Raw genomic sequence first — 57,671 nt, 5'->3', positions numbered from 1 at the left:
GTTAATACAACTGCTTTCTTAAATCCTTCTTTTGCTCTTACTACATTATTATTACCTAAATTTTGTCCAATAATTGAAGTTAATGCTGTTCCAATCCCCATTGGAGGTTGCATTAATAAAGAGCTTATTCTATTAACCATACCAAAAGCTCCTAAAGTTGAAGTACCAAAGGATGCAATAAATATATTAAGTACCATAAACCCTAGTGCTGAACCAGACTGTCCAACTGAAGATGGGATTGCTACTTGTAGTACTTTTTTTATAATTCCCTTGTCAAATTTAAAACCTCTTAATCTTGGTTTTATTACTGATGACTTTTTGAACATAATATACATAGCCACAGCTGCAAGGACAATCTTAGATGTTAATGTGGCTATTGCAGCTCCGCCAATTCCCATATGAAATGTAAAAATATAAAGAGGATCTAAAGCAGCGTTAAGTATTGCACTAGCTCCACTTAAAATAGTTGGAGTTACTGTATTACCTTGAGCATTCATTACAGAGTTAAAATTAAAATAAATAAAAGTTACCACTGTATCTAAAAAACTCAACCTTAAAAAAGTAACGCTATATTTATATAAATCTCCTGTTGCTCCCATGAATCTAATTATGTACGGAGTTGTTATAAACCCAATTATAGTAAAGATCAAAGCTATAATTACTGATATCACCAAAGTTTGAGCTGCATATTTATTTGCTTCTTTATATTTCTTCGCTCCTAATAATTGTGATAATAATGCTGTGTTAGCTATGGATATTCCCATTCCTAAAGATATAAACAAAAATGTAACCGGCCAAACAAAGGAAGTTGCTGCAAACTGTACTGACCCTAGCTTACTTACCCAAATTCCATCAATAAGATTATATAAAGTTTGGATAAGATTATTTATCATTATTGGCACAGATAATGTAATTAAAACCTTATACATACTTCCATTCAATATAAGTTCACTTTTTGATTGCTTTTTCATACGTTATTCCCCCCCTAGGTATTATGTCATAAATAGTATTGTACCATAAATATTCATATCGTGCTTAAATAAAAATTAATTGAAATATATATAGCAAAGCTATCATATGATTCATATAATTTATGGAATAGTCTTTGTAGGTGGTGAATTCAATGTCTCATCATAACAAAAAGAAAATGAGGGTTAAAGTACGTGATTCAAAAGATCATACTAAAAAGAGAATAAAAATTGAAAATGATTGTATCAAAATACAAATTCGTGTTAAAGACGATGAATGCGAAATCGAATAGTAAATTCCCATCTTAGGAATATTAGAAATATACATTTTATTTTAGAAAAACATAAACTTCAGATAATAGGGACTGAAGTTATCCCTTAAAAACAGTTGGCAATGTATAATTTATGACGCAACTCAAAATTTACATTGCCAACTTATATGTTATTAGTATTATAATTCTTGATTTAAATTCATTAATTCACTTATTTCTTTACTGCAATTTTCACCAGCTGCCATCTTTCTAAACAAAGGATAGAAGGTTTCTGAATTTGCTCTTATAAAATCTTTAATGTCTAAAGGTATATCTTCTCTTGTTTCTGCTGCAAAATCAAGTGCTTCAAAATATTCATCAGTATCTTTGTCTATATTTAAATTCGCTAAAAGTCTTAATAACAATTCTGAATTTGGAGCAGGCCTATTTCCCATTTCCATATCTCGCACATAGGTTGCTGAAAGTTCTAATTTATTTGCTATGTAAATTCTCTTATGATTTAATGAATGTCTTTTTGCACTGATAAATTCACCAAAATTTGAATACTTCATTTTTCTCCTCCTTATTTCTTAATTTTATTGTGGGAACTTTCCTTTTTATATAAATTAATTATATTATGGGCACTAATAATAATCAATAAAAAATAGCTAAAAAGCTTCTTTTTTATTAAATTGTTATCTATTTCTAATTTTTAACTCGCAAAAATAGGGTTTTAAGTTCTTTCATAAGTTTATCTTCCATCAATTGAACACTAGCCAATAGATTCTTAAACCTACTATTTTAACTCAAAACCCTACGGTTTATAAAATTTAATTATATTCATCTCTATGTTTTTTTATATAACTAAGATAAGGGTTAGTTTCTGTCATTGAAATATTGTTTTTATTGTTTTACTACCAGCGGGAATAGTACCCTCTTACATCTACATGAGTAAATGTAGAATATCTTCCTAAGCCACCATTGCCAAAAATTGATTCAGCATTACTAGCTACTGTAGATGGAGCTACTCCTGAAACTTGAATATCAGCTGCAACACTTTGCATATGATAAGAACCTGGTTCTCCACCAACTTCTGCATTATGCTTTGCACATCTGTATCCAGAATTTACTGTAACTGCCTTTCCTCCAAGTTTTGCTCTTAAAGCTTCCAATCTAAGTAATAATGCAGTTTTCATGCCTCCACCTAATGAACCACAGCATGGACATCTAAACTCTGATTGAGAAAAATGAGCTGTACTTACTCCAACACTAGATTTAGATAACCATTCTGAAATCTTACTGTTGGTTGCTGCCCCAACAATACCATCTGTAGTAATACCGCTTGCAGATTGAATTCCTTTTACAGCATCCAAAGTATACTGACCAAAGCTTCCATCTGCACCTGATGGTCCCAAATAGAATCCTAATTTAGATAGATTTTGTTGTAAGACTCTTACCTCAGATCCGCTGTCTCCATATTTGATAACAGTAGCTGCCTTAGCAACATTCATTGGTGCCATTAATAATGAAAAAACAACTAAAATCATTATTAATAGCTTTTTGTGATGAGTCAATTTCATTCTAACTCCCCCTTAGAATTTATTTACCAACATCACAATCAATATCTTACCTCAATTAGATTTTAATATAATTTACATATATTGTAAATTATTTTTTATCTATTTATATTTACAATTATATTTATCTATCAATATGCAACTACAAAAACTAACATATTGTTGTGTTGAAAGCCTTAAATTCTTGTAAAAATCACAAAACACATTTATATAATGTTCTAATACTCATTTCAATGATAATAATATCTATAGTTTTAACGTAAATCTACATTTAGGAAAATTGCTACAGCCTTTAAATTCTCCATATTTTCCTTTCCTTAAAATCAATTTCCCACCACATTTAGGACATCTATCTTTGTCCAAGGCATTACTTCTGCGATTTATTTCTTCATTTATTAATTTCACATGAGCCTTTCTATTTTCTTTATTATTAATGTTTAATGAAACTAACTGTGAATATATTTCTTCTTTATCTACATTATTTAAAGTTATATTTTTATATTTCTTAATTGTCTTCTTCAATTTAGTTGTATATACTACATCTGTTTTTGAATTAACTTTTAGATCTGCTTTTGTTGTGAATACTATTATAGAAATAAAATTAATATTAGAAAAATCTTGCAAGTTTTCTTTTAAAGCTTTTATATGTCCATAGTTCTGTTTTATAGGACTATATAATCGCTCCTTCCTTTTAAAAATAATCTGATTCCAATAATCATCAAATTCATTTCCTACAATCCATCCACTATAATTTTTTGTTTCAATGACAAAGATTCCATAATTCGATATCACCACATGATCTATTTGCGTTGTCTTGTCTCCAACTCTCAACATTAAATTATTTATAACCTTATATCTTTCTTTATTTAATTTAGATAATGATCTTGCAACAGATTTCTCTCCAAGATATCCGTTTATCTTAGGCTTAAAAATCTTCAATACTGATATTACAATTAAAATAAACCATAAGTACCAAAACTTAATTACTAATTCAACTATAATGTTCATCTTCTGTGCTCACCTTCGTAATTAATTTATTAGGTAGCCCTATGTACTAGTGCTATTATATCCTCATCTATTTTACTCGAATTTGTGTTCGGTGTAAACTAAAATGCTGAATTTTGTGCTAAAAACATCTTACATCAAGGTTACACACCATTAATTCATACAAAAAAAGAACACCCTCTAGGTGTTCAACTTCTCTTATCTATCAACTTTTATAATACAGCTCATAGTATCTATCTAATTTTTCTCTAATTTCATCTATGCCTACATACTTAGAGGATCTAAAGGCTTCTTTCCCTTCAACAAAAAACAAAATTATAGGTACAGTAAATATCCCATACTCAGATTGTATACCTTTGGTTTCTTCTGATTTTACCTCAACTAAGGCTATATTTTTATATTCATTAATTAGATTCTCAACTTTATCTTTTAAAAGTTTACAGGCACTACAATTTTCACTGGAGAAATACAACATACATAGATTATTTTTCTGCGTAAATTCACTTATTTCTTCCAAAGACCTTAATACTCTCATAAATCCTCCTTATTCTTCCTCCCAACTGCTATTTTATCTTTTATTGGGCTAATCATTTCGCAGCTAAAAAGCCTAGCCATTCAGATTTTATGCTTGTTTATCAAGATATATTCTACCATATACATTCATCCCAATATATAACTCTGATACAGATGTTACTATAAAATATACACCAATTACATAAGGCATGGAAAGAAAATCGAGAACTGGATTGGATAATATTATTGCTCCCAAAGCAATAGTTATTGCTGAGTACATAAGATTATATTTTGTAAACTCACCCACAGTATTTACGGACAAAAATAATAAATAAATTCCTCTTATAAGTGACCAAGCTCCATAAAGGGTTATTAGTATATTAGAACTATAAGTTTGCATATATAACAAAGTTAAACCAAACATTATATCTATTACACTGGCAAAAATCTTTCTTGGTTTCTTTACAGTAGAAATAATTCCAACAAAAATGAGCAATATGGCTACTAAATTTGATAATGTTATAATAGAATCTAAGGGATTGAAAAAAAATAAAATTCCTAGAACTGCAAATATTACTCCTTCTAAAATAAATAATCTACCTAAAAAAGCTTCCATTTTCTTGCCTCCTCTTCTGTTTTTTCTTAATAGTATCCTCAAAATATTAATAATAATACTATATCTTAGTTATTTTTATGTAAATTTAATGCTACTAAAATAAATTACTAATTTCAACTACTTTACGTCACATTTGCACTTTACTTTAACAAACTTCTTAATATTACAAGAGGGTACACTCTACCATCTGGTAAAGTGTACCCTCAATTTTATTACTTACTTTCGTTTATCCCATTAGTAGTTTGTTTTATCAACTGGTTTGTCAAAACCGTAGCTCCTGCACAGATTATACCTTGAATTATTGCTGTTGGTGAAAAACCAACTAGACCTATTGAACCAAGAATTCCGACAACCAACAGTATCCAAGGAATTGTCCAGTCAGGAACTTTAGGAGTATTCTTTAGGAACATACCCAAAACATATAGTGCAGCTATTAAAATTGCTAATTGCTCTGGCACAAATTTTAGAATATCCATCATTAACACCTCCTCTTTAAATATATATATTCACCAGCTACAAAAAGTATCCTACTTTTTCATCTTTTTTTGATAAAAATTTATTTCTTTCTAATCACATAAAAACAAAATGCTCTCTATTTTTAAAACTTATTAAACCCACCATTATATCTTACAAAACCACTCTTTGTGTTAGTTCCTTTAATAGTGTTGTAAACTACCTTTAATACGCCATTTACCCTGCACAATGGTGTGGCCTTTTCATAAGGATTTATCTTTCCTATAGGCTTTGTGCAAGCACTGTCTTCATAAACAATTTCTGAAGTACTTCCATTTGACCATTGATTCTGGTAGAAGTATGAAATACAATTTGTAGCATTCTTAACAAATTCAGTTCTTGTCCCAGAAGGCACTGGGTACTTTACCAAAGCTAATCCATTGCCATACTGTACATCCTTAACTTGAATTTTATCCCCTACATCTACCCTGCCTGGAATTATATTACCTGAGGAATCTCTAACATACAACCAATCATTCACTATTACTGCATTGCTAGTTATGGTTGTATTACTATCAGTTTTCTGATCTACTGTATTGCCGGAATTCCCACCTTGATTGTTTCCACCAGAACTTGCAGTTTCATTTGTAAGTGCTTTTACTATAGCATTAGATATACTATCTACATTATATCTATTCATATCTTCTTGACTATCTAAAAAGCAGACTTCAATTAATACACAAGGCATATTAGTATACTTTGGTACATATAAATTTCCTACTTTTACACCTCTATTGGTATAGCCTAAGCCAGCAATTGAATTACATAGCTGATTTGCTAGTTCTTCTGCCCTTCCCCCTGTAGCTGATATCCATGCTTCAACACCTTTACCCCCACCAATATTCAAGTGAACACAAAGATGAAATTGTGAGCCGCTTGCATTTGCCAAGTTCACTCTATATCCTAAACTTCCACTTACTGAATTAAATCTTTGATTGTAAGGAGTGGTATCTTTTACTTTGTATCCTAGGGATATTAATTTAGCTTGCACAGATAACCAGATTTCCTTTGTACAAGTATCTTCAACCCTTATTCCTACTGCTCCACTATCTGGATAACAGTTATGGCCTGCATCACCACTTATTAAAAGACTTTTATCTAAATACACAATATCACTCTCCATAATTTTTTTCTACTAATAATGCGCAATTTATTACTTTTCTTTCCTAAAAGCATTAAATTAGTTCTACCTTTATATATTATGTGGCTGCTTGAGATATTGCGTATTGTTAAAACAATTCTTTGCTATTTCTAATCTATATTAAAATTGATTCTATATTTTCATAATAAAAAGCAGCATCTTTATTTCTACATTATAAATAAAGACACTGTTTAAATTCAAATTATAATATGAACTTTCTCACCACATAAACTGCATTTATCTTCTTTTATATAGACTTCTGTGCTATAACCCTCTCTTCTAACAAGCAAAGCATTACACTTAGGACAATATGTGTTGTTATCTACTCCTCCTACATTACCTACATACACATATTTTAGATATTTTGTAGCTTCATATCTTGCTCTAATTATTTTTTCTATTTTTGTTTCTTCATTTTCCATTTTGTATCTTGGAAAATATCTGCTTAAATGGAGAGGCATATTTTCATTAACACTTGCTACAAACTGAGCTATTTCTCTAACTTCCTCTACAGAATCATTTTCATCACTTACAAGCAAAGTGGTTATCTCAACATGACAATGCTCATTAGCTGTTTTTATTGTTTCAAGTACTGGCTCTAATCTTGCACCACATACTTTGTTGTAATATTTATTGGTATATCCCTTTAAATCAATATTCATAGCATCTACATAAGGAAGAAGCTTTAGCAACGGTTCTTTATTTATGTAGCCATTGGTTACTACAACCACACTTGTATCATTGCTATTTTCCTTTATCTTCTTAGATGCTTCATATATATATTCGTACCACATCATTGGCTCATTATATGTAAAAGCAATTCCAACATTGTTTTCTATTGTAGGAATTATGTTAATTAATTTTTCTATACTCATATACTGTGTAGCTGGTCTACTTTGAGATATCTCATAGTTTTGGCAAAAGCTACAAGTCATATTACACCCAAAACTCCCAAAAGATAATATGCTTTTTGAAGGCTTATAGTGATATAATGGTTTCTTTTCTATAGGATCTACTGCAGCTGAAGTAAACTCACCATAATTTATTGCAACAAGTTCACCATTCTTCACAGTTCTAACTCCACATACACCAAACTTTCCTTCATCCAATAAACAATTATGTGGACATACTCTACATCTAATACTTTCTCCTTGCTTATCATAATATAAAACTTTTGATTCCAACGCTACTCACCTTCTTTGTGCCTAATAACTTCAAACTTTTCTATTTGATAATCATCTCCACTATCTATGCTGGCCTTACTACAAGCAATGTCTAGTTGTTCTTCTACAGTATCTACTCCTTCTAAATCTGGTAATAGCAGACCTCTTTTATATCCTTTTGTAACTATAACTCCATATTTTTTAGGATCTAGCTCCTCCCTTGTAGCTGGTACCGCATCCATAAGCTCATCTACAGAAATGTCTATATCCTCTAGTTCTTCCTCATGCACTGCAGGAAATCTTGGATCATTAAATGCTGCCTCTATAGCATTTCTTATTATTTCTTCTGCAACGGAATTAGTAGTTGGAGCAATAGTTCCTATACACCCTCTAAGTGCGCCAAATTTCTTTAAGGATACAAAAACTCCGTGTTTTTTATTTAAAAGTTCAGCAGGTAAATTTGAAATATCCTTTATCTTACTGCCATGAGTAAAATAATAATTTAAACTTTCCCTAGCGAGCTTTGTATATGGATTGCCTTCACTTAATTTTTTTCTCATTTTTTCTTCCTTAGATTTAATTAATAAATCTAAAGCACTGCTTTCCTCATCTTCTCTTGCAAATCTCATTACTCCATATCCAACACCAAAAGGTCCTTCGTAAGATAGAAGTTCTCCTCTAAATTTCGTTCCTTCCATTGCACCAAGAAGAATATACACAGAATTCAACCCACATTGTGCAGCTTCCTCAATCATAGTGCTATCCATATTAAACAAAGAATTTACATCGCCCTTTTCAAGACCTTCTAAAAATTCCTTATCAAACTTCTCTCCATATGGGGAATATGAATATGGTCCCTCTTCCTTAAGCTTATGAGATAAATCCCCACTAGCTATTATTACTGTTTTCCTTCCAAGTTCCTCTGCAACCTTCTCTATTTCCATACCAAATTTATATAAGGACATATTTCCAATCAAAGAGTAAGTAACGTGTACCAATTTATATTCATTGTAGTACTTATTCACAAAATATAAAGGAACCATAGTTCCATGGTCTAACTTAAAACCGTGATTATATTTTCTTAGCAAATCTGTATCCACTTTAGCTGCTGGTATTCCTTCAAAATGACAAGCAAGACTTAACTTCTCATTAAACTGTCTGTCAATTGGGACATCCATTCTAACATTCATACATCTAAACTGGCTTAAGTCTCCAGATATTCTATCCTCATCAGAAATTGCTATAGCATCTGAAAACATAGTTGCATGGGGAGTAATAACTATTATAGTTTCTGGCTTTAAATCTGATATCTCTGCTCCAATTTTATTGCAAGCATTTGTTGTTTTCTCAATCTTTCTTTCTTCACCTTTTCCCACATCTGGAATTATAATTGGTGGATGTGGCATTAAGTAATAACCCAAAACATTATTCATACACAAATTCTCCTTGCTATAAGTTTATTTCTTATATTATCCCTAAATTTTAAAATAATTATTAGGATTATATTGTTAATACTTTTTTTACTAGAAGTGTGTCCCCTTTTATCATTTACATTTATTTTCTTGTTATCCTAAAACTATTTAAAATGCATTAAGCATAATTATTTGTATACCTTTCTTTTGATTAATGTACAAAAATAGAATAAAGAGTAGACCACTATACATCTATCTACTCTTTGAAGCTTCATATTCATTAGCAACTAGTATCTTATTTGTATGTGGAATATATTTTATATAATAAGTTTTCCCATTTGCTAAGGATCCAATTGGCAACTCACAATCAAATTTAAACATCTCACCTGTATTTAAATTTGCTGCCTTAGCTCCTTCTATCCTATTGGCATAACTTCCACTACCTAATCTCAGAGATCTTATTGTAAACTTGTCGCATCTTATATCTCCTGTTGCATATTCAACTGTATTGTATATAGTTGTACAGGTTAGATATGAAAATATTAATATCATTGGAGAACTGATAATAATAGCAACTACAGCTACTATATATTTTAAGATTCTTTTCTTCGTATTTTTATCACTTTTCAATTTTTTTATTGTGTTCACACCTACAAAATAGAAAATCGTAATAAAAAAAATTATACACAAAACACCACTACGATAATCATTGAAAAAAGGACTCACTTTACTTACTATAATTCCTACAATTATGCTTATAATCAATAATATTAAATTAATTGTCATAATAATATGGCTATCTGATTTTTCTACCACTTTTGTTTGTTTATTGCTTTTCATGCTTTCTCCCCTTTTATTTATATATTAACATTGTATTACTCTAAAATTTTAATCGCAAATTTTAGAGTATGAATTCTCTAATAATTGTAAAATATAATATTTTCTAATTATTTTTAAAAGTTAATGCACATACTAACAATATTAGAAACCATATAAAAATAGAATTTAACTAATACACATTAATTATCTAAAGCAAGGTAATATACTTTATCTATTAAACTAACTAATGATACTCACATACTTTTTGGAGGAAATTATTATGTTTTTTCTACAATTTAAAAATGATAAAAAGCACTCTGCTGTTTTAAAAAAATTAACTACTTCTGTAAAAATAATTGAACATAATGAGCTTAAATGGATAGATATTATTATGCCTAGCAAAAAAGAAATTGATATGCTTAATGATATGTATGGCTTTCATGAGCTTTTACTAGAGGATTGCATGACTGAACATCAAAGACCAAAGGTGGATTCTTATGAAGATTATAGTTTTATTGTTCTTCATCTGCCTCGATACAAAAAGGATCTTTTCAGACTAGATTTTGAAGAAATAGATATTTTTATAGGTAAGAATTATCTAGTCACACTTCATGAGGGAGAGCTTAAGCCCTTAGTAAATTTGGCCAATAACTGCCAAACCAAAGAAGAAGCTCGAAAAGAATATATGGAAGAAGGCTCTGCACTTCTGCTATATGAGATAATAAAGGCTCTGTTTGATTATTGTTTTCCTATGCTTGATAAAATCGGAAATATGGTCAATCAAATAAATAAACAAGTATTTACTAATCGTTCTAAAGATATGCTTGAAAATATATCAAGAACAAAGATGCAAATAATTAATTATAGAAGTGTAATTAAGCCTCTAAGACCTGTTACTTTGACACTTGAAAAAGTTATTCTTAAATATCTTCCTAAGGATATGGATATATATTTTGATGATATAACTGATAAAATAGAAAAAATATGGGATATGCTTGAAAACTATAAAGAGGTTATAGAAGCAGCTGATAGTACCTATGCATCACTAACAAATCATACTATTAACGGGCTAATGCGTACCTTTACTATTATTCAAGTAGCTATACTTCCTATGACTCTTGTAAGTGGACTTTTTTCTATGAATGTTCAAGGTATTCCTATGCACAGTTATGCTAAAGCCTTCTGGATAGTGTTTGGAATGATATTTATTCCAACATTATTAATTGGGATATTGTTTGTTGTTAAGAGAGATAAATGGTTCTAACCTACAAGCTAAATGTAAATTTTAGTTTAAATTTAATTCAAACCTCCTATAATTATGTATAATGAATTATAGAATGTATTTAAGCATCTTGAAAAATAAATAAGTTTATATGCAAAAAATATTTGAACTTATTATCTATTTCTAGACGCCCTAAGTCATATCATTTTTGTAAGAGGTGATTCCAACTATGTATATTGCTTGCAATTGGTCGAAATCTTTAGAAATACTTTTAGAAAAGAATACTATTAAGTTAGATTATATTAAATCAGGTGCCTATGGCAATTTTAATGAAGAATTTGAAAAAATGCGTTCTCTTCATCCTATCTTGCTTCATGGTTTAGGCTATTTCGAATGTACTGGTATGAATAATATTGAAATTGTAGATTTTGATTTAGCCAATAAATTGATAAAAGATTGCAATTCTCCTCATTATGGTCTGCATCTTACGCTGAAAAATTCAGATATGTATGAAGGTATGTCCGAAGAGGACATATATAAAAGAATGTGCAAAAATATTCAACTATTTAAAAATAGTATATCTGTTCCTTTATTGCTGGAGAACATCCCTGATACACCAGAAGATAGAACGCTCTATGATCATTATCCTTATGTAAAGCCAGCACAAATTGATAGGTTGCTTTCAGATAATGACGTAGCATTCTTACTGGATATATCACATGCAAAAATTACTGCCCAATATCACGGTTTGGATGTATATGATTATATTGGGCAGCTTCCTCTTGAGAAAATAGTAGAAATTCATGTAAATGGTTCTGGATATGATAAAAATGGTTTTCCTGCCGATATTCACGGTTCTATGAAGGATGAGGACTATGAATTACTGGAATGGATACTTAAACGTGCCAATCCATATGTAGTTTCATTGGAATACATAGGAACAACTGGTGAAAATCAGCAAACAATCATCCATTCGTTAGAAAAACAACTAAATAAATTGCAAAGTATATGCAATAAAAAAATATAAAATAAGAGGAACTATATGATTAATATAACTTTAACAGTTTTACTAGCTTTTTTATGTGGTTCAATTCCTACAGGATATTTAATCATAAAAAGATTATATGGAATTGATATAAGAACCACAGGCAGTAAAAATATAGGATCAACAAACGTTAAAAGACTAGCTGGAACTAAAATATCTATCATTACTCAAACAATAGATGTTCTAAAAGGATTACTTCCAGTACTTCTAGGTATGTATCTATCAAAAATTATAGAATTACCAATAACACAAGCTACTTATGTTTCTATAATTGCAATAGCAGTTATTTTGGGACATGATTATACTCCATTTCTCAATTTTAATGGTGGGAAGGGAGTAAACACAACCCTTGGAGCATTTTTCTTGATTGCTCCACTACCAACAATCAGTGGAGTTGTAGTTCACTTAATACTAGGTAAATTCACAAATATAGTTTCTATGAGATCCATCATATTAGGAGCAACTATACCTATAATGTCTATAATTATGAACTTACAAATTAGCATAATTATCTCTTCTACTATAGCATGCTTATTGATGATATTTAGGCATAAAGATAATTTAATTAGAATAATAAATCATCAAGAAAACTAGCCTATTTAGTATATGTTATACAATAAAAACTCCACCTCGGATATTATAGGTTTAGAACCAAACTATCCAAGGTGGAGTTTCTACTATGTTATCTTTAGGGTTGTCCTACTTATTTTCTCATAAATTAATCTCTTATTGCTTGAAAAACAGCGAGCAATTAAATGTAAAAAGGCTACTGCATCTATTAATATAATTAAAATTATTAAAAAATATGAAATTGTTCTATGAGACATCCGACTACTAATAGATGATGTAATAAACGCTAAATAATTCATTCCAAAAAATACATAGTATAGAAGCGTATATCTTACTAATACTTCTTTAAATTTTAATTTTTTTCCCTTTCCTGCTACTCTTACTCTAAGAAGCCATTTGCCAAAGGTTCTACCATTAGTGAAATATGTCAGCAAAATAAAATATAAAAATACAAATATATATGGCTTAAGATACTCTCTGGAGATTATCCAAAAAACGATGAATATTCCCCAATCAAACATTAACGATATCCCCCTTCTTATAAACCCAACTGGCAAAAGCTCTAGTTGAACTTTTTCATCAAGTTTACGTACATTGGGAAGTATGCTTTTAAATATAGGAGATATCATGTATCCTATAGCTCCACCTAAAGTGTTTAGAAATAAATCATCTACATCAAATAATCTATAAGGAGCATTATAATATCCATATAGCCCACTTAATTGAGTCAACTCAAAAAATAGTGATGTGCAAAAACATATAAAAACTGTTTTTATAAAACTCTTATTAAAATAATAAGATAAATATATCCCAAGTGGAGTAAGTAAAATTGCATTAAAAGCAGCCTGTAAAAAAGCTCTTTCTTTGAAAATATGTAAATACGTTTTTGGGTGTGATTTATGAACCTGCGTATACTTCAATATTTCAGTTATAAACCGAAATGGCTTAAGTTGTATATGTTGTGTATTAGGTTTCTGAAAACTTAATACATCACGAGTTTTTGGTAATGGTAATATTATAAGATAATAAGCCACCAATAAATATAATAAAAATGAATACAGCAAAAAAGCTCTAAAAATATTAATATATCCATGTTTTCTATATTGATAAATCAAAAATGGCAGAGTAATTATTAAAGCAATAAATGGAAAACAAATTATGGCTATTTTTATTGGAAATATATATTCTGACATATCTTCAACCTCCTCGTTAGTAATAAACTTATTGTTATGCCTTGTCCAAAATTAAAGTTCTATAAACGATATATTATTAGCTAATGGAATAAAGAATTCTTTACTCCATCTTTCTATTGCCGCACTAAACCACTCTAAATTTTCTCCATTGTTTATATGCGTTGCTATAAATAAAATAATTTGGAATACCATAAACGCTTCAATGTATTTAGTATCTATTTCTTCATCAATAATACTTTTATATCCGCTAAGTATGGATTTTCGCTGTTCTAGATTATCAAAATGACTAAATAATGAGCCTAAATCCATATAATAATAGCTATTTCCGCACAAACAAAAATCTATAGGTGCCACTTGTCCTTCATGTAAAATCAAGTTTGACTTTGCAAGATCAGAATGAACTATCCCCTTTGAATTTTCTATTAATTCTAACTCATTCATTCGATTAGCAATTTCATTAGCAGCATCTACCACAACTTTAAGTTGTTCACTAGATAGAATATTTAATTCTACTCCTGTTTTAATCTTTAAAATAGTGTTTACCAACAAACTCTTATCATAAGAATATCTATCTAAATTACTATCTTTAGAATATTTCTTTGAAAATCGGTGAAATTTACCTACCATCTTACCTATAGTAAATAAAACTTCTTCATTTATTTTCGATTCCTGCACAGTACTTCCCTCTATCCATGAGAGAAGTGTTACTGGTGTCCCATCATTTAAAACTGTCACAAACGACCCTTCTTTGTTTTTTATAGGCTGTTGCACTAATATATCTGTATTTTCCCTTATAGAATTTATTAGCTTCATTTCACTTTCTAATAAGCTTACAGAATGCTTTTCATCACCAAAAACATCAAGTGAAAACTTTTCACTTGGTTTATGAATTCTGACAACATATTGTGCGTTTGTCAACTCATCTTTAACTTTATAAGTTTCATTTTCATTATGCCGTATAAATTCAACTTTAGGGCATTGAACTTCATAGTTATTTAAGGCTTCATTTAATATAGCATTCATTTTTCTCTCCTTGGAACATGATAATTGTTCTAAAATCAATGAAATATTTATATAGTAATATACTAAATTATAAAACATAGACTTCTATATTATACACTACTTCGAAAATAATTCTACAACTATGCCTTCTTATTTTGAAATTGTCATTTCTTAAAAACTTACAAAAAACTTATAAGTTATATCTAAAAGATACATTGTCATTATACCGATTACTACCCATCCTAATAAAGCTGCCTTATTATTCTTTTTAGGTTTTGGTTTCATGTTTTCAGCCATTTCCTCTAATGTATGATTAATTTGATTTAGTGCATCTTCTTGACTCATATTCTCTCCATCTTAAAATTTATTTCAAAATAGATTTATTAAATACATTTAAGTTTTATGCATTAACATATTAATAAAAATCTATGTTTTAATTCAATGTAAAAAAAGTGCTAAAATCGTAGATATTAATGGTATAATTAGAATATATTATATATTGGTTATAATTCACTACTCAACTGTAAAATATTGTTTATTATAGGAGATTAATATATATATAAATAATAAACATAGAAAAACAGACATTTTGGAACTGCAAATATAATCCAATAAACAATACAATCAAACAAAATGTAACTAATATATTTAGAAGTGGAGAATAATTACTTCACTATCTTAATACATTAAGCACTATAGAAATGGTACATGCTGTCCTCTAGAATAGGACAATACGAGGTATAAAATAGGAGTGGTAAGGTTGAAATATTCAAAGAATAAAATAATTCATTTTTTTGTTTTTGGAAGCATTTATATGAATGTTGAAATCATAGCAAGAATTGTTGGAAAGCAACTTGTAGGATATAAAGGTATAAAGCCTTTGTCACTTATGGGCTATACAAGTTTATGGATGTTTGCTGTTGGAGGAATATGTGGGGTATTGATAGGAAGCTTAAATGATCATCCACGGTTTTATGATAAGAAAATATGGCAACAAATTCTTATCGGCGGTACCACAATAACTTTAGCTGAATTGTTTTCAGGGATACTATTAAATCTAATTTTGGGATTAAACATATGGGATTATTCAAAAGATTCATTCAATTTCATGGGACAGATTGAATTAAAAAACTGCTTACTTTGGTACCTTATGATTACCCCTATTATAATATGGTTTGATGATATGCTTACTTATTATTTATACAAAGAAGGAGAATCATATAATTTATTAGAAGTGTATAAAAAATTAATAAAGTTAAAATAAGTAAGGTTGGATAGCCTATTGAACTATCCAACCTCTTAAATAAAATCTAATCTTCTAAAATTTATACAAAATTATTAGCAAACTCTACCTTATCTCAACTTCACAACTTACTTTATCATCATTTAATACAATTGAGACTTTTGTGTTACCATATCTACCTTCTATAGCACTATCCTTCCCAAAGTTCTGAGAGATTTTTTCATCTAGCTCTTTTAAATCTATTTTTTCTGTAGACACAAGCCTTAAATATTTTTCAAATAAAGTTCCTGATACCTTAAACTTTTTAGGATCAAACTTACTTTTGTCTATCATCATTTCTAATGAAGATTTTATCTTCTCAGCATCTTGGTCTTTACCATATAAGCTCTTTGCCTCAAGACAATAAGAACAATTATAATTATCTACTGGCATTATATTTTGATAATACAAACTGTTCGGTTTCTTGTTCCCTTTTACGGTTGGATCACTAAAATTTATTTCATCTACTTTACCTGGCTTACCTTCTGTAGTTTTTTGCTTCTCAAGATTATCTTTTATAAAATCTCTAACTTTTGAGTATTTATTATTATACTCATCGACCATCTGTGAGCTTGTCATTGGTTTAGAATCTTTTTCACCATCTCTATATTCTTTTCCGCATCCTACTAATCCTATACATAAAGTTAACATCAAAATTAATGATACTGCTATATGTCTTTTTCTTTCAGTTACTAATCTCTTTTTTAACATTAAAATTTCCCCTTTTAATACATTTTCTTGTTTTCACGCTTAATTATACATCATATAAAGTAATAATTGCAAATTTTTTACACATTATGTGTGCAAATAAGCTTGACTCAATTAATATTGTATAACTACAAGAGGAGTGAGATTGCACTAAAAAGTTTTACTATAAATAATATCCTAGTTAAGAATATTGAATATTAACGGTAATCTTAGTTTTTTAATTTTATTATTTCTATATAGCAAAAAACTTGAAGCTATTTCTAATCCTCTAAGCAAATTCTCTTCTTTAGTTGCTCTAATTAATATCTCATATACATATGCATCATTTATAAGATTCCCTTTTAAAATTGCTGGCCCTATAATTTTACCCCTCCATGCTAATTTTTAATTAAACTTATATCACACTACTTCCCAATCCATAGCAACTATATCATCATGTGAAGGACACCATCTTTGAAAACTATGACCATCAAAAAATACTATCTGCTTATTAGTAACATCGTATGATAATTCCGAGCAAGGTAACCATGCCTTTCTTGAAATAGTTTTTCTACTATCCATTAATATTTTAAATATCTCATCAAATCTCAAGATACTACCATCCTCTCTGTTTATCACTTAAGTAAGTGTCTATTAATATCAAAACTCATATCTTCATAACCAAATTTCAAATTTGTAGATTCTAATGTTTATACTCTTTCATTTATAAACCAAACATCCATTTCTTGTGTTGAAGGTTTTTCAAATAAAGAATTTAATTTTACTAGAAGTCCTTCATCAACATAATATGCATTAGCTTCGCTTTTACAAACCTTCTGATTTCTTTCTTCAATATTTTTCTTCCAATCTTCATCTGAAATATCTATATAGTGCCATTCATAATCAATATTTCTTTCTAAATAGTATTTTGATATATTATTCCGCTCTTGTTTGCTCCAAAATCCAAAATCCAAAACAACATTGACTCCAACTTCAATAATTTCCTCTGTTTTTTTATAAAAATACTGCTTTACCTTCTCTACTAATACATCGTGCCTATCTCCAACATCATTTAGAGACAAATCAAATAATATTTCGTCACATGACAAAATAACAGCATTATTATTCTGTTTTAACAATTTCGTATAGTAGCTTTTCCCACTGCAAATCTTACCACATAATAAAATTACTTTTGCCATAATTTATCTTTAGTGAGTAAGTGTATAACAAGTACCAAATGCCCACTAAAATTCACCTCTTTCTTTTTATACTATTTTTTGTGTATAATATGTTAATAATTTGTGACATACATCTAATATCTAGTGTATAAGGTACTGTAAGCCCCTTATCATGGCTATTTATACACTGATTACATATAAACAATGTATACCGTATCTATAGACATTATTTTTAATTATATATAATTTTGGACATAAGTAAAAGACCTTCAGTTATTTGAAGGTCTTTTTATTATGTTCTTTATTTTGTTATATATGATTATCACATGCATAATATAGTCAAAATAAATTAGAAAATAAAGCTTGTCCTATTCTATAATTCAGTAGCATCACTAAAACATTTATATCCTATTTTTTTATTTATAATATTTATTCTTACACCTAAAATTCCATACCCATCTTTCCCAGAATTTTTTGTTTTAACTTCACAATTTGTACAAAAAAGCTTTTGTGATTTGCTTTTATAATCCTGCAAAAGATTAATATCAGGTAATTTACAATTACTATATACAGTACTACAACTTATTAAGGTGTTATTTATACCAGAAAATTCTAAATAATCTAAGAAAGGTCTTGATTTCTTAGAACCATGATGTGGAATTTTAATATAATGAATTTCTTCTGGTAATGAAATATTATCATAAAATCTTTTTATAGTTCTTTTTTCAATATCACTTGTGAACAATAAATTTATTCCTTCACATTCCATAAGTAATCCTATAGAAAAATGATTGTTTTTCAATTCTTTATTATCATATTGAGAAAGTACCAAATCATAAAATGGAGAAATACTTGTTATACAAAACTTATAAGGTTTTAATCTATCCTCGCTTCCTATTGAAAGATTAAGTAATTTCATATTTGCTTGAGCCTCAACAACATCATACATTTGAGTATCTCTTTTCTTTTTTACTTTTCCCCCTATATTTTCACATATACTTCTTGTTTTATCATCCAATTTATCACTTAACTCTAATAATGATTGAGGAATTATAATTCTTGTATTTTTATCTGAGTATTTATCAAATATTTTATCTATCCCTATAGAATGGTCATCATCTGGGTGTGTCCAACATAAAAAATCTATTTTTTCAATATTAAATTTATCAAGTAGTTCTATAGTTTTATTGATTTTATTCTCCTCATAACAATCTATGACTCCCGAAAAAATAATTTGTTTTTCGGGATTTTCACTTCTTATTAAAAATAAAATACTTTCACCTGCACTATTGTAGCCTATTAAATATATTTCTAAGAATAAATCTTTTACTTTGCTTAAGTGATTTTTTATAATTCCCATTCTGATTCTTCTAATTTTACATTTTGTCTATCTTGATAACAAACAACACCTTCAGTATATGTTCTCGAATTATATTTGCTAGAAAACTCAATAAATTTATTATCTTTTTTAAAATTAATTTCTATACCATTATTTTTTTTATTATTTAGTAAACTTGAATAATGGTTTTCATAAGTCTCCTTAAAATTAATCATTCTTTTTCATCCCCCATTCTACATTATCACATACACCCTTAACTAAATCATTAGTAAATTCTTTTGTAATATTACATCTAAATATGTGAAATAAATCATCATTTATATTAGTTATAATGTCGTCTAGTTCTTTTGTATCTTCAAATTTTTTAGGAATATCTTCTTCTTTTATGTATCCATCTATATCTAAAATTACATTATACGCTTTTTTATTTATGTCATTTTCTAAAAAACCTTCTTGAATAAATTTAGAAACATTAAATGAATGATTATTATATATAAAATTATCTACTGATTGCCTTCTAACATAATTAATCATTTTTGCATTGTTTAAGCAATCATTACTATTAGAAAAGAAACACTTCCCAAACAAATAATATAATTTGCTTTCTTTGCATATAACATTATTTATTTTCCTTATCCCAAGTCTAGTAAATTTAATAAATTTAAATTTGTCTTGTGCTAATAAAATCGCGTCACAAAAAATCAAAATATAATACTCAAGACAATATTTTTTTTCACAATCTATATTAAATATAATACAACTTTCACCAATTAATAACTGTGTATTATCTTTAGAACTTTGAAAAACAAACATTTGCTCTCGTTTAACTGTTTTCTTTACAATAAGATTATCTGAAGATGATACATCTGGGTCATTTATTTGAAATTCGACTTCATTAGTAATATTTTCATTTGTAAGATAAAAGCCTAAGTTATTTAATTTATTTTGTAAATCAGATACTAATTCTTGTATATTTACTATTCTTAAAAAATCTAATCTTAATATTACTTTACTAAGTAAATTTGAAGTTAAATCTTTTCTCTTAATTTCCTTCTCCAAAATTAAATTCCCCCTCTCTAAATATATACTACATTATATCATACTATATTATATATTTATGATAAATTTTATACTTTTTCATATAGTTTTCCACGAAGAATTTCTAACTGTTGTTTTAATCTTCTATTTTCATCTTTAAGTTCTTCCATATCAACTAATTGGATAATTAGTTTTTCTTTATCTTTTTTAAGTTTCTTTATTTCATCATAAAGTTGTTTTATCTTATCGTCTTTCGCCTTTATCTTATCTTTAGGTGTAGCAACTATACTATCATTAGGAACACCTTTTTCAATGGCTCTTAGGCTTAATATACGTTCTTTAAGAATATCATTGTTGTATAGAGTAGCCTTAGATACGCCTGCTTCCTCGGCTACTGTTTTAAAGTTAATTGTCTTAGTCTTGGAACGCTTTAACTTATCTATTGCTTTATTAACCTTTTCGATAGTTTCTTGGTTTTTCTTTTCAGCAAATTGCTTTAAGCCGTCTGTATTAACATTTCTCTTCTTCATTTATTTGATCCTCCAAACTATCTACTAATGGTTTTAAATACTTATATTTAACATATTGTCTTTCCCAAGAACGTTGTTGACCTAACTCTTTATATCTTGCCATTTCTTTTTCCATAAGGTCTAATTCTTGCTTTAAAATAGGATAGAATTTAACTTCGGTAACGTAGTTAGGACAATTATAGAAAAAACATCCATCACCATCAGAACAGTTGCCCCTTCTAAAATCATATAAACATACACCTGTCGGTAACGGATTAAAACTCATAGATTTTGATAAATTAGAAATTATAATATCAATCTCTTGCTCGGTTTTACCTCTAAACTGTTCATCAAGTTTAGTCTTTATTTCTTTTGCTCTAAGCCCAGCAATTTTAGAGTCTTTACCAAGTATCATATCTGAATATATTTCTTTAACTTCTTCTTCTTGCAAAGTAAGGTAATGTGAAGTCATTTCAATAGATACATGAGCAAACTGTTTCATAATATATGCTATAGGTACTTTTTGTTTGATAAGTTCTCTAACAAAAGTTGCTCTAAATTGGTGAGATTTCAATGGATATAAGTTACCTTTGCTATCTCTTATATCCCACCTTTTAATGAAATTTGGAAGTCTATTTTCTCCCCATTTGTCACCATTTAAAACTCTTATTCCATTATTTCTAATTATAAATAATTCCTTTAATCCACTTTCTGACCTTAACTCTTTAGTATATTCTTCAAGTTCTGTAACTACATTTTTAACTAATTCGTTAATGAATACTTTATGAATTATAGGTTCACCTTTTTCAGTTTTACTAAGAGTAACTTCAATATAATCATATCCATTATTCGTTGTATGAACACAACCTTGTCGAATAGATAATACCTCATTAATTCTAAGTCCTGTTTGACTTTGAATTATTATTCCTGCTTTAGTTAATATATTCTTTTCTTTTAATGCACATTGAAGTATTTTATCAAATACATCTTCTGGGATAGGTTTAGTTTTATTTTCTTTTAAATCCTTTTTAATATCCCATAAATCTAAAGATGTAAAATCTACAAAGATATTGATTTTAGGTACATTCCAACCCTTTATTTGACCTATTTTAATAATTTCTTCAACTACGATACAACACAAATATCCTGTACGTTGAGCAACCTTTTTATCTTCTTTAAGCCATAGAGCATAATCAAGGAATATCTCTTTGAATATTTCATTAAAGCTATCTATGCCATTTAATTTGCAATATTGAATGAATAAAGGTAATTGTCCATTTATATTGTCTCTTACTGTTCTTGGTTTAACTTTTCCTAATCTATAATAAGTATAAAGCTTAACTGTATGTTTCATATCTTTATTTTTTATAAAGTCAAAGTTGATTTTCTTTTGACTTTCCTTAGTTGTTTTAGCAGTTATGAAAAGCGATAAGTCCCATATATCATCAGTAAATTTAGAATCTCCAATTTTTATATTGCTATAATCACTTTCTGTAGTTATTGGTTGTAAATTCAACTTAGTTATTGCCATCTTGTATTTCCTCCAATCTCTTTACAATCTCTTTTAGAATTTCAATAGTAGGTAGAAAATGCTCGGCATAATGGTCGCCATAAATATTTCCCTCTAATTGCTTTTCTAACTCTGCTAAATAGTTCTTATGAGCCTGTAAATACTCTGGAGTAGTTATATATCTACCACAAGTATAACACTTCTGTCTTTTTAATAATCTGTCGCAAATCTTTCCATCATTGCAAGGCTTAGTGCAATAACCATCTTCCATCCTTGCTCCCTTATCCTTATTTTCTTTGAACCAAATTAAATCTTTCTTATCTGTTATAACCGTTTCATCAACTTTGTTGATATTTCCAATAATACCTATATTCTTAAATACTTCGGCTCTTTCTTTATCTTTAATATCAGCGTAATGTCGTTTCGTAGCTGTAGCAGAAGAATGTCCTAAGACTTCTTGTATAGCCTTTAAATCAGTTCCTTTGGATAACATATCAGTGGCAAGTGTTCTTCTAAATTGGTGTGATGTAAGATTATAATATTCACCATTGGTATCTCGAATATCATTGTTCTTAATAAAAGCATTAAACCACTTATGAATTATTCCGCTTTCTGATTTTACCCTCATTATTTCTCCAACATTTTTACCAGTCGATACTCTATGAATAAATAAATAATTTTTAATATTATCATCAGCCTGTTCTCTTAATTCTTTTGTATGCTCTATCAACTTTTCGACTGCGATAGCACATTCATTAGGAATAGGAATTGGTTGACGTTCCTTGCGGTTTTTATGGTCATACCAAGTTAAGGTGTAACCACTAATTAAATGTGGCTTAACACTATCAATAGTTAATTTAAGCATATCGCCAATTCTCATTCCTGTTGATTGTAAAATGATTATTCCATATTTGATATAAAAGTTTTCTTCGTTTACTAATGCTTTATTTATTTGTTCTAAAACTTCATCAGGAATAAAATGTATTTTAAGTTCTCTATTAATTCCTGCATATTCATTACCTGTAAATATCTCCATTTTAGGAACTTCATCAGGCATATATAGTTGCCCCCAACGAATGATATTCTTAACCGTTTTTAAACAATTTCTTTTCATTGAAGTCGAATATTTTTTATTATTTTTAGGACTTACTAAGGTATTTAAATATGACATCAAGTTGCTTATTTCTTTATTGGTTAGCTTATTTAAATTTGTTATATTGTTTAATTCAAAAAACTGATTAACTCTATTGAAGTTTGTAATAACTTCTCTATACAACCAATATAAAACTTTATTTCTTTCTCTATAATTTCTCCAAATATAAGCTTTAACAACATTTTTGATGCTATCACTTTTGATATATGAAAAATCAAACTTGAACTTTTCGCCACAATGTTGTGAGTTGCTATCATTATCTATTAGTTCCCATTTATCACCGTTAGGCATTTTACTCGCCACTTACTCCACCTCCAATTAAAGAACTCTTACTCCAATATCTACTTAAATTATCTTCAAGATATTGATTTGAAATATGAGTATATTGTTGAGTTGTTGTGATATGTTCATGCCCTAAAATTATCTTAACAACACTAATATCCATACCACTTTGAACTAGAGCAGTTGCACAAGTATGCCTTAAATCGTGAAATTTTAGTTGTATTCCAGTTTTCTTCTTAACTACATCAAAGACTTCATAGATCGCTCTATAAGTTAGTGGTTTACCTAAATTCTGCTTTTGTTGAGACACAAAGATATAACCATGCTCTGTATCAATATTATTTCTTTCTTCCATTATGAAATTATCTATTTCCTCTAATAAAATCATTGGAATATATAAATGCCTTCTTTTACCCTTAGACTTTATATTTTCTAATATACCAATTTCTTTTGAGGTGTTTGGATAAGGTATATCCTCAATTTGAAGTTCTAAAACTTCACCAATCCTCGCCCCTGTAAGATACATTATCTTAAATATTAACTTATCTCTCCAAGTGGGTAAGTTATTTAAGAATATTTCAGCATCATTATCTGATACTAACTTAAAAGTAGTTTTACTTTCTTTAACTTTGAATATAGATTGCTTAGTCTTATTATTGTTTCGGGCATGATATAGTAAACTTTTAAACATATCAAATGGTCTATTTACATCTTCCATTATGATAGGATTGTTTATTTCTTTAATCATTCCACAATACTTATAGAAATTATAAATTGTACTAAGTATTCTATTTATTGTCTTACCTGTACGCTTACTTTCAGCATAAACACTAACTACGTTGTTAGTGGCGTTAGGCTCTCTAAGATATTCTATAAACTCACCTATAATATTAGGCGTTACTTCGTCATATTGGTAATGTTCCTTATTCAAGAACTCCCAATATAACTTTAAATCATTACAATTAGCCTTTACTGTATTAAATGCTCTATCTTTTTGTCTAAGGTATTTCAGGTAGTCATATACAGGCTTAACTAATTTCATATCATTATCAAGTAGTACAACAATGTCTTTATTTTCATATCTTATCATGTGTAATTCCACTGCTTCTGTTCCTCCATACTTATTTTATATGTCTAATAAGTTTATATTACTATTATAATTTATATTAACATAATTATTCAATAGTAATACAAACTTATTAATAATATGTTTTAGTATGGTACTTGCTTACTCTTATACACTTTCTATCTATACTCTCTTATCATTGTATATTTCTACTATTCTATATAATTATCTTCTAATTTACTATCTATACTATACTCACTAAAGATAACATAATTCATCCCACCCAATATAAATAATTTTTATTAAGGCAATTATCTAACGCCAAGGCTTATACATATTATTGCATGCTTTTATATTTTATAAAAGTACTGAACACTTCGCATTTATAATTACTCTTCGTTGCAATAAATATAAGGAGAGACTATTAAATCTCTCCCGTTTTTGTTCTACTTGTCTACTTTGTTAAGTAAATTATTATACTCATTCAAAGCTTCATCAAGTTTTTGACTTGCATTAATAATATTAGGATCTAATAAATTTGTCTTCTCATTAATTAAATCCTGTAGCGCTTGTCTCATATTGCAAATTTCTTTACATATGCTGCTAATTTCTTCCATAATACCCCTCCTTTCATTATTTATGATAACAAGAGGAAAGGAAACTTATGTTACTAATTAGCATTATATTGATATAATTGTAAAAATATATTTATCTTCTCGATTATATATCCTGCTTCATTAAATTGAAATTAAAGTATGCATTAATTTATTTTTCTAGTGGATAGTAGGTAGTCATTAACTTTGCATGTGCTGTATCTAGCGAAATTATATTCTCTGCAAATTCTTCTAATGAATATTGTTGGCACCCCTTTGTTTCAAGCTTTGGCAAACTTTCCAGTTGATAAATAAATACCCTTTATTTTGTTGTTCTCTTTTTCTATATCTGTAATCCTTGAAAGTAAGTATACTTCTATGACTAAACTTTTAATATATCGTTCAACTTCGCCTTCAATTATATTTACACCATATAAACTTACATGCTCATGTCCTGGAAAATTTATATTTGTATGCCTAGAACATTTTCAGTAATGTTTATTAAATCTACTCAGCCTAGAGCAATTAATTCTTCAGAAACTGTGTATCCTCCATTGTTCCTCATTATTCTTCCTACATTGCCAAGACCTAAAAGTAAATCTGTCTTTTTAAATAATTTCCTATTTTGGCCTGTTTTTTTGCTATGATAGTTGCGGCACAAGCAAACCATCTAAAATTACAGTAATAATTGTATTTTGCATAATAATAAAAAAAACCAGAAATGCTAACCTTTAAAAAATTCATCATATATTAATAAACATCTCACCTTATTTCTAATTCTATAAATGTTAAACACTTCTTAATCTCCACTATATCAATTGTATATAGTCCTAAGGTTTTCATTCTATTAAAATACTCTGAACCAGCAAAAGTAAATATCTTATCGAATTAACTTTATCATCAACTCTTTTAACCTTAATTCACTGGATTCAGACACGCTCCTTGTTCATACTCTAGGGAAAAAATAAAGTGGTTAAGAATCAATGTTGGGCTTTCTCAAATTCAATTTTAACAACCATTAAATAAAGCTCTAACTACTATTGCTAATTATGAGAATGGATATAAAAATCCACCAAATCATATCTTAGAGTAAATTATATACAAATATAACTTAGACAAGAATTATTGTATTGATTAGGTTCTGTTATAAATCAATGTTTAGAATATATGTCTAATAAAAAGAGAGCCTTGCTATATGCATAATAGATGTGACATTTTGAAATTTATGTTATAATAAGTGATATTTAAAATTGTAATCTAATGAGCAATAGTAAATTTTTACGAAGTAAAACCACTATTTAGTTAATTAAGATATTTTAAAGAGGTTGGTTTATAATGTTTGAAAATTTATTTGATGAATTAGCGAGAAAATATAGCGAAGACTTTAATTGGTCTTGTATACCTTATACAAATAAATATTTTATAGAAGAAGCAAGGCGTGAAATAAAAGATATGGGGAGATTATGTACTCTACTATTAAATGTGATTCTAATGACGATGTTATGTATGTAATTAGTGGTGAAAGATATGTTATCATTCATTTAACCTATTCTAAAAATTTAGATAGTAGTTATCCTCATTTTATTTTATTTCAAAATGCTGAAGACGCATTTATTTATATTGAAAATAAATGTTTACAAGAATATAAATAAGTTAAGTTCGAGATGGATGAACAATCTTCATATGATTTCATTAACTAGATTATCTTTTGCAACTTTTGAATACTCATTTAAGCTTCCTAAATATTTCATTCTAGACTTATGTCTTTCTAAGCATCTAATTAATTCTTAAACTCCTTTTGATTCATCATATATCTCCTCATTCTTGTTTCCTTAAACTTATTTTTGCCCCTAACACCTCTCCTTATATATTGGTAATGATATATTTTTTACCCTCCATAAGTGCTAAGTAATTCCTGTATAAATTTATAACCTAGGCTTTTTATACCTAGGTTATAAATTTAATTATCTAACACAATTATTGCAAGGATCTGTTTTAGGACAAGTTGAAGCTGCTCCTTCTAAAATAGTTTTACTTCTAGCAAGAGATCTACAATTTTTATTATAATGATATGATTTCCCTCCTGGTGTCCAATAAACTATTCTATCACCTTTAGCTGGTTCATATGTAGTAACATCTTTTTGACTTGAACTACTACTACCACTTGAATTTGAACTTGTATTTGAGCTGAAACTTGAATTTTTATTATTGTCGCTTGAATTACTTGATGAAGTATTTGTTGAATTTGTTGAACTTGTACTAGCAATTTCTTTTTTTGAAGTATCATTTGGATTTATAGTTGAAGTGTTTTTAGTTTCTGACTTTGGTGTTTCCGACTTGGCTAAATTTATATTCCCTGTTTGAACTGTCTTATTATTGTTATTATTTCCAGCCACTTGATTATCAATATAATTTGTACTTACACGGCTATATATTAAAGTTATTAATACAAAAAAAGATATAGCCCCCTTAATCTTTTTATTCCAATTTGTTTTTTTCCACATCAAATATAAACCTATTGGAAAGAATAGAATCAATAATGTTATAACTCCTGAATCTTTTTCATACCATTTCTGTTTCATTTATATCCCCCTCTCCTTTTCATATTTAATTGTATAGATTTAGATAACTTTGTCAATATTTTGTATAATTACATTTAATATAGAAGATAATAAAGAAAAATGCGTTTAAAGCTTGATTTTCTCATTATTCTTCTTTTTGATTCTTTTCTCTTTTTTTCAATTTTAAAAGACTAGGTATGCCTCACCTAGTCTTAAACTTTATTCTATATAATTAAATTCTTTTCACTTCATTTTCCAAATTATCAATCTTGCCTGCAATTTCAATATCTTTTTGATTTATATTATTTTCATTCTCTCTTAAAATGTTTTGTATTTCTTTTAATTCTTATATAAACTTCTCATCACTCTTTTTATTTTTCTTTTCTTTTATACTTTGAACTTGTTTTGTTACAATTTCTTGTTCTCTTTTTTATATAAGTTATCTTTACCGGTAATAATTATATTTTACACAATAAAAAAAGGCCACAAATACTAGCCTTTCAAAAATTCATAATATATTAGTAAGCATCTCCCCCTGTATATAAGTCCATAAATGTTAAACAATCCTTATGTACAAATTAAATAACAATCAATAGAAGTACCTATTTTCCTTCTTTCAATCTTTCTAACTGTTTACAGTTGTTTTCTTTTATCATGTCACTACATAAGAATCTTTGATTCGCAGTTCCAGAATATATACATTCTTTGTAAATATTCATAAATTCATCTTCATTTTCTTGGTACAGATTAAATTCTTCTTCTGAAATACTAAAATATTGTTCGTACCATGCTATCCCACATATCGTAATAGCCATTATATATTCATCTCTAATCAAATCTATCCCAAGACAAAACAGTTTGGAATTATTAACTTTTATACTTTGAAATTTCATTTTATTCCCCCACAGTTGTTAGACTGATTTGTATTATCTTAATACCATTGTGTAATAAATTGTAGTCAATCTATATGCTAATTAATTTATATTTTTATTTTTTGTATGTGTCTACTTAACAGGGGTCAGTTCATTTTGCCTTACCTTAATTCATCTTTTAAGAATATTATGAATGAGTTTTTCTCTTACTAACTTTCTTAAACATATATAATACTAAAAGTTCACTGATTAGTATAATTAAAATTGCTGTAAGAATAACTACTGTTATTTCCCATAGTTTAAGTGGTGTTTGTAGTAGAGCATAATACATGCAACTAATTGAAATAACAAATATTAATAGTTCTATAGTGATTGTTGTTTTTTGTTTATTCCTTTTATACATGTTAATCCCCCAAATAAATAATATTTTACCATTTAATAATAAATTATAGTTAATATATGCTCTAATTATAACAGTAATCTCAATATAATGTGTATATTTATACAAACACCAGCTCTCTTTCCTTGAAGTCTCCTGCTTTTCTATAATCATGAGCTACATTGCATTGAACCATAAAATTCTTTACTTTTACTGTTTCTTTATCATTTTCAAATAGTTCAAGCCATTTGAACCAGTACATATAGTTAAACACTCTAAACTGGCATTTTTCCTATAAATATTTATATATTTATATTTTTATATTTAAATAGTTTTATTTTTAGACTATGTTATAAGATAGTATTTAAAAAGCAGATTAAGGAAAGCCTTTTTAGCTTCACTTAATCTGCTTTTGAGAAAATTGTATTATATATTATACTGAAAATTTCTTAAAATCAATGACTGCAATTATTGCCTTTTCTCATATTAGCACTTTCTTCAAGAAGTTCTTCAAGTGGACGATAAGTTCCACCCCAATACTCAAAAGCTTTCATTCCTTCGTCTTCTAAAACTGGTCCAACGAGATTAATTGATACTCCCATTTTCTTCATGATAGTTTCATATTCAATTAACTCTGGTTCAAATGGTAATAACAAATTAAATGTTTTATAAGATACTCCATATACTATGTTCTTAATTCCAAGTGAAGCAATTGCCATCATGCAATGAGTGCATGGCGCGCAACTCGTATATAAAATGGATTTTTCTAAAATACTATCTTAATATTTATTGGCACATTTATGAACTAAATTAAACTCTGCATGACCAAATAATCCATTTTTATAATCTGCTGTATTCTCTGCTTCCTCAAGAATTTCCCCACCACTAACTAATATAGCACCGAAGGTATCATATCCTTTTTTTCCAGTATTCACTGCTAACTCATAACATCTTTTAATATATAATTCATGTTTGTTATTATTCATCACTATTCCTTCCAAAACATGAATCAAATCATGTTTCCTAAAAATATATTCTTTCTGCAAAATTTATAATTGCCTTATTAAATAAAACTCCCATAATCAACACCCTTTCCTTCACCTTTTTCATTGGATTATAGTAATAAATGCCAAAGAATACGTAAATAGCCCATAGCATAATATTTCACTATTATTCAGTAAATTACAGTTAATATATACTCTAATTATAACATAAAAAACACTTCATCAGCATCATATTTAAACATTGATTTAAAACAAAGCCTATTTTAAAATATAAACAGCACCTAAAGTATATCTAATAAAAAAGAGAAAGTTGTTTTATGTATAGTAGATGTAGAATTTTACAATTTGTGTTATAATAAGCTATATTTGAAACTGTAATCTAATGAGAGGAAGTCGATGTTTTAATGAAGCCATACATTTCTCAACCTAAAGGTAGTATGAGTTGTGGTGCATATTCAATTGCTTACTATTTATGGGAAACCAATAAATCTCAGCATATAAATGATAGAACTTTTGTTGATAATATTTATAACAAAATTCAATTAGGTCCAAATAATATTGGTATCCATGAAGCTTGTGCAAATCCAGAAAAGATGGCCATAGAATTAAGTGAAACATGGTATTCAAATTCCTATATGTGTATGTTGCCTAATAGTCCACTTATACAACTTGCAAATGGATTTAACATATCTTTTGCAAATATAAATGCTATTGATAAAGTAAAATCAGGTGCTAACAAATATGCAATTATTTTGTGCAATTCAGAAAAGTCTGTTAGAGCATTACATTATATACTTATCAAATATGAAGATAATACATTGAAAATGTTAAATTCATCTGCTATCTATGGTAATGGTATTGATAATGTTCTTTGGGAGAATTTTATTATCGAATCTAACGGTAAGCTTAAATTAGAAAGGGATACTCCATACTTGTATACAGGAGCAGGAATTCTTATAAAATAATCTTATGAAAAATTATCTATAAGTCACATTTTTCTTATATTGAAAATTATGGGTGGACAATTCTACCTATAATTTTCAACACAATTTTTCACAGATCCTTATTGCAAAATTGTTTAATATAAACAGCACCTAAAGTATAGTCAATACGCTTCTTAATAAATTCTAATTTATTTTTCATCGAATTCCAAATGCACTTAAAAAATTCTTTAACCCAATGAATGCAATTCCTATAACAAATAATATGATAAATGATAATAAAGGAATTGTTGCTAGTCTTTTCTTTATCTCATAAAATTCTAGACCTAGCCACATAGTCACAGGTAAAATTGCTATACTCCACAATATCAGTGCAATAATACCTTCTACAATATAAATATCTACTTCACTTCCCAAGTCGTAGTCATATCCTTTACCATGACCTGTGATATCCATATATATTAGGCCAATCCAAAGCGGAGATATAAAAGCAATTATACCCTGCCATAGAAAAGCAATGGCCAGTTTTACCTTTTTCATAATTAGGTTTCCCCTCCAATTTTTACATCTTAATTCAAGTATATTATACTATTTTTACCCAACATCGCATATTCAATTTCAAAATCACAAGTTTATTAATTTGATTTGTGCTACCTTTTAATATTTAGAGTGAGAATCTATAACCTTATTTTAAGGTACCTATGCCGATAGTTTGGACATAATCTCACTATACTAACTCAATTTATTTTAAAATTGCTTAATATAGAAGTTTTTATATTCTAATACTCTGTAGAATATTAGAATATAAACAGCACCTAAAGTATATCTAAACTAATTTCATATTAAATATATTGGTTAGATTCATCTTCTCTACGCGCTTCTTAATCTCGACTATATCAATTGTGTATAGTCCTAGAGTTTTCATTCTATTAAAATACTCAGAACCAGCAAAAGTGTATCTTGCCATTCTTCCTTCTTTTGTTTCTACTCTTTCATTTTCATAAGCAATTAAATCTCCTACTACTAGGGATCTTGGTAAATATAACAAAGGCATACCTATAGCATATCTTACTGCATTATTTCCTGCTAAAGATCCTGTAACTATAGCTTCAGTATGTCCAACAAAAAGCCCTGATTTTTCTCCAGCACAAAATAAATTATCAATACCTTTTACTCTCATATCATTAGTTCTTGGAGCAACTGATAAATACCTTATTGAATTTCCTTTACCACCAGCATAAGGATCTACATATTTTGCATTCTCCATTCCTGGAATTTTTCTAAGCTTTTCTAGTGGATAGTAGGTAGTCATTAACTTTGCATGACCTGTATCTAGCAAAATTACATTTTCCGCAAACTCCTTTAATGCATATTGCTGACAAACCTTGGTTTCAAGCTTTGAATAATTTATATCTTCCTTTGGTATATTTAATACAACTACACCTGTTTCATCAAGTTGATTTCTTATTTCATCACTTAAGCTTTCCTTTGCAAGTTTACAAGAACCACTAAACGCTCCAAGTACATCTCCGCTTCTTTCTCCTTGAATATCATGGACTCCTGCTCTTTCACTTATGCTTATTCTTGGTCCAAAAGCTGGACATCTTAAAATACACATTGAACATCCATTACCATAACGTAAGCAGTTTCCCATTGGACCTGTTGAGCCAGTAGTCTCTATTATTACATCTCCCTCTACATACTTTCCATCTGACAAATAAATGCCCTTTATTTTGTCGTCCTCTTTTTCAATATCTGTAATCCTTGAAAGCAAATGTACCTCTATGCCTAAACTTTTAATATATCTTTCAACTTCGCCCTCAATTATATTTACATCATATAAACTTGCATGCTCATGTCCTGGAAAATTTATATTTGTATGCCTTGAGCATTTATCAGTAATGTTTATTAAATCTCCTCCGCCTAGAGCAATTAATTCTTCAGAAGCTGTGTATCTTCCATTGTTCCTCATTATTCCGCCTACATTACCAAGACCTAAAAGTAAATCTGTTTTTTCGAATAATTTAACATTTGCACCTGCTTTTTTTGCTGTGATAGCTGCGGCACAACCAGACCATCCACCGCCAACTACAATTACATTCATATAAATCTTCTCCCTTCAAAGATATTCCTAGGATCTGTTTGAACCTTACATAATCTCTTTACTTTTCGACCCTTAAATCTTGCAGTACAGCTTCCACATATTCCTTCACCACAGCACATCTTTGCATTATTACAGCATGAAATCTTCAAATTTGTATCTAAAGAATTGGTAAATTCTATCATCCTGTATGTTAATATATCTGCCCCTGCACAGTGAATCAAAGAGATTTCTTTTCCATCGTACTCTTCTTTTATTACAGCTTTAATTTCTTCTGATAGCTCTCCTTTATTGTTTAAAACTGGTATTTCTTCATAAGTTAAATTGTATTCATCTAGATATTCCTTAACATATATTTCCTCATAAGGACTTTTGTCTATTATAAGACGAAGACTGTTGCCATTATTAATTAATCTTTTTATTACAGGCAACATAGGAGCCATTCCTATTCCTCTTGCAATAACAACACAATTGCCGTTTTTTGCATTTTGAATATTCTTAAGACCAAAGACACCATTCCAATATGGTCCTCTTACTCCTAAAATGTCTCCTTCCTTCAATTCAGTAAGCTTTTTAGTTTTTATTCCTCTTATTTCAATCAATACAGTTATCTCATCAGCATCTGTATCTGAATAAGCTATAGATATTGGAACATCAAAATATACATTATCATCTGTTCTAAGAAATACATAACTGCCTGGTGGAGTTAAATCTAGGGCTAATTTATGAGGCACAGAAAATCTTATTTTTATGAGATCCTCTTGTAATTTAGTTACTTCCTTAATTGAGCAGTCAAATGCTTTTCTTCCCTCTTTAGCTTTATTGCCATTATTATAAAACTCTTGATAAATACAAGTACCCTTCCAATTCATACAATCGCAAAACTTTTTTCCACACATTTGTGAACAAAGTATACATTCATTAGCTTCTGCCAATTTACATGGACAAAATTCAGTTCCTGAATCTATACAATCTATAATTTCATAATTCATGAATGCCTCCAATAAAAGTAATCTATACTACTAGAATATTGGTTTTAAATGAATTTGTTACTATTTTCAAAGCAAGTAGAAAGAAAATAATAGCCTTATATATTCACTTCTATTCTTCAAAATAATTCCCATATAAAAGCAAATGAACTTCAATTTCTTAAAAACTGAAGTTCATTTGCTATTTAAGCCTGTCCAGTAAATGTTAGATATAGAAGCACTGCATTTAGTACTATTATTATCATAGCAATTATAATCCCTAGTATTCTTATTAAGCCTTTGTTTGCGAATATCCCCATTAAATCTTTGCGCTTGGCTATAATCAACATTTGAATTACTGGGAATGGAAGAATAAAACAAAGTACAACTTGGCTTAAAACAAGAGCATTCATTGGATTTATTCCAAGCAATATTATAATAAGAGCTGGCATCATAGTTATCAGCCTTCTTATATTTACTGGTATACTTAAATTTACAAATCCTTTCATGATAGTTTGTCCTGCAAGAGTACCAACAGCTGATGATGAAAGTCCAGATGCTAGTAAAGCAATTCCAAATACACCACTTGATAAGGATCCTAATAAAGGTTCTAATGATTTATGAGCTTGCTCAATTGTACCTACCGGAACCCCATTTGTATAAAACACTGAAGCAGAAACTATAACCATGGCAGCATTAATAATAAAAGCAATATTCATAGCTATAGCTACATCTATTTTTTCCATTCTTAGATGCTTTAATTTTCCCTCAATGGATAAATCTTTCCCCCTATATTGAACTAACTGCGAATGTAAATATATAACATGTGGCATAACTGTTGCCCCAAGCATTCCTACTGCAATATAAACAGCCTCACCATTTGGTAACATAGGTACTAGTGTGTGTATTCCAACCTGGGTCCAATCAGGCTTTGCAAGAAATAATTCAATGGTATATGAAATACTTATGACTGCCACAAGAACTGCTATTATAACTTCAACTGTCTTTTGACCATATTTCTCCATATAACAAATTATATATGTTAATACCCCCGTAAGAAGTCCTGCATATATCATAGGTATATGAAACAATAAATATATTCCTAAGGTTCCTCCAAGAAATTCAGCTAAATCTGTTGCCATTGCCCCTACCTCAGCAATAATCCAAAATACCCAGTTTGTAGGTTTTGAAAATACATTAGCACACATTTCAGGTAGATTGTGTCCTGTGGCTATGCCTAACTTTGCAGACATAGTTTGTAAAAATACAGCCATTAAATTGCTCCACAAAATAACCCAAATAAGTGAATAATTAAATTTTGATCCTCCACTGATATTTGTAGCAAAATTTCCTGGATCTATATAGGCAACACTAACAACAAAAGCTGGCCCTAAGAATTTTACTACTTGTTTTATTGTAATTTTAGCTATGTTTCCTTCAGTATTTATACAACTTTCTATTCCTATATGTTTAGGCAACATAACACCATCTAGCAAACTTTTTTCACTTTCCATCTAAAATTGCACCTTCCTTATTAAACTTAAGTTATGTATAACAACATTTATTCATAGGTAACATTCTTAGCCTAAACTAAACTAGTATTTAATATAGAATATGTGGCCTTCATAAAAATGTTACTTTATACTAATTTCTTTATCTTACAATGAATATAATTTATTAAAGATACTATTATTTAAGAGGAAGGTGATAATATGGATAATAGTAGTTTCTATACTTTTAATGAATATATGAAAAATGAAGAAGATTCACTTACTGCCTCTATGCAGGATTATCTTGAAATGATATATAGACTATCTTTGAATAAAGGTTTTACACGAGTTCATGATCTCTCAAAATCACTTAACGTTCAGCCACCTTCTGCTACTAAAATGATACAAAAACTATCAGACCTAAAGCTTTTAAAATATGAAAAGTATGGAATTATCATCCTTGAGAAAGAAGGAGAAGTTATTGGTGAAGCATTATTAAACCGTCATAATATTATTGAGCATTTATTAAAAATATTAGGAATACCTGAAGAAGAAATCTTGAAAGAAACTGAAAAAATTGAGCATACCATAAGTAAAAAAACAACTATATGTTTTCAGAATTTTATAGATTTCATTCATACTAATCCAGACATACTAGAGCAGTATAAGGACTATGTTAAAAATCAAAAATGATTCCTACACAATACACTGAACTCTTTAAATTTATATTCTCTGTCACGGTTGTAAAGCGCATAATTTGATGTGGTAGCTCTACTGCAAAAATAAATAATTTTATCCATGAGCTACACAAAAATAGAGTCGATAAACTCTCAAATTTATCGGCTCTATTGAATTTATATTTCTACTATCTTATACATAATTATTTTATTTTGTGGATTTACAATCTCAAGCTTATATGTTTTTTTATCAATTTTATCTTTCAAAATATTATATTTTTCTCCCTTAGGTATAGAAAAATTCATATACTGCTTTTCATTTAATTTTACATCAAAATCTTTTAAGATTTCATCACAATCTATTGATACAAAATCATATTCCTCCTGTACCATTTTATATAATTTTTCTGTAGTTTCCCATCTTGAAGGTGAATTTAAAGTCACAATAATAATATTTCTATTGGCATTATGTACTGAGGTAACCAAGCATTTTCCTGCTTGCCCTGTATATCCAGTTTTCACACCATTTGCATCTTGAATTCTCCAAAGAATTTTATTTATATTATTATAATCTCTATTAAAATTGTACTTTTCTTTTTTAATTTCTTTAGTAGATACTATTTCCTTAAATATAGGATTATCCATTCCAACAGAGGTTATTACAGCCAAATCATAGGGAGAACAATAGTGATTTTGTGAATCTAGCCCATGAGGACTCTCAAAAGAACAATCCAATACTCCAATTGTTTTTGCAAAATTCTTCATAGTTTCAGCAAAATTTTCTACACTTCCACTTAGTCCTTCTGCTATGGTTATTGCAGCGTCATTACCTGACCTAAGCATCAATCCAAAAAGTAACTCCCTTAGGCTTACCTCTTCATTTGCTTTATATCCAACCTTTGAACCTCTTATACTAGCAGCTTTTTTACTTACCACAAATTTTTCATCTAAACGGCCACTATTCAAGGCTACTATAGTTGTTAATATCTTAGTGGTACTTGCCATTGGAACAGGTATAAAGCCATTCTTTTCATATAACACCTGCTTGCTATCTCCATCTAAAACAATAGCATTTCTTGAATCAATAAATCCTTTAGTCTTACCATAACATTTATAAGTAAAACTTGATAAACATATTATTGCAATTAAAATTACACAAACAAACTTCTGTAAGATATTTTTCATTTTTTCCACCTCATAATTTTATAGTTTAAAATAATATAAATCTGTCAATAATGCCTTAATGGAGGCCTGATATGAAGATATTAATAATAGTAGCAATAATTTTATTATTTCCTATCCCAATAAAATTGAGAATTTCTTATATTGATAAAAAATTTAAAGTAATGCTTTTTAATATACAACTAAATAAAAAGAAGATAATTTCACCTGAAGATCTCAAAAAAACCGAAGAAAAAATTAAAGAGAATAATATTGCTGAAAAGATTGAAAAAAGCCAAAAAACTATATATATAAACACTGCAAAAATATTTATAAAAAAGCTTAAACATACTTTTTACAAGCCAACTCTTCGGCTTAAATTTAAATTTGAATATGATTTTGACAATGCAGCAACTACAGCACTCATGTATCCTTTTATAACAGAAATAACATCTTTATTTTGCACATTGCTAAGAATTCCATTCATTCTTAAAAAAAATTGTGTTTCGGTTATATATAAATTTGAAAATTCTTTTTTTGTTAATTGCGATTTAAGTTGTATATTTATCATAAATTTAGCAAAACTAATTTATATAATGATACTTTTACTATTAAGTTATATAGGAGGAAAAAAATATGGAAAGTCATCCAATAGAAAATTTGATGAAGTCAACTATGGAAAATCTTAAAGAAATGATTGACGTTAATACAATAATAGGTGATGCAATTGAAACAAAAGAAGGTAGCTATATAGTGCCTATTTCTAAAGTTAATTTTGGATTTGCTTCTGGTGGAAGTGAATTTGGTAAGGAAGTGCATGATGCTATAGATAAAAAGCATCCTTTTGGAGGGGCCTCTGGTGCAGGAATCTCAGTAAAACCAGTTGCTTTTTTAGTTCTTAAAAATGGAACTGCAAGACTTCTTCCTGTAGAACCTTCTAACTCTATAGATAGATTAATTGATACTGTTCCTCAAGTCATCGAAATGATTAAAAATGCTTTTACAGATGATAAGACTAATTCCTAAAAATCATTATAAATAAATTTAGTATTTAAAGTGTGCCTTAAAGTTAGAGTACTATTAATAACATTCTAGCTTTAAGGTACACTTTATATTTTTTGAATAATAATATCTATTAATCAGATAATAGCAATGTAAGATTATATTGCTATGGAGGATAAAATGAAGAAAATATATCGGTTATTATCATTTTTTTTAATGTTTATATTAATTAGTGTTATATTAACAGGCTCAAATAAATTATCTGCCAGTTCAAATAATACCACATACAGAAAGCCAATAAATGCAGCTGTATTTTTGTTAGATTTTAATGATGACTTTATTGCTGAAATTGCAGCAAAACTAGCAAACATTCAAATAGCAAATCCAGATAAAATTAAATTCACTTATTATGATGGCAAATCAAATCAAGATATACAAAATCAAGATATAAACAAGGCTCTCAATGAAGATGTTGATTTGATTTTACTAAATATAGTTGATAGAACTGCTGCACAAACAGTTATTAATAAAATCAAAGAATATAATGTTCCTGTAATTTTATTTAATAGAGAACCTCTGACACCAGTACCAATACAATCCTACAGTAAGGCTTTATTCATAGGCACAGATGGAAAAGAAGCAGGAAATTTACAAGCTGAAATGATTGTAAACACTTGGAATACTAGTAAACAATTTATTGATAAAAATAATAATAATGTTTTACAATATGTAATGTTAGAAGGAGAACTTAGCAGTTCAGAAGCAGTTCTAAGAACAAAGTACTCTGTTTATGGAATTGAGTCTTCTGGAATTACTACGCAACAAATAGCTCTTAGAGTTTGTGATTGGCTGGAACAGCCAGCTTATGAATTTATTAAAGCATTATTTCAAAAGTATGGTGATCAAATTGAGTTAATAATCTCAAATGATGATACTATGGCTATAGGTGCTATCAAAGCTTTACAAGAGTATGGTTATAATACTGGAGATAAATCTAGATTAATTCCAGTTGTTGGAGTTGACGTTACCCCTGAAGCTAAAGAGTTAATAGATAAAGAACTCATGCTAGGTTCTGTTTTTCAGGATGCAGGTGCTTATGCAGAAGCTTTATATACCTGCGGCATTAATATGATAGCTGGGAAAAGTCCTATAGCAGGTACAAATTATAAATTTGATGAAACCTTAGTTGCTATTCGTCTTCCTACTACAAAGTATTATTATAAGAATCCTTATCCACAAAAATAATATAGATAATTTGCAGCATACTATAAAAAATGAACTCAGGAAACACTTTCCTAAGTTCATTTTTTAATTAAGTGAAAATTATTATTCCTTGCTCTCATTTTCATCAACTGCAACTTCAAATAAATCTAAAGAAGGTAACTCCTTAATTTCATGTAAATTGAATTGTCTTAAAAACTCTTCAGTAGTTCCAAATTGTATTGGTCTACCAGGAACTTCAAGTCGTCCAACTTCTTTAATCAAGTTACGTTCAATTAACTTCTGTATAGCAGAATCGCTCTTTACACCTCTTATCTCATCTATTTCAATACGAGTTATTGGTTGTCTATAAGCAATAATAGCCAAACTCTCTAAAGAAGCTTGTGATAAGGTTTGTCTTACATTCTTTTTTAGCAGAAGCTGAATATAATCACTGTTTTCTGACTTTGTTACCAGCTGATAACAATCATTTAATGCAATTAATTTTACACCCCTTGATGTATCCTCTAAGCTTCTCCCAAGTTCATTTAAAAGCATCTTAACATAATTAATTTCTAACTCTAGAACTCTTGCTATTTCCTTTATAGCTAATGGCTCTCCGCTGACAAAAAGCAATGCTTCTATTGCTGATAAATACTTGGATCGTTTTTCTTCTTCTTCAAACTCCATTTGTAAATAATTAATCTTGTCCATCTATTTCAACTCTCTCTATAAATATATTATCAAAATTTCCGTTTTGGATTATTTTAATACTTCTTTGCTTAATTAATTCCAGTAAAGCTAGAAATGTTACTACTACTTCCATCTTACATTCACAATCTTGTACAATATTAAGAAAGTTTGTATTTTTTACTTCCTTTAATTTGTCCATAATAAATTGTGACTTATCTTCGATCTTATATTTATCTACAAAAATTCTTTTTTCAATAAAATTATTATTGTTTTGCTTAGTCTTGTATTGTTCTATAAGTTTAGAATATAAGCCATATAAATCTAAAATAGTGGTATTATTTATGAAATCTTCATTGGTATGTTTCTTAGACTTCGTATCATCAATTACTTCGGGCTTCTTTGTAAATACAGTACCTGTATACAGACTCTTTTCTTTAAAAAATCCTGCTGCTTCTTTAAACAACTTATATTCTAGAAGTTTTTCTACCAAGTCTTTTCTTGGATCTTCCTCATTACTTTCTTCATCTTTTTGTTTTGGTAAAAGAGTTTTAGATTTAATCTCCAGCAAAGTTGCTGCCATTAATATAAATTCAGAAGTTATTTCTAAATCAAATTCTTTCATCTGGTTAATATAGTCCATATATTGGATTGTAATATCATAAATCTTTATATCATAAATATCCATCTTATTCTGCTTAATAAGATATAGTAACAAATCAAAAGGGCCGTCAAACTCCCCTATCTTTATATTTGGTAATGCCACAACTTCTCCTCCTACAATCCAACATTAATTTTCTACACTTATTATATAATATCAATATAACTTCAAACAAGCAAGTTAATAAGGGAAAACAACCTTTAAGCTGCTTTCCCTCATATTATTATACACCATTTTTGAAAAGATTTTTCAAGTTAAATTTAATGTTTTCAAGTAAGTTAAATCTTCTTACATCTCTATCTGAGTAAACTTCAATTTCACCTAACTTTTCATTATCAATATAATATTCACATTTGCCTACTACTTCATCCTTATTATATCTTTTCTTCTTCTCATCAAGTGTTATTCTACGTTCAACTTCTTCTTTACTACCTCTTGGCACTACAATGCTCAAATCTTGTTTAGCTCTTAAGATAAAGAATTTTTCCCCATTTTTATCAAGATTAATTTTTGTAATATCTTGATCTTTTTGAGCTAACTTTTTACTTTCAAATTTAGAAAAACCAAAGTTTAAAAGCATACTAGCATCTCTATTTCTGATTTTATATGTAGGTGCTCCCATAATTACTGAAAGCATTCTTACACCATCTCTGGTTGCTGTAGCTGAAATACAGTATTTTGCTTCAGTAGTATATCCAGTTTTAAGCCCATCACAACCTTTGAAAAATCTTACTAACTTATTGTGATTTACAAGCTCTATAGGTGATTTTCTTCCTTCACTTATATTATCCATATAAGTTCCAGTGTACTTTAATATTTTTGGATGCTTCAATAATTCCCTAGACATTATAGAAATATCATAAGCTGTAGTATAATGATCTTGCACTGGTAAACCTGTACAATTCTTGAAATTGGTATCATTCATTCCAAGCTCTTTAGCTCTCTTGTTCATCATTTGTACAAAACCATCCTCAGAACCACCAAGATATTCTGCCATTGCAACTGCTGCATCATTTCCTGAAGCTATTGCAATACCTTTTAGAATCTCTTCTACTGTTCTTATTTCTCCAGTATCAAGAAGCATTGTACTTCCACCCATTTTCTTTGCATTTTCACTAGCTGTAATCTTATCATTTAAAGTCATCTTGCCATTATCTACATTTTCAATGGCTAATAACATGGTCATTACTTTTGTTACTGATGCTGGAGCAAATTTCTCATGGGAATTTTTTTCATACACAACTTTTCCTGAGGATGCCTCCATTAAAATTGCTGATTTAGCTTCTACGTTGATTCCTTCATCACCTTTTACTTGCTTTGGTAAACACATAAAAATTGCTAATACTGATAATACTTTTGCTGTATTTTTTATAAATCTTTTGTTCATCTTCTGTGCCTCCTCTCAATAATATATTTACCTGTTTTCTTAAAAATATCACAAAAAAACAATATAAAATATATTTGGAGGAGAGGCTAAAATTAATTAATTATATTATGTATTAGCGGAATCTCTTCTTTTTTCACATTTTCTATCACATAGCATTCTTTTAGTTTCTTCTTGGCGATTTCTCCAAGCTTTTCATCATTTGCATAGATATAAGCAATTACATCACCTTCTCTAACTTCATCACTTCTCTTCTTTTCTAAAACAATTCCTACTGATAGATCTATTACCGATTCCTTAGTAGCTCTTCCTGCTCCAAGTTCCATAGCAATTAACCCAACTTTTTCAGCATGAATCTTATTTACAAAACCATTTTTATCTGAATATACTGGAATTAGAGATTTAGCTTTTTCAAATTTATTTGTATCATCAATGCATTCTATATCTCCGCCTTGAGCTTTTACAAATTCCTTTAGCTTTGCTATTGCCTTACCTGAAGTTATTGTTTCCATTAACATCTCTCTTGCTTGTTCTACTGTATCCGCTTTCTTGGCTAAAACTACCATATTACTACCTAGCGCTAAACATAATTCAAGTAAGTCCTTAGGTCCATGACCTTTTAATGTATTGATTGCTTCAATTACTTCTAAATTATTACCTACTGCAAAACCTAAAGGCTGATCCATATCTGATATTACTGCAACAGTTTTTCTTCCTAAATGTGTTCCTATATCAACCATCTCTTTAGCTAATTCCTCAGCCATAGCAGGTGTTTTCATAAAAGCACCTTCACCTACTTTAACATCTAGCACTATACAATCAGCACCAGATGCAATCTTCTTACTCATTATACTTGATGCTATTAATGATACATTTTCTACTGTGCCTGTAACATCTCTTAATGCATATAATTTCTTATCTGCTGGAGCTAAATTGCTTGTTTGAGCTCCTACTGCAACTTTTATGTTGTTAACATTGCTCATAAATTTTTCGTTAGTCATTTCAACTGAGAATCCTTTAAACGACTCTAATTTGTCTATAGTTCCTCCTGTATGTCCTAACCCTCTTCCAGACATCTTTGCAACAGGAACTCCTAGTGCTGCTACCATTGGTGCCAAAACTAAGGTTGTTGTATCTCCAACTCCACCTGTACTGTGTTTATCTACTTTTATTCCTTCGATTCCACTTAAGTCTAAAATCTCTCCAGAATTAACCATAGCCATTGTAAGATCTGCAGTTTCTCTCTTGGTCATCTTATTAAAATATATAGCCATTAATAGGGCTGATACTTGATAATCTGGTATTACACCTTCAGTATACCCTTTTATAAAAAATTGAATTTCTTCTGTAGAAAGTTCTTCATTGTTTCTTTTCTTTAAAATTAAATCATACATTCTCATTTTAATCGCCTCCAATATTTTAAGGAACCCTTTTCATTTTATCACTTATATATTATCATATATCATACAAAAGTCCAAAAATAAATAAAATGTAGGGCTTAAAAAACATATTATACTATCAATATAGTTTAGAGACAATAGCTTTTAATATACTTGGCATCAAAAAACTCTCTATTATTATGCCTATTACAAGTGGTATTGCTACCATAAGCGTAGCATTGATATATGAATTATCATATTTAATCTTATTTTCTTTAGTAAATTTTCTTTTAAGTTGTTCATAAGAATTACGCAAAGCTACCATACCAATAAAAATAAAACAAGGAATGTAAAAAAGATTTTGTGGTACTACTCCTGCCAAAGCTATTCCCAATCCTTTAGTGCCAAGAACTCTAATAAAAGTAGTAAAAGTAAATCCAATAGTATACCCTTTAAAAAGTATTGCTACAAGTATAAATGGACCACCAAAAAACCATTTTCCTAAAACATAAATAATTAGAAATAAAATTAAATTTGATATTACTGAGTTTAAAAAAATTTCTTTATAATTAATGCTTTGTTGACCAATATACCTCATGAATCCACTTAAATATGAATTAAGTTCTTCTAAATTATTCGTACTCATATAGAATACTGAATTGAGTCCTAGTATAAAACCAATTCCTATAAACAAAATTATTATAATTAAAAACGAATTTACACCTTTACTACTAACGTTCCTAGTATTCTTAGCATTTAACAACTTCACCATAATAATCCCTCCTAAAAACAACTTAATAATATATATGTTTCTAAGAGGGAGCATATTCTTATAATATTAATTTTTGTCTGACTATAAATAACTCAAAGCAGCTATTGTCTTAGCATCAATAATTTCACCTTTTTTAATTTTTTCTTTAACTTCTGACAACTTTAACTTCTTAACATTCACAAACTCATCTTCATCCATATTTACTGTTCCCACAGTAAGATTGGTCGCTTTATACAAATATATATATTCATCACAGAATCCTGGAGTTGTAGCTATCTTGCCCAAGAATTCATGATCTCCAGCCTTATATCCTGTTTCCTCTTCCAATTCTCTAAGTCCACATATCTCTGGATCTTCTCCAATCTCTAACTTCCCTGCTGGAAGCTCAAGAGTAATAAGCTCAAGTGGCTTTCTATATTGTTCTACCAAAAGTATTGTATACTGGTCTAAAAAAGCTACAACTGCTACTCCACCAGGATGTCTCACTATATCTCTACTTCCTATATTGCCATTTGGTAACTGTACCTTGTGATTTGTCACCTTCAAAAAGTTTCCTTTATATATAAGTTTCTCTTCTAAAGTTTTTTCTTCAAAATTCATGTTTTCCTCCTACTTTATAAATAAAAATGATTTAATCACTATATATTATACCATGTACACATGATTAATTATTTTACACTTATTATTTTTATTTGACATAAATAGAGATTTTTAAGTTATATACATAAATATTCCGCTTACAAATATAAAAAACTTTTTTTTGCTTAGTTTTAGTATTACTTTACAAATTTTCACACTATCTTTATATATTTTTTACATTGATTGAATAAACTTACTATTGTAATATAAATACTATATGTTTTTAACAATTATACAAATAATTATAAGAAAGGATGTATTAATAATGAAAAATCTATTTAAAAAACTTTGTATCATTTTTACTCTATTTTTCCTTTTTGTTGGAATCAATACTTACAGTAATCAAATTTCAGCAAGTGCACGAGTAACATACTCTCAAACTACTATTAACGATTTTCAAGGAGTAGCAAATTACATTCATAAGTATGGAGTATTACCAAGTAACTATATAACAAAATCTCAAGCATATAAACTTGGTTGGCGCCCAGGAAGGGATTTATGGGATTATGCTTACGGAAAAAGCATAGGAGGAGATATTTTTACTAATTCTGAAGAAGTATTACCAGATGCTCCAGGAAGAGTATGGCACGAATGTGATATTAACTATTTCGGTGGACATAGAGGCGCAGATAGGCTATTATATTCTAATGATGGACTAATTTATGGTACAACAGACCATTATCAAACATTTACTTGTTATTATGGAGATGAGAATTAACTTGAAGACAATTATACTAGATGGTAATACTATAATTACAAAGGAAAAGTTGCACTTAGAACTGAAAGAGGCTCTAGATCTTCCAGATTATTATGGAAATAATCTAGATGCATTATGGGACTGCTTAACAACAGATGTAGAATTACCAATAAAAATAACATGGATTAATTTTGAAAACAGTCAAAAATATTTAGGTTCCTATGCACAAAAAACGTTGGATTTATTTCAAAAGGTTAAGGATTATTCAAACAAAGATCTAATTATAGAAGTTTTATAACTTTATATAGTGATTACCACTAAGAATCATAGATAAAAGTATTATTACTAAAGCAAAAATTAAAGCTCATTATACGCTATAATGAGCTTTAATTTCTATTTGTTGAAATATATTTTCATAAAAATATATTGGAATTCATTTTTCTCTTTATATAAATATTTAAGCTTACCAATCAAAAGCATTACATTAAATACAAAGCTACATTAACTAATAGATGTTTGTCTTAATTAATGTACACACGCTATAACATTCAGTACTTCAACTGTATTTATTTCTTGGATTAAATTCATAATATCATCTAATCCTAATATATCAATCATTAAATCTGTATCCTCTTCTAGCTTATTAATATAACTTTTTAAATTTCCATCAACATTTGCTGTTGTAATAATAATTCCTTTCCTAACATTATCAACTGTCATTGCTCCTATAAGCTTTTGGCACATTTCTTGCCCTATCATACAATTTTCTGCAGCAGTAAACTGATCATCATATTTCATACATTCTACAAATACTGTATCATTATTAACCTCTAATAAAATTAATCCTCTACATTGATCATTTTCAATAGATGTTAATATGACTGATTTGTATTTTCCCATGCTTTTAAATAACCATTGACTAAACAATTCTAATTCTTTAGTCTTCATATTCTTAATTTTTTCCTTTACATGATCTAGCTCTCTCTCAGTTAGCGTTGAATTTTTAATTCTTTTATTACAATTTAACATATATTTATAATCTTTATTTTTTAACATACTAATCCAGCTATAAAGTATTATTGCTACTAAAATTAATACTGTAATTAATGACATGTTATCTATAATAAAAAGTATTATGTTTATAATCATTCCTACACCGCCTTTACCATAATATTATAGGCAATGTAGTTTAGTTTCATACAAACAGAAGACCTCTCAAACTCACATAGTTTAATCTTAAAAAAGAAAAATCAACCACTTTGAAATTGTTTACAAAAACATGCTCAAAATCTACTTTGCTCCAGCAAAAAGTATAGAATTTCGGATTAATATTACTTGACTTTTATCATTACATGTCACAGCATGGGATGAAGTATTTTCTTTTATAAGCCAATTATATAAACCATCTAATTCTTCTTGAGATATTGCAGTTTTGTCTACCTGCTTATTATTTACATGAAAATAAAAATTTTCCCGATCCCCCATTAATGTTATACTTACGTTTTTCATATGTCTATTGGTAGCATCATCACATTCATTATGTAAATCTATATTATCTTCAATTTCCTTCTCTTCAACTATCTTATTTTTAGATAAATTTAAGTCTTGTGCTAATTTATTTAATTTTTTTGTAACTTGCATATATAACCCTCCAAATAAAATATTACTCATTTATACCATTTATATTATACTTCTACAAAAATTTTCAGAATCCTTTCATTTTTTAAAACTTTTATCAAATTCTCAGTTAACCCAAATTTGTACAAGATGTAATGTACATAAAATAAGACTGTAAATTGAATATATAATAAGTATCAGTAGCGCTTAATTATATAAAAATCAAGCCTACAGAATTTACTCTTGGAAAAAGATTCTGTAGACTTGATATGCATGCTCAAAAAAACTTTTACAATTATTATCTTATAATGACCTTTTGTCTTTTGTATATTAGCATTTAATTATTTTAAAAATAATATTGTACCAACTGGAGGAAGTATACCAATTTGACAAATTGCAATTGTTGGAATAGTAACTAATGCTACTACTGCTACTGATAAAACTACTTTAACTGTCTTCTTCATTTTTTCACCCCCTTTCAAATAATATTAAATATTACATAAACTTATTAGTTTTTTTCTATCTTTAATTTCTAAATCCATATTTTTTTGTATATAAACGAACATTTCAGCATCAAGTTTTATATTGTTCTTTATAATTATCTTACTTATTAATTTTAAATTTTTATCAAAATAATCTATATTTTCTATATCCTTATAACATGTTTTTTTACTCACTTTAAATATCTTGGTTAATGTACTTTCATCATTTATTTTTAAAGTTTCACAAGCTTTTATTATAAATTTTAAAAATTGTTCTCTAGTAAATTGATAGTATTCTTTATCAACTTCTATTAAATTAAAATATTTATAAAATAAATCTATATCATTTTTAAATGAAGCAATACAACAAATATTAAATTTACTAGTTAAATCTTCATTCGCAGTTGTAGCATGCTCTAGCATTTTACAACTATTTTCTATAGCTTTATCATATTTTTTAAATTCTACATTTATATTAGTTAGTAAATTATCTATATGAACTCTGTATCTTAGGTTATACCTAATTTTTAATACCATTTGTTCTGCTATACTATATTCTTTTGATAAAAAATATGCTGTGGCAACATTCATGTAGATATCATCCTTCATCTCTAAATCTTGACAATAATCAATTTTATTTTTTATTACTTCATAAAATGTTATGATATTATTCCAATCATTTTTGTAATATGCTACTCTTTGCAATTGTAAATAAGCATATATTAAGCAACTATCATCCTTACTATTTTCTATAATTAAATAGGATAATATTGAAATACCATTTAGATTGTTGCTATAATCTTTTGCTAATATTTCGATTGCTCTTTTAACATTGCTAAATTCATATTTCTCCTGAGTTAGTTCTAAAAGTCTATCTATTTTATAATCCTTACTCATTTTTTTAAAACATTCTTCAAAATCTATATCTAAACCCTTCTTAAATAGAAGGCTGTTTACTTCAAAGTCTAGTATTCCCTCAAGATGTTTTTCCTTTATAACCTCGTTTAACTTTTTCTCTAAAGCTATTGCTATTTTAGAGGACATTTGCACTACCCCATTTTCAATTCCACTTATGTCCCTTAATCCTTCACTTCTTATATCCTTTTGCTTTAAGCCTAGTGTTGTCCTTATATATCTTAAAGTTTGGCCTCCGTTCATTGTATCCCCCTTTTTAATAAAACTGAATTGCTTTACCTTGTATATTTTATAACATTGCCCAAATATAATTTTTAGAGTGTATATACTAGCAATGATACATTCAAATCAAATTAAATGAATTATTAGAGTTATATTGATTTCTATATTTTCATTTGTCAATTTACAATATACACTATGTTTTTCAATTCTACTCATATAGGTCTAACTTGTAAAAAAATATTAGGCATCACAAATTCTTCCTGTTATATCATATATTCAACATAATTATTCGTTTTCCTTTCGATTATGTGAAATATTTAAAACGAATTTGCTGATCTTAATATATTTTCCTAAAAAAGGTAGCAAAGAAACTGAACATATCCCATTTCATTTTTAATTTTTTTGTGATAAACTATTGATATCGGGTTTATACTTTGCCTTTCTTAATGGAAGGTGTAAAATTAATAAAACTATATTTGTTTTTAGACTGATACTTTGGCGAGTATCAGTTTTTTTATATTTAATAATTTCTTTTATTATTTTAGTGTATTATTTCATGCAACTAAAAATCTTCTCTCAAAGTTACTCCTCACTCCATTAGGAGTTATCACTTTACTTATAGTGACCTTTAACATGCCTTCTTGTGATGCTACAAAAGAATATTTTCATCGTTCTTTAGTAAAATTGATTTTGAAGCCTTTGAAATTTTAGGTATAAAAATAAGACCCCACTCAATCAATTTTTTTCAAACTGATTAAGTGATGTCTTATTTAATAAAATCATATTTGTTGCCCTTACTTTCAAAGTAGAACATACTTTAAACGTAGTAATAGCCTATTAGCCTACCTTATTTTTAAGTCTTAGCTTATCAGCTACCATAGCAATAAATTCACTATTTGTTGGCTTGCCTTTATCATTGTGGATTGTGTATCCAAATAGTCTGTTGATAGTATCTACTTGGCCTCTTCCCCACGCAACTTCTATAGCATGTCTTATAGCTCTTTCTACTCTTGAGGCAGTAGTGTTATATTTCTTTGCAATTGAAGGATATAATTCCTTTGTTACTGCTGATAGAAGCTCTATATCATTTACAACCATTGTTATAGCTTCTCTTAGATACATATATCCTTTAATATGAGCAGGCACTCCTATTTCATGAATTATGCTTGTTATTTCATTTTCCAAGTCCATTGGACCATCTTTTTTAACTGGAATAGAAGATATTGTTGATAATGAATCTAAAGAAACACTGCTTCTTCTTGTATCTTCATCTGAAACATTACTGTTAAACATTTGTCTTATTCTCTTAGTTAATACTTCCATATCAAATGGTTTTACAACATAATAATCTGCGCCCAAAGTAATGGCTCTTTGAGTGATTTTATCTTGTCCAACTGCTGAAAGTACTACAACTCTTGGAACAGGATTTAGATTCATAGAATTAATTCTTTCTAATACACCTAATCCATCTAGATGTGGCATGATGATATCTAAAACTATTAAATCAGGAGTTATATCCTGTAAAAGTTCTAATGCTTGTAACCCATCATTTGCTATTCCCTTTACCACTATGTCTTTTTGACTTGACAAATAATCATTTAAAATATTGCAAAATTCTTTATTATCATCTGCAATTAATACTGATATTTTTGAATTTTCCACCAATGGTTCCCCCTTTTCTCATTCCATATATTACTAATAAATAAATTCGACAAAACTTTGTAAATCCCTTCTATATTTGTTAAAAAAATTTTTAATACAAAAAGATATCTACAGGATATCTTTTTGTATTATTTATTTTTTACTTTACAGTTTCAGCTTCATTTAACATCCATTCTATATATATGCCGTATCCCACATCTGATCTATTTACTAATACGTGAGTAACAGCACCTACAATGCAGTTATCTTGTATGATTGGACTTCCACTCATACCTTGAACAATTCCCCCAGTTTTATTTAAAAGTCTCTCATCGGTTACTTTTATCACCATACTTTTTATATCTGGTGCATCCTGATGGAAAAGTTTCACAATTTCTACATCATATAAAGTTGGTCCTTTTTCATCAATGGTAGTTAAAATTTGAGCTTTTCCTTCTTTAACTTTATCTCTAGGTAATATACTTAATTGTCCGTTTCTAAAGGCAAATTTGTTTTCCCCATTTAGTTTACCATAAATCCCAGCAAAAGTGTTATTTAAAATTGTTCCTTTTGATTTTTCGTTATCAATAAATATACCCTTTAGCTCTCCCGGAGAACCTTTTTCTCCTTTTTTCACAGCAATTATAGATGAATCTACTAATTCTCCACTTCTAACTTTTAATATTGAATTTGTATCAGCATCTGTAATTGGGTGTCCTAGAGCTCCATAAATATTATTCTTTTCATAATAGAATGTCATTGTTCCAACGCCTGCTGTAGAATCTCTAACCCATAATCCCATTTTTTTACTATTATCTAGTGTTGAAACTACAGGATTTATAGTTTTGTTAAAAATCTTATCTCCTCTTTGTATTGTTATTTCTACGTTCTGTTTTGATTTATCTACTTTCTTTATTAAATCTTTTGAATCTAGTATATCTTCATTATTTACCTTTAAAATTACATCGCCCAATTCCATTCCTGATTTTTTTCCTGGACTTTCTATTTTATCTTGAGCAACCTCAATATCGGAGAAACCAACTACCAAAACTCCCTTTGTATTCATTTTTATACCTACTGGAAAACCACCAGGATATACTTTAATGTTTTCTATATTAGCATTTTTTGCATTTGTAGGTAACTCTCCCATTGAAAAATCTTTTAAATCACTATTATTTTTCGTAATTTTAGAATTATTTGTTTCAAGCTTGGTAAATATATTATTATAGTTAAAATGTGTTTTAATATACTCACCAGTCATTAAGAGTACTATAAAGCTTAAAACTAGAATTATAGGAGTTGAGTTAAGTTTATGTAGTTTTTTCATCATAATTATCTCCTCCTTTACTTCATTCTTAAGTTGCCCATATTTCAAAGTCAATATGCTATAGTAACCTTGTTATTATAGTCAAATTGATTAAAAATATACTAATAAATTGAAAAAAAGAACTGATTATTCATCAGTTCTTTTAATAAAATTATTTTTCATAATTATTTTTCTTGAATTAGCAAAATCTATCATAGATTTTGCATTATCCAAGGATGAGTTTAATACTTCGCTGCCACCTAGCATTTTAGCTATCTCTGCAATTTTCTCATTATCACCAATGTTAGTAACACTGGAGTAAGTTTTTTCATCTTTAAATGACTTTTTCACCAAATAATGATAATCTGAAAAACAAGCAATTTGAGGAAGATGCGTTATACAAAATACTTGGTGTTTAACAGCAATTTCATACATCTTTTCACCTACACAATGAGCGATTCTTCCACTAATTCCTGTATCTATTTCATCAAATACTACCGTAGGTACATTATCTTTATCTACAAAAACTGCTTTTATTGCAAGCATTATTCTAGATAACTCTCCACCGGATGCAACCTTAGTCATCACCTTAAATGGTTCACCAGGATTGGTTGAAACTAAAAATTCACAAATGTCTGTTCCATTATGTCTTATTTCTTCTTTTATTATATCAATTTTAAATTTACATTTTTCAAGTCCTATATATTTTAAATTACTATGAATGTCTTCTTCTAATTTTCCTGAATTCTCAACTCTTAATTTGTGAAGTTCATCACCTAAAAGGTTCAACTTATCAATAATTTCTTTTTCTTCTCTTTTTAATTCTTCTACTATTTTTTCTGCATTAGTAATTTCATTATATTGTTTTTCAATCTTTTCTTTATAAGTAAGTACTTCTTCTACAGAATCACCATATTTCTTTTTAAGGTTTGCTATCTTATACAGTCTATCATTTATAGTTTCAAGTTCAGCTTCGTCATATACTATATCTTCACTTAAGACTCTTAAATCACTTGATATCTCTTGTAATGAATAATAAATGTTTAAAATATTCTCATTTATTTTAGCTATCTTCTCAGAGTAACCTTCTATTGAAGATAATTCTCTATTTATTGAATATATATTATCTATCACTGATGAGTTATCACCAGCTTCACTAAGAACACTATAGGAATTTCCTACTATTCTATTTATTTTTTCTGCATTTGATAAAATTTTAAATTTATCATTAAGTTCTTCTTCTTCACCAACTCTTAACTTTGCCTTGTCTATTTCATCAATTTGAAACTTAATAAAAGCCAATAACTTATCATTATCTTCATTTCCAACTATTGTACTGATTCTTTCTCTTGTTTCTTTTAACTTTTCATAATAAGTATGATATTCATTTAATATAGGCCCTATTTTACTACTATCATAAGAATCAACCATAGGAATATAATTATCCCTATCAAACAATAATTGGTTTTGATGTTGTCCATGAATATCAATTAGCTTCTCAGCTATTTTTCTTACAAATGAAATAGTTGACGTTTTACCATTTATTTTTATAATACTCTTCCCATTAGTAAACATTTCTCTACTAAAACAAATTGTATCATCATGTTCAATTTCTAATTCTTCTAATACTCCAGCTACAATTTCATTATCTATTGTAAATACAGCCTCTACATATGCTTTAGACTCACCAGTTCTAATAATATCTTTATTAAACTTTCCTCCTAAAACATAGTCTATAGCATCAATTAATATTGACTTTCCAGAACCTGTCTCACCATAAAGTACATTAAATCCTTTATGAAAATCTATTTCTGCATTTTCAATCAAAGCAAAATTTTTTATTGATAATTGTAAAATCATCTTTTCACACCTTATTCTATGTATCATAAAAATAATACAAATTATAATTTTTTTATTTTATAGTTATGTATAAATTTAACATCAATTTATAAAATAAATTCTTTTAATACACTAACTATTTCAAGTGCAGTTTCAGTATTTCTAACTAATATAAATATAGTGTTGTCCCCTGCTATGGTACCCGCAATATCATCAAAACCCAAAGTATCTATTGCTTCTCCAGCAGCAGAACCTGATCCTGATAAAGTTTTTACTACAACAAATTTATCTACAGCTTCTACATCTATAATAGTATTCATTAATATTTGTTTCATCTTATTGCTGATATGCTCTGAAGTCTGACTTATAGTTGAATAAGCATATCTTCCTTCTGAACCTAGCACCTTTGTAAGCTTTAATGTTTTTATATCCCTTGAAACAGTAGCTTGAGTTACATCATAACCCTTTTCTCTTAACTCATCTGCTAGTTCTTCTTGGGTTTCAATTTCCTTATTTGATATGATTTTGAGAATTTCTTCATGTCTTTTTGATCTCAAGTTTATCCCCCCACAAAATTAGTTTCCGATTAATTTTCTACTTAAAACATCATAATAATTTAATTCATTTACTACAATTAAGTTACACTCTCTATCAGATTTTGAAATAAGTACTTCAAAATCCTCTTCTAACAATGAAAATTTTTGTCCATCTGTAGAAGCATATAAAACACTATCTGTAGCTGTAGCAGTTATTTTAATCTTACTATTTTCATCTATGACAATAGGTCTAATGGATGGAGCATGTGGACAAATTGGAGTAATAGTAATTACTTTTAAAGTAGGATAAACTATTGGGCCTCCAGCTGAAAATGAATAAGCTGTAGATCCTGTTGGTGTAGAAACTATAACACCATCACCTTTAAAATCAATATATTTCTCACCATTTATCTCTATGTTATATTTAGCCATTCTTGAAAGGGTCCCTCTGGAAATTACTAAATCATTTAAAGAAAATGATATATTAGAACTATTGATTCCTTTTATTTCACTCTTAAGCATAAGTCTTTTTTCTATTCTAAACTCTTTATTTTTTATTTTTTTTAAACTATGTGTAAGATCTTCATACTCTATAGTTGATAAAAATCCTAAATTCCCAATGTTTATACCTAAAATAGGAGTATCAGCATAAGGTGAAAATTCCCTTGCAGCTCTTAGAATAGTTCCATCTCCGCCTAAAATAAAAATTAAATCAAGGTTATGCTTTAAAAATTCCTGTTTATCACTTACCTTATATATTTCAGCCGCACTGAATTCTGCCTTAAGAGCATTGACCATTTCATTATATATTATTCCATTCTTATCCTTAGATCCATTAATATTAATACCTATCTTTTTCATATATCTTCCCCTTAAAGAGTATTATGTGACCTTTGAACAACTTCATCTATATTTATTTCTTCAAATTCACTTTTCATTTCTTTATCTTTAGTAAAGTAAACTAAATATTCTATATTGCCTTCTGGTCCTTTTATTGGAGAATAACTCAAGCCTAAAATATTCATTTCTTTTGTTTTTAAAAATTCTACTATTTTCACTATTACTTCTTTATGAATTTCTGGTTCTCTTACAACTCCCTTTTTTCCCACCTTGTCTTTTCCAGCTTCAAATTGTGGTTTGATTAATGCAACCACCTTGCCTTTATCGTTAAGTAAATCTAAAACTGGAGGTATTACAGTCTTAAGTGAAATGAAAGATACATCTATTGATGCAAAATCTGCATGCTCTCCAAGTTGTTCTCCTGTAACATATCTTACATTAGTTCTTTCCATACACACAACTCTTGGATCTGTTCTAAGCTTCCAAGCAAACTGTCCATATCCTACATCTATGGAAAAAACCTTTCTAGCATCATTCTGAAGCATACAATCTGTGAATCCACCTGTTGATGCTCCAATATCTAAACAACATGTATCTTTTAAATCTATATTAAAAGCTTTTATAGCTTTTTCTAACTTTAATCCACCTCTACTTACATAGGGTATATCTTCACCTTTAAATTCAATATTTGCGTTTATATCTACTTTAGAACCACATTTATCAACTCTAAAACCATCTACAAAAATCTTTCCTGCCATAATAAAGGTTTTTGCTCTTTCTCTTGATTGTATTATACCTTTTTCAACTAAAAGTACATCTAACCTTTCTTTTTTTCCACTCATGCTATTCTCCCTCATGATAAAGTTTAATTATATTATCAGCTATTGCTTGCGGACTTAATCCATGCATCTTATATAAAGAATTTACATCACCTTGATGAACAATCTTTTCCAAGTATCCAAGATTTATAATTCTATTTTTATAATGTTTTTGATTTATATATGTTGTAATTGAATGACCTAACCCATTTGCAACTATATTGTCTTCCACTGTAATTATTCTATAACCAGCCATACATAAATCATCTATCTTCTCTGTATCCATAGGTTTGATAAAATTAGCATTTATTACTTCTGGATTTACATCTTTGTCATTAACCAAGCTTAATGCCTTAATAGCATGCTGCACCATCTTTCCTGTAGCTATAACAGCAACTTTTTCACCTTTCTTTATAACTTCCCAGCTCTTATTTTCAATTTTCTTTATTGGTTCTATTTGTACATTTGCCAAGTCTCCTCCACGAGGATATCTTATTGCAACTGGGTAGTCTTGTTTTAATGCCCATTCTAAGTAAATACCTACTTCTTCAGTACATTTTGGAGCTACTAAATTAATATTAGGCATTAAATTCAAATAAGAAATATCAAATATTCCTTGATGGGTTTCACCGTCTTCACCTACAATTCCTGCTCTGTCTATAGCAAAAACCACTGGCACATTCTGTAAACATACATCATGCAAAATTTGATCAAAAGCTCTTTGTAAAAATGTAGAGTATACTGCAAATACTGGTCTCAAACCGGCCTTTGCCATACCTGCTGCCAAAGTTACAGCATGTTCCTCTGCAATACCTACATCAAAAAATCTTTTAGGAAACTTCTCTGAAAAACTGCTTAATCCTGTACCGTCAGGCATTGCAGCTGTTATTGCTACTATATTAGAATTTTTTTCTGCTAAATCAATAATTTTCTTTCCAAACTCTTTTGAATATGTGTTGGCAGTATTCACATTGCCTTCTCCACTTTCAAAATTAAATGGTGCTACTGCATGAAACTTACAAGGATTCTTTTCTGCAAAATCATATCCTTTTCCTTTTTGAGTAATAGTGTGTATAATTACAGGTCCGTCAACATTTTTAGCTCTACATAAAACTTCACATAAATCCTTAATGTTATGACCATCTATGGGTCCAAAATATCTAATACCCATATCCTCAAAAAGCATACTTGGAACCACTAATTGTTTCATACTATGCTTAAACCTAGATA

The 57,671-nt window shown here is 28.6% G+C and carries 65 protein-coding genes and 2 pseudogenes (2 of these 67 cut by a window edge); 13 read left to right on the top strand and 54 right to left on the bottom strand.

What is annotated here, in order from left to right:
• Positions 1-971 carry the 5' portion of an MATE family efflux transporter gene (locus OCU47_RS07585; protein WP_261827993.1) on the bottom strand. The gene continues 397 nt to the left of window position 1, outside the view, so the window shows 971 of its 1,368 coding nt (coding positions 1-971); its start codon is at positions 969-971; its stop codon lies off the left edge, out of view.
• A 152-nt stretch (positions 972-1,123) separates the two neighbouring features.
• On the opposite strand from OCU47_RS07585, the gene OCU47_RS07580 reads away from it, so the two are divergent.
• Positions 1,124-1,261: a hypothetical protein gene (locus tag OCU47_RS07580; protein WP_261827992.1), complete on the top strand. Its 138-nt coding sequence runs from the start codon at positions 1,124-1,126 to the stop codon at positions 1,259-1,261.
• Positions 1,262-1,419: 158 nt separating this feature from the next.
• Here OCU47_RS07580 and OCU47_RS07575 read toward each other — a convergent pair whose 3' ends face one another.
• The 10 genes from OCU47_RS07575 to OCU47_RS07530 form a co-directional block, all read right to left on the bottom strand.
• Positions 1,420-1,791, bottom strand: coding sequence for a hypothetical protein (locus OCU47_RS07575; RefSeq protein ID WP_261827991.1), 372 nt, complete (start codon positions 1,789-1,791; stop codon positions 1,420-1,422).
• Between the two features lie 342 nt (positions 1,792-2,133).
• Complete coding sequence (locus OCU47_RS07570) at positions 2,134-2,799, bottom strand: D-Ala-D-Ala carboxypeptidase family metallohydrolase (protein WP_261827990.1); 666 nt, start codon at positions 2,797-2,799, stop codon at positions 2,134-2,136.
• Positions 2,800-3,042: 243 nt separating this feature from the next.
• The gene (locus OCU47_RS07565; RefSeq protein ID WP_261827989.1) at positions 3,043-3,804 is read right to left on the bottom strand and encodes an NERD domain-containing protein; all 762 of its coding nucleotides are present in this window, start codon (positions 3,802-3,804) and stop codon (positions 3,043-3,045) included.
• A gap of 202 nt (positions 3,805-4,006) precedes the next feature.
• On the bottom strand, positions 4,007-4,336 hold the full coding sequence (locus OCU47_RS07560) for a thioredoxin family protein (protein ID WP_261827988.1): 330 nt from the start codon (positions 4,334-4,336) through the stop codon (positions 4,007-4,009).
• A gap of 87 nt (positions 4,337-4,423) precedes the next feature.
• On the bottom strand, positions 4,424-4,930 hold the full coding sequence (locus OCU47_RS07555; RefSeq protein WP_261827987.1) for an HdeD family acid-resistance protein: 507 nt from the start codon (positions 4,928-4,930) through the stop codon (positions 4,424-4,426).
• Positions 4,931-5,142: 212 nt separating this feature from the next.
• Entirely contained in the window at positions 5,143-5,406 is a 264-nt protein-coding gene (locus OCU47_RS07550; protein ID WP_261827986.1) for a phage holin family protein, read from the bottom strand.
• Between the two features lie 122 nt (positions 5,407-5,528).
• Entirely contained in the window at positions 5,529-6,551 is a 1,023-nt protein-coding gene (locus OCU47_RS07545) for an N-acetylmuramoyl-L-alanine amidase (RefSeq protein ID WP_261827985.1), read from the bottom strand.
• A 230-nt stretch (positions 6,552-6,781) separates the two neighbouring features.
• On the bottom strand, positions 6,782-7,768 hold the full coding sequence (gene amrS, locus OCU47_RS07540; RefSeq protein WP_261827984.1) for an AmmeMemoRadiSam system radical SAM enzyme: 987 nt from the start codon (positions 7,766-7,768) through the stop codon (positions 6,782-6,784).
• A gap of 2 nt (positions 7,769-7,770) precedes the next feature.
• Entirely contained in the window at positions 7,771-9,180 is a 1,410-nt protein-coding gene (gene amrA, locus OCU47_RS07535; protein ID WP_261827983.1) for an AmmeMemoRadiSam system protein A, read from the bottom strand.
• A 231-nt stretch (positions 9,181-9,411) separates the two neighbouring features.
• A complete protein-coding gene (locus OCU47_RS07530; RefSeq protein WP_261827982.1) occupies positions 9,412-9,999 on the bottom strand; it encodes a hypothetical protein in 588 nt (195 codons plus the stop codon).
• Positions 10,000-10,258: 259 nt separating this feature from the next.
• Here OCU47_RS07530 and OCU47_RS07525 point away from each other — a divergent pair, with 259 nt between their 5' ends.
• The 3 genes from OCU47_RS07525 to plsY all read left to right on the top strand — a co-directional run bounded on the left by OCU47_RS07525 (position 10,259) and on the right by plsY (position 12,839).
• Positions 10,259-11,242, top strand: a complete 984-nt coding sequence (locus tag OCU47_RS07525) for a magnesium transporter CorA family protein (RefSeq protein ID WP_261827981.1) — start codon at positions 10,259-10,261, stop codon at positions 11,240-11,242.
• Positions 11,243-11,429: 187 nt separating this feature from the next.
• On the top strand, positions 11,430-12,227 hold the full coding sequence (locus tag OCU47_RS07520; protein ID WP_261827980.1) for a multinuclear nonheme iron-dependent oxidase: 798 nt from the start codon (positions 11,430-11,432) through the stop codon (positions 12,225-12,227).
• Between the two features lie 15 nt (positions 12,228-12,242).
• The gene (gene plsY, locus OCU47_RS07515; RefSeq protein WP_261827979.1) at positions 12,243-12,839 is read left to right on the top strand and encodes a glycerol-3-phosphate 1-O-acyltransferase PlsY; all 597 of its coding nucleotides are present in this window, start codon (positions 12,243-12,245) and stop codon (positions 12,837-12,839) included.
• An 83-nt stretch (positions 12,840-12,922) separates the two neighbouring features.
• On the opposite strand, the gene OCU47_RS07510 is transcribed toward plsY, so the two are convergent.
• The 3 genes from OCU47_RS07510 to OCU47_RS07500 all read right to left on the bottom strand — a co-directional run bounded on the left by OCU47_RS07510 (position 12,923) and on the right by OCU47_RS07500 (position 15,355).
• Entirely contained in the window at positions 12,923-14,008 is a 1,086-nt protein-coding gene (locus tag OCU47_RS07510) for a VanZ family protein (RefSeq protein WP_261827978.1), read from the bottom strand.
• 51 nt (positions 14,009-14,059) lie between these two features.
• Positions 14,060-15,031 (bottom strand): phosphotransferase enzyme family protein, encoded by a 972-nt coding sequence (locus OCU47_RS07505; RefSeq protein ID WP_261827977.1) that lies wholly within the window; start codon positions 15,029-15,031, stop codon positions 14,060-14,062.
• A 150-nt stretch (positions 15,032-15,181) separates the two neighbouring features.
• Positions 15,182-15,355, bottom strand: a complete 174-nt coding sequence (locus OCU47_RS07500) for a hypothetical protein (RefSeq protein ID WP_261827976.1) — start codon at positions 15,353-15,355, stop codon at positions 15,182-15,184.
• Between the two features lie 415 nt (positions 15,356-15,770).
• Between OCU47_RS07500 and OCU47_RS07495 the strand changes: the two genes are divergently transcribed.
• Positions 15,771-16,274: a putative ABC transporter permease gene (locus OCU47_RS07495; RefSeq protein WP_261827975.1), complete on the top strand. Its 504-nt coding sequence runs from the start codon at positions 15,771-15,773 to the stop codon at positions 16,272-16,274.
• An 84-nt stretch (positions 16,275-16,358) separates the two neighbouring features.
• On the opposite strand, the gene OCU47_RS07490 is transcribed toward OCU47_RS07495, so the two are convergent.
• The 12 genes and pseudogenes from OCU47_RS07490 to OCU47_RS07435 form a co-directional block, all read right to left on the bottom strand.
• Positions 16,359-17,003 (bottom strand): hypothetical protein, encoded by a 645-nt coding sequence (locus OCU47_RS07490; RefSeq protein ID WP_261827974.1) that lies wholly within the window; start codon positions 17,001-17,003, stop codon positions 16,359-16,361.
• A 396-nt stretch (positions 17,004-17,399) separates the two neighbouring features.
• Positions 17,400-17,591: a Thoeris anti-defense Tad2 family protein gene (locus OCU47_RS07485; RefSeq protein ID WP_261827973.1), complete on the bottom strand. Its 192-nt coding sequence runs from the start codon at positions 17,589-17,591 to the stop codon at positions 17,400-17,402.
• 98 nt (positions 17,592-17,689) lie between these two features.
• Positions 17,690-18,178: a P-loop nucleotide/nucleoside kinase family protein gene (locus OCU47_RS07480; protein WP_261827972.1), complete on the bottom strand. Its 489-nt coding sequence runs from the start codon at positions 18,176-18,178 to the stop codon at positions 17,690-17,692.
• Positions 18,179-18,530: 352 nt separating this feature from the next.
• Positions 18,531-19,517: a ComEC/Rec2 family competence protein gene (locus OCU47_RS07475; RefSeq protein ID WP_261827971.1), complete on the bottom strand. Its 987-nt coding sequence runs from the start codon at positions 19,515-19,517 to the stop codon at positions 18,531-18,533.
• Complete coding sequence (locus OCU47_RS07470; protein WP_261827970.1) at positions 19,505-19,711, bottom strand: hypothetical protein; 207 nt, start codon at positions 19,709-19,711, stop codon at positions 19,505-19,507. The genes OCU47_RS07475 and OCU47_RS07470 overlap by 13 nt, the downstream gene beginning before the upstream one ends.
• Positions 19,704-20,555, bottom strand: coding sequence for a TIGR04255 family protein (locus OCU47_RS07465; protein WP_261827969.1), 852 nt, complete (start codon positions 20,553-20,555; stop codon positions 19,704-19,706). Before OCU47_RS07465 ends, OCU47_RS07470 begins: the two co-directional genes overlap by 8 nt.
• Before the next feature lie 68 nt (positions 20,556-20,623).
• Positions 20,624-21,064: a DUF6262 family protein gene (locus tag OCU47_RS07460; protein ID WP_261827968.1), complete on the bottom strand. Its 441-nt coding sequence runs from the start codon at positions 21,062-21,064 to the stop codon at positions 20,624-20,626.
• Complete coding sequence (locus OCU47_RS07455) at positions 21,045-22,574, bottom strand: tyrosine-type recombinase/integrase (RefSeq protein ID WP_261827967.1); 1,530 nt, start codon at positions 22,572-22,574, stop codon at positions 21,045-21,047. The genes OCU47_RS07460 and OCU47_RS07455 overlap by 20 nt, the downstream gene beginning before the upstream one ends.
• The gene (locus OCU47_RS07450; protein WP_261827966.1) at positions 22,561-24,009 is read right to left on the bottom strand and encodes a tyrosine-type recombinase/integrase; all 1,449 of its coding nucleotides are present in this window, start codon (positions 24,007-24,009) and stop codon (positions 22,561-22,563) included. Before OCU47_RS07450 ends, OCU47_RS07455 begins: the two co-directional genes overlap by 14 nt.
• Positions 23,999-25,090 carry a tyrosine-type recombinase/integrase gene (locus OCU47_RS07445; RefSeq protein ID WP_261827965.1) on the bottom strand — a complete coding sequence of 364 codons (1,092 nt, stop codon included), beginning with the start codon at positions 25,088-25,090 and terminating at the stop codon, positions 23,999-24,001. The genes OCU47_RS07450 and OCU47_RS07445 overlap by 11 nt, the downstream gene beginning before the upstream one ends.
• A 410-nt stretch (positions 25,091-25,500) precedes the next feature.
• Positions 25,501-25,671, bottom strand: a complete 171-nt coding sequence (locus tag OCU47_RS07440; RefSeq protein WP_261827964.1) for an aspartyl-phosphate phosphatase Spo0E family protein — start codon at positions 25,669-25,671, stop codon at positions 25,501-25,503.
• Between the two features lie 151 nt (positions 25,672-25,822).
• Positions 25,823-26,370: pseudogene (locus tag OCU47_RS07435) on the bottom strand (hypothetical protein); the annotation flags it as partial.
• A gap of 612 nt (positions 26,371-26,982) precedes the next feature.
• Here OCU47_RS07435 and OCU47_RS07430 point away from each other — a divergent pair.
• Positions 26,983-27,159 carry a hypothetical protein gene (locus OCU47_RS07430; RefSeq protein WP_261827963.1) on the top strand — a complete coding sequence of 59 codons (177 nt, stop codon included), beginning with the start codon at positions 26,983-26,985 and terminating at the stop codon, positions 27,157-27,159.
• A gap of 452 nt (positions 27,160-27,611) precedes the next feature.
• Here OCU47_RS07430 and OCU47_RS07425 read toward each other — a convergent pair whose 3' ends face one another.
• The 6 genes and pseudogenes from OCU47_RS07425 to OCU47_RS07400 all read right to left on the bottom strand — a co-directional run bounded on the left by OCU47_RS07425 (position 27,612) and on the right by OCU47_RS07400 (position 30,445).
• On the bottom strand, positions 27,612-28,229 hold the full coding sequence (locus OCU47_RS07425; RefSeq protein WP_261827962.1) for a hypothetical protein: 618 nt from the start codon (positions 28,227-28,229) through the stop codon (positions 27,612-27,614).
• A 581-nt stretch (positions 28,230-28,810) separates the two neighbouring features.
• Positions 28,811-29,101 carry a hypothetical protein gene (locus OCU47_RS07420; protein ID WP_261827961.1) on the bottom strand — a complete coding sequence of 97 codons (291 nt, stop codon included), beginning with the start codon at positions 29,099-29,101 and terminating at the stop codon, positions 28,811-28,813.
• 166 nt (positions 29,102-29,267) lie between these two features.
• Entirely contained in the window at positions 29,268-29,483 is a 216-nt protein-coding gene (locus OCU47_RS07415) for a hypothetical protein (protein ID WP_261827960.1), read from the bottom strand.
• Positions 29,484-29,580: 97 nt separating this feature from the next.
• Positions 29,581-29,733: pseudogene (locus OCU47_RS07410) on the bottom strand (IS1595 family transposase); the annotation flags it as partial.
• A 181-nt stretch (positions 29,734-29,914) separates the two neighbouring features.
• Positions 29,915-30,217: a hypothetical protein gene (locus tag OCU47_RS07405; RefSeq protein WP_261830598.1), complete on the bottom strand. Its 303-nt coding sequence runs from the start codon at positions 30,215-30,217 to the stop codon at positions 29,915-29,917.
• 21 nt (positions 30,218-30,238) lie between these two features.
• A complete protein-coding gene (locus OCU47_RS07400; RefSeq protein WP_261827959.1) occupies positions 30,239-30,445 on the bottom strand; it encodes a tRNA-specific adenosine deaminase in 207 nt (68 codons plus the stop codon).
• A 422-nt stretch (positions 30,446-30,867) separates the two neighbouring features.
• Here OCU47_RS07400 and OCU47_RS07395 point away from each other — a divergent pair, with 422 nt between their 5' ends.
• Positions 30,868-31,428 (top strand): hypothetical protein, encoded by a 561-nt coding sequence (locus OCU47_RS07395; protein WP_261827958.1) that lies wholly within the window; start codon positions 30,868-30,870, stop codon positions 31,426-31,428.
• A 174-nt stretch (positions 31,429-31,602) separates the two neighbouring features.
• On the opposite strand, the gene OCU47_RS07390 is transcribed toward OCU47_RS07395, so the two are convergent.
• The 4 genes from OCU47_RS07390 to OCU47_RS07375 all read right to left on the bottom strand — a co-directional run bounded on the left by OCU47_RS07390 (position 31,603) and on the right by OCU47_RS07375 (position 35,987).
• Positions 31,603-31,944, bottom strand: a complete 342-nt coding sequence (locus tag OCU47_RS07390; RefSeq protein WP_261827957.1) for a hypothetical protein — start codon at positions 31,942-31,944, stop codon at positions 31,603-31,605.
• Between the two features lie 286 nt (positions 31,945-32,230).
• Entirely contained in the window at positions 32,231-33,508 is a 1,278-nt protein-coding gene (locus tag OCU47_RS07385; protein ID WP_261827956.1) for an FAD-dependent oxidoreductase, read from the bottom strand.
• Positions 33,505-34,497 (bottom strand): sulfide/dihydroorotate dehydrogenase-like FAD/NAD-binding protein, encoded by a 993-nt coding sequence (locus OCU47_RS07380; protein WP_261827955.1) that lies wholly within the window; start codon positions 34,495-34,497, stop codon positions 33,505-33,507. Before OCU47_RS07380 ends, OCU47_RS07385 begins: the two co-directional genes overlap by 4 nt.
• A gap of 182 nt (positions 34,498-34,679) precedes the next feature.
• The gene (locus OCU47_RS07375; RefSeq protein WP_261827954.1) at positions 34,680-35,987 is read right to left on the bottom strand and encodes an Nramp family divalent metal transporter; all 1,308 of its coding nucleotides are present in this window, start codon (positions 35,985-35,987) and stop codon (positions 34,680-34,682) included.
• Between the two features lie 198 nt (positions 35,988-36,185).
• Between OCU47_RS07375 and OCU47_RS07370 the strand changes: the two genes are divergently transcribed.
• Positions 36,186-36,656 carry a metal-dependent transcriptional regulator gene (locus tag OCU47_RS07370; RefSeq protein ID WP_261827953.1) on the top strand — a complete coding sequence of 157 codons (471 nt, stop codon included), beginning with the start codon at positions 36,186-36,188 and terminating at the stop codon, positions 36,654-36,656.
• Positions 36,657-36,817: 161 nt separating this feature from the next.
• Here the strand turns inward: OCU47_RS07370 and OCU47_RS07365 are convergent, their stop codons facing one another.
• On the bottom strand, positions 36,818-37,825 hold the full coding sequence (locus OCU47_RS07365) for a D-alanyl-D-alanine carboxypeptidase family protein (RefSeq protein ID WP_261827952.1): 1,008 nt from the start codon (positions 37,823-37,825) through the stop codon (positions 36,818-36,820).
• Between the two features lie 71 nt (positions 37,826-37,896).
• Between OCU47_RS07365 and OCU47_RS07360 the strand changes: the two genes are divergently transcribed.
• From OCU47_RS07360 to OCU47_RS07350, 3 genes are all read left to right on the top strand, one after another.
• Positions 37,897-38,490: a DUF2953 domain-containing protein gene (locus OCU47_RS07360; RefSeq protein ID WP_261827951.1), complete on the top strand. Its 594-nt coding sequence runs from the start codon at positions 37,897-37,899 to the stop codon at positions 38,488-38,490.
• The gene (ytfJ, locus tag OCU47_RS07355) at positions 38,438-38,827 is read left to right on the top strand and encodes a GerW family sporulation protein (protein WP_261827950.1); all 390 of its coding nucleotides are present in this window, start codon (positions 38,438-38,440) and stop codon (positions 38,825-38,827) included. The genes OCU47_RS07360 and ytfJ overlap by 53 nt, the downstream gene beginning before the upstream one ends.
• 156 nt (positions 38,828-38,983) lie before the next feature.
• Positions 38,984-40,048, top strand: coding sequence for a galactose ABC transporter substrate-binding protein (locus tag OCU47_RS07350; protein WP_261827949.1), 1,065 nt, complete (start codon positions 38,984-38,986; stop codon positions 40,046-40,048).
• 81 nt (positions 40,049-40,129) lie between these two features.
• Here OCU47_RS07350 and scpB read toward each other — a convergent pair whose 3' ends face one another.
• The 6 genes from scpB to OCU47_RS07320 all read right to left on the bottom strand — a co-directional run bounded on the left by scpB (position 40,130) and on the right by OCU47_RS07320 (position 45,489).
• A complete protein-coding gene (scpB, locus tag OCU47_RS07345) occupies positions 40,130-40,717 on the bottom strand; it encodes an SMC-Scp complex subunit ScpB (protein ID WP_261827948.1) in 588 nt (195 codons plus the stop codon).
• Entirely contained in the window at positions 40,704-41,459 is a 756-nt protein-coding gene (locus tag OCU47_RS07340) for a segregation/condensation protein A (protein ID WP_261827947.1), read from the bottom strand. Before OCU47_RS07340 ends, scpB begins: the two co-directional genes overlap by 14 nt.
• Positions 41,460-41,577: 118 nt before the next feature.
• Positions 41,578-42,684, bottom strand: coding sequence for a D-alanyl-D-alanine carboxypeptidase family protein (locus OCU47_RS07335; RefSeq protein ID WP_261830597.1), 1,107 nt, complete (start codon positions 42,682-42,684; stop codon positions 41,578-41,580).
• Positions 42,685-42,833: 149 nt separating this feature from the next.
• Positions 42,834-44,138 (bottom strand): pyrimidine-nucleoside phosphorylase, encoded by a 1,305-nt coding sequence (locus tag OCU47_RS07330; protein ID WP_261827946.1) that lies wholly within the window; start codon positions 44,136-44,138, stop codon positions 42,834-42,836.
• 118 nt (positions 44,139-44,256) lie between these two features.
• The gene (gene spoIIM / locus OCU47_RS07325; protein WP_261827945.1) at positions 44,257-44,889 is read right to left on the bottom strand and encodes a stage II sporulation protein M; all 633 of its coding nucleotides are present in this window, start codon (positions 44,887-44,889) and stop codon (positions 44,257-44,259) included.
• Between the two features lie 81 nt (positions 44,890-44,970).
• Positions 44,971-45,489, bottom strand: a complete 519-nt coding sequence (locus OCU47_RS07320) for an NUDIX hydrolase (protein ID WP_261827944.1) — start codon at positions 45,487-45,489, stop codon at positions 44,971-44,973.
• Positions 45,490-45,793: 304 nt separating this feature from the next.
• Between OCU47_RS07320 and OCU47_RS07315 the strand changes: the two genes are divergently transcribed.
• Both OCU47_RS07315 and OCU47_RS07310 read left to right on the top strand, forming a co-directional pair.
• Positions 45,794-46,246, top strand: a complete 453-nt coding sequence (locus tag OCU47_RS07315) for a ribonuclease (protein ID WP_261827943.1) — start codon at positions 45,794-45,796, stop codon at positions 46,244-46,246.
• A gap of 1 nt (position 46,247) precedes the next feature.
• Complete coding sequence (locus OCU47_RS07310) at positions 46,248-46,523, top strand: barstar family protein (protein ID WP_261827942.1); 276 nt, start codon at positions 46,248-46,250, stop codon at positions 46,521-46,523.
• Between the two features lie 227 nt (positions 46,524-46,750).
• Here the strand turns inward: OCU47_RS07310 and OCU47_RS07305 are convergent, their stop codons facing one another.
• From OCU47_RS07305 to dxs, 11 genes are all read right to left on the bottom strand, one after another.
• Positions 46,751-47,374, bottom strand: a complete 624-nt coding sequence (locus OCU47_RS07305; protein WP_261827941.1) for a restriction endonuclease — start codon at positions 47,372-47,374, stop codon at positions 46,751-46,753.
• 141 nt (positions 47,375-47,515) lie between these two features.
• The gene (locus tag OCU47_RS07300; protein WP_261827940.1) at positions 47,516-47,866 is read right to left on the bottom strand and encodes a hypothetical protein; all 351 of its coding nucleotides are present in this window, start codon (positions 47,864-47,866) and stop codon (positions 47,516-47,518) included.
• A 317-nt stretch (positions 47,867-48,183) separates the two neighbouring features.
• Positions 48,184-48,306, bottom strand: coding sequence for a hypothetical protein (locus OCU47_RS07295; protein WP_261827939.1), 123 nt, complete (start codon positions 48,304-48,306; stop codon positions 48,184-48,186).
• A gap of 24 nt (positions 48,307-48,330) precedes the next feature.
• The gene (locus OCU47_RS07290) at positions 48,331-49,482 is read right to left on the bottom strand and encodes a hypothetical protein (protein WP_261827938.1); all 1,152 of its coding nucleotides are present in this window, start codon (positions 49,480-49,482) and stop codon (positions 48,331-48,333) included.
• An 816-nt stretch (positions 49,483-50,298) separates the two neighbouring features.
• On the bottom strand, positions 50,299-51,123 hold the full coding sequence (gene spo0A / locus OCU47_RS07285; RefSeq protein ID WP_261827937.1) for a sporulation transcription factor Spo0A: 825 nt from the start codon (positions 51,121-51,123) through the stop codon (positions 50,299-50,301).
• Positions 51,124-51,262: 139 nt separating this feature from the next.
• Complete coding sequence (gene spoIVB / locus OCU47_RS07280) at positions 51,263-52,432, bottom strand: SpoIVB peptidase (protein ID WP_261827936.1); 1,170 nt, start codon at positions 52,430-52,432, stop codon at positions 51,263-51,265.
• A gap of 123 nt (positions 52,433-52,555) precedes the next feature.
• Positions 52,556-54,268: a DNA repair protein RecN gene (gene recN, locus OCU47_RS07275; RefSeq protein WP_261827935.1), complete on the bottom strand. Its 1,713-nt coding sequence runs from the start codon at positions 54,266-54,268 to the stop codon at positions 52,556-52,558.
• Positions 54,269-54,354: 86 nt separating this feature from the next.
• Positions 54,355-54,804, bottom strand: a complete 450-nt coding sequence (locus OCU47_RS07270) for an arginine repressor (RefSeq protein ID WP_261827934.1) — start codon at positions 54,802-54,804, stop codon at positions 54,355-54,357.
• An 18-nt stretch (positions 54,805-54,822) separates the two neighbouring features.
• Entirely contained in the window at positions 54,823-55,644 is an 822-nt protein-coding gene (locus OCU47_RS07265; protein WP_261827933.1) for an NAD(+)/NADH kinase, read from the bottom strand.
• Between the two features lie 11 nt (positions 55,645-55,655).
• Entirely contained in the window at positions 55,656-56,465 is an 810-nt protein-coding gene (locus OCU47_RS07260) for a TlyA family RNA methyltransferase (protein WP_261827932.1), read from the bottom strand.
• Between the two features lies 1 nt (position 56,466).
• Positions 56,467-57,671, bottom strand: the 3' portion of a protein-coding gene (gene dxs, locus OCU47_RS07255) for a 1-deoxy-D-xylulose-5-phosphate synthase (protein ID WP_376778029.1). It continues 670 nt past the right edge of the window; 1,205 of the gene's 1,875 nt are visible here — the last part of the coding sequence; the start codon falls outside the window, past its right edge — the gene reads right to left on this strand; its stop codon occupies positions 56,467-56,469.

The organism is Clostridium sp. TW13 (genome assembly GCF_024345225.1).
GTDB lineage: Bacteria > Bacillota > Clostridia > Clostridiales > Clostridiaceae > Inconstantimicrobium > Inconstantimicrobium mannanitabidum.
This window is presented reverse-complemented; position numbering and strand designations above follow the sequence as displayed.

Bases quoted from the DNA above. Each gene is read 5' to 3' on its own strand.
- OCU47_RS07580 (WP_261827992.1), top strand. From the start codon at position 1,124: ATGTCTCATCATAACAAAAAGAAAATGAGGGTTAAAGTACGTGATTCA.
- OCU47_RS07575 (WP_261827991.1), bottom strand. From the start codon at position 1,791: ATGAAGTATTCAAATTTTGGTGAATTTATCAGTGCAAAAAGACATTCA.
- OCU47_RS07570 (WP_261827990.1), bottom strand. From the start codon at position 2,799: ATGAAATTGACTCATCACAAAAAGCTATTAATAATGATTTTAGTTGTT.
- OCU47_RS07565 (WP_261827989.1), bottom strand. From the start codon at position 3,804: ATGAACATTATAGTTGAATTAGTAATTAAGTTTTGGTACTTATGGTTT.
- OCU47_RS07560 (WP_261827988.1), bottom strand. From the start codon at position 4,336: ATGAGAGTATTAAGGTCTTTGGAAGAAATAAGTGAATTTACGCAGAAA.
- OCU47_RS07555 (WP_261827987.1), bottom strand. From the start codon at position 4,930: ATGGAAGCTTTTTTAGGTAGATTATTTATTTTAGAAGGAGTAATATTT.
- OCU47_RS07550 (WP_261827986.1), bottom strand. From the start codon at position 5,406: ATGGATATTCTAAAATTTGTGCCAGAGCAATTAGCAATTTTAATAGCT.
- amrA (WP_261827983.1), bottom strand. From the start codon at position 9,180: ATGAATAATGTTTTGGGTTATTACTTAATGCCACATCCACCAATTATA.
- OCU47_RS07530 (WP_261827982.1), bottom strand. From the start codon at position 9,999: ATGAAAAGCAATAAACAAACAAAAGTGGTAGAAAAATCAGATAGCCAT.
- OCU47_RS07525 (WP_261827981.1), top strand. From the start codon at position 10,259: ATGTTTTTTCTACAATTTAAAAATGATAAAAAGCACTCTGCTGTTTTA.
- OCU47_RS07520 (WP_261827980.1), top strand. From the start codon at position 11,430: ATGTATATTGCTTGCAATTGGTCGAAATCTTTAGAAATACTTTTAGAA.
- plsY (WP_261827979.1), top strand. From the start codon at position 12,243: ATGATTAATATAACTTTAACAGTTTTACTAGCTTTTTTATGTGGTTCA.
- OCU47_RS07510 (WP_261827978.1), bottom strand. From the start codon at position 14,008: ATGTCAGAATATATATTTCCAATAAAAATAGCCATAATTTGTTTTCCA.
- OCU47_RS07505 (WP_261827977.1), bottom strand. From the start codon at position 15,031: ATGAATGCTATATTAAATGAAGCCTTAAATAACTATGAAGTTCAATGC.
- OCU47_RS07500 (WP_261827976.1), bottom strand. From the start codon at position 15,355: ATGAGTCAAGAAGATGCACTAAATCAAATTAATCATACATTAGAGGAA.
- OCU47_RS07490 (WP_261827974.1), bottom strand. From the start codon at position 17,003: ATGTTAAAAAAGAGATTAGTAACTGAAAGAAAAAGACATATAGCAGTA.
- OCU47_RS07480 (WP_261827972.1), bottom strand. From the start codon at position 18,178: ATGGCAAAAGTAATTTTATTATGTGGTAAGATTTGCAGTGGGAAAAGC.
- OCU47_RS07475 (WP_261827971.1), bottom strand. From the start codon at position 19,517: ATGGGAATTATAAAAAATCACTTAAGCAAAGTAAAAGATTTATTCTTA.
- OCU47_RS07470 (WP_261827970.1), bottom strand. From the start codon at position 19,711: ATGATTAATTTTAAGGAGACTTATGAAAACCATTATTCAAGTTTACTA.
- OCU47_RS07460 (WP_261827968.1), bottom strand. From the start codon at position 21,064: ATGAAGAAGAGAAATGTTAATACAGACGGCTTAAAGCAATTTGCTGAA.
- OCU47_RS07455 (WP_261827967.1), bottom strand. From the start codon at position 22,574: ATGGCAATAACTAAGTTGAATTTACAACCAATAACTACAGAAAGTGAT.
- OCU47_RS07440 (WP_261827964.1), bottom strand. From the start codon at position 25,671: ATGGAAGAAATTAGCAGCATATGTAAAGAAATTTGCAATATGAGACAA.
- OCU47_RS07430 (WP_261827963.1), top strand. From the start codon at position 26,983: ATGTTTGAAAATTTATTTGATGAATTAGCGAGAAAATATAGCGAAGAC.
- OCU47_RS07425 (WP_261827962.1), bottom strand. From the start codon at position 28,229: ATGAAACAGAAATGGTATGAAAAAGATTCAGGAGTTATAACATTATTG.
- OCU47_RS07420 (WP_261827961.1), bottom strand. From the start codon at position 29,101: ATGAAATTTCAAAGTATAAAAGTTAATAATTCCAAACTGTTTTGTCTT.
- OCU47_RS07415 (WP_261827960.1), bottom strand. From the start codon at position 29,483: ATGTATAAAAGGAATAAACAAAAAACAACAATCACTATAGAACTATTA.
- OCU47_RS07400 (WP_261827959.1), bottom strand. From the start codon at position 30,445: ATGAATAATAACAAACATGAATTATATATTAAAAGATGTTATGAGTTA.
- OCU47_RS07395 (WP_261827958.1), top strand. From the start codon at position 30,868: ATGAAGCCATACATTTCTCAACCTAAAGGTAGTATGAGTTGTGGTGCA.
- OCU47_RS07390 (WP_261827957.1), bottom strand. From the start codon at position 31,944: ATGAAAAAGGTAAAACTGGCCATTGCTTTTCTATGGCAGGGTATAATT.
- OCU47_RS07385 (WP_261827956.1), bottom strand. From the start codon at position 33,508: ATGAATGTAATTGTAGTTGGCGGTGGATGGTCTGGTTGTGCCGCAGCT.
- OCU47_RS07380 (WP_261827955.1), bottom strand. From the start codon at position 34,497: ATGAATTATGAAATTATAGATTGTATAGATTCAGGAACTGAATTTTGT.
- OCU47_RS07375 (WP_261827954.1), bottom strand. From the start codon at position 35,987: ATGGAAAGTGAAAAAAGTTTGCTAGATGGTGTTATGTTGCCTAAACAT.
- OCU47_RS07370 (WP_261827953.1), top strand. From the start codon at position 36,186: ATGGATAATAGTAGTTTCTATACTTTTAATGAATATATGAAAAATGAA.
- OCU47_RS07365 (WP_261827952.1), bottom strand. From the start codon at position 37,825: ATGAAAAATATCTTACAGAAGTTTGTTTGTGTAATTTTAATTGCAATA.
- OCU47_RS07360 (WP_261827951.1), top strand. From the start codon at position 37,897: ATGAAGATATTAATAATAGTAGCAATAATTTTATTATTTCCTATCCCA.
- ytfJ (WP_261827950.1), top strand. From the start codon at position 38,438: ATGGAAAGTCATCCAATAGAAAATTTGATGAAGTCAACTATGGAAAAT.
- OCU47_RS07350 (WP_261827949.1), top strand. From the start codon at position 38,984: ATGAAGAAAATATATCGGTTATTATCATTTTTTTTAATGTTTATATTA.
- scpB (WP_261827948.1), bottom strand. From the start codon at position 40,717: ATGGACAAGATTAATTATTTACAAATGGAGTTTGAAGAAGAAGAAAAA.
- OCU47_RS07335 (WP_261830597.1), bottom strand. From the start codon at position 42,684: ATGTGTTTACCAAAGCAAGTAAAAGGTGATGAAGGAATCAACGTAGAA.
- OCU47_RS07330 (WP_261827946.1), bottom strand. From the start codon at position 44,138: ATGAGAATGTATGATTTAATTTTAAAGAAAAGAAACAATGAAGAACTT.
- spoIIM (WP_261827945.1), bottom strand. From the start codon at position 44,889: ATGGTGAAGTTGTTAAATGCTAAGAATACTAGGAACGTTAGTAGTAAA.
- OCU47_RS07320 (WP_261827944.1), bottom strand. From the start codon at position 45,489: ATGAATTTTGAAGAAAAAACTTTAGAAGAGAAACTTATATATAAAGGA.
- OCU47_RS07315 (WP_261827943.1), top strand. From the start codon at position 45,794: ATGAAAAATCTATTTAAAAAACTTTGTATCATTTTTACTCTATTTTTC.
- OCU47_RS07305 (WP_261827941.1), bottom strand. From the start codon at position 47,374: ATGATTATAAACATAATACTTTTTATTATAGATAACATGTCATTAATT.
- OCU47_RS07300 (WP_261827940.1), bottom strand. From the start codon at position 47,866: ATGCAAGTTACAAAAAAATTAAATAAATTAGCACAAGACTTAAATTTA.
- OCU47_RS07295 (WP_261827939.1), bottom strand. From the start codon at position 48,306: ATGAAGAAGACAGTTAAAGTAGTTTTATCAGTAGCAGTAGTAGCATTA.
- OCU47_RS07290 (WP_261827938.1), bottom strand. From the start codon at position 49,482: ATGAACGGAGGCCAAACTTTAAGATATATAAGGACAACACTAGGCTTA.
- spoIVB (WP_261827936.1), bottom strand. From the start codon at position 52,432: ATGATGAAAAAACTACATAAACTTAACTCAACTCCTATAATTCTAGTT.
- recN (WP_261827935.1), bottom strand. From the start codon at position 54,268: ATGATTTTACAATTATCAATAAAAAATTTTGCTTTGATTGAAAATGCA.
- OCU47_RS07265 (WP_261827933.1), bottom strand. From the start codon at position 55,644: ATGAAAAAGATAGGTATTAATATTAATGGATCTAAGGATAAGAATGGA.
- OCU47_RS07260 (WP_261827932.1), bottom strand. From the start codon at position 56,465: ATGAGTGGAAAAAAAGAAAGGTTAGATGTACTTTTAGTTGAAAAAGGT.